We start from the raw sequence: 55,960 nt of genomic DNA on the forward strand, positions 1-55,960 counted from the left end.
TGTCGATCCACGCCTCGATGGCGACGTACGTCTCCACATCGGAGTCGGCGGCGACATCGGGCTCCTCGCGATAGCCCTCGTACTGCCCGAAGACCACGCGCTCGGGGTCCAGCGGCCGCACGGCCGCGAAGGCGGCGGCCTTCGCCGCGCGGATCGCACCTTCGCGGAAGGCGTGCGGATCCTCCATCGCCACGAACCCGAGCAGCTGGCACAGGTGAGTGGTGACCATGTCGCGCAGGCAGCCGGTGCCCTCGTAGAAGCTGCCGCGCCCCTTGACGGTGAGCTTCTCCGGTACGTCGATCTGCACCGACTCGATGCTGTGCCGGTTCCAGGCGGGCTCGAAGAGACCGTTGGCGAAGCGCAGCGCCAGCAGGTTCTGCACCGCCTCCTTCCCGATGAAGTGGTCGATCCGGAAGATCTGCTTCTCGTCGAACGCCTCACTGAGCACCGCGTCGAGCTCGCGCGCCGAGGCCAGGTCGGTGCCGAACGGCTTCTCCGCGACCAGCCGGCTGCGGACGTTGAGCTGCTCGCGGTCGAGCATCGCGACCATCGGCTCCACGGCCTGCGGCGGCACGGAAAGATAGAGAAGGCGCTGTACGTCGCCCAGGGTCTGCCCGCTCTCCAGCGCGAGCCGGTCCTCGGCCTCGTGCACCGCGTCAGCCAGCGCCTTGCCGTCCTCGGCGGAGGAGGCGACGAAGCGGATCCGCTCCAGCAGCGGCCGAGCCACGGTCTCGTCGACCTCCCCGACGAACTCCTTCAGCGCCTGGTGCACGTGGCTGCGGAAGTCCTCGTCGGTGCCCGGCGAGCGCCGCCCGCTGCCGATGATCGCGAGCTGGTCGGGGAGCCGCTTCGCCAGCGCGAGCCGATACAGCCCGGGGAACAGCTTGCGCGCGGCCAGGTCGCCGGTCGCGCCGAAGAGGACGAGTACGTGCGGGGCTGGTTTGGAGGACACATCCTTAGTCTCCGCCACTCGAGGTAATCGTTGCCAGGGACTCGCGCTACCAGGGTGCTTTCAGCTTCGAATCACAGTCCCTGGGCCGGACGCCAAGGCTGCCCGTGAGGCTGCGTTGGCGACGACGCGAGCCTGCCTGGCGACCATGACTCGTCCTGCTTAGATCAACTCGTCGAGTGGCTGACTTGGCGCGGCCGCACATGGTCCGCACCTCGGCTTTTCAGCAGAGTTAAGGGAACGGAAGGTCTAGTTCGTAGGAAGCTTGCCGGGCCGTCGGTTGGGGAGACGGAGCAGATCGTCGACGTACTCCGCGAGCGGAACTGGACCGCTGGCCATAAGGCCCAGAGGTATCTGGATCTCGGTCTCCGGTCCGGAAATGAGCATCTGAACCTTCGGCTCGGGGGTGATCTCGACCCTGTCCAGCGCGTCCCACGGAGCTGACGACGCGCGACGGTAGCCGTGGTAGGTGACGAGGTCGTGCGTGATTACCAGGCGGTTCAGCCTGTACTTGCCGAGCAGCACCATCACGAGCACCGGGAGGCACGCAAGGGCGACGAGGAACGAGACTACGAACATCGTCATCGAGCCTTCCTCGACTCCGTCGCGGAGGACGGCCACTCCGAGCGCGACCGGATAAAGGACGAGACCGACCAGCGCGATCAGCAGCGCGAGCGCGAAGAACAGGGACCCCCGCAACGCGACCTCACCCGGGTTCTCTTCGATCACGAGGACTTCGGAACGACGGCGTGCCATGCTCAGCACCAGCGCCGCGGTCGGAAGCAGGACGACAGCAGCCATCAGCACGGTAGCGATCCGAGCTGGGGTCGAGCCGGAGATCCAGAGGATCCAGAGTCCGAGCCCGAGCCCAGCGATCACCAGCGCGATGAGTACGTAAACGCGAAGGACTGACTTCGACAGGACAGGCGGTGCGACGAACCGTCCGTCCGGGTTTCCTCGCGCCGCTTCAGTCCCAGAACGTGATGGCATCGCCCACTGCCTCCAGACCGTCGTCGATCTTCTCGCGGGTCTCATCCGACACCCAGTTCTCGTAAGCGTATTCGGCGGCAAGACCAACACCGACACCCACCACTGCGGCGCCCGCTGCGACCGCAATGACTGGCGCGCCGACACCGATCAGCGCGGCACCACCGACGACTGCGGCTGCGCCGAGCGCACCGCCAGCACTCACTGGTCCGGAGCTTCTCGACCCGCGTCGTTGGAAGGACATGGGCATCGGGAGCCGGTCCCGCTCATCACCACCCAGCCCGACCAGGCCGATAGGCTGCCTGCGATCGTCGCGAACTGCAGCGGAGGCACGCCACGATGCCTGCCCAGCGGATCTGAGGAAGCGACGGATCGAGGTCAGCGCTTGGCGCTGCACGAAGTGCTGCGACGTGGAACCCTGTCGTCATGCTTCCGGATCTGCTTGCTCCCAACTTGCGCGTCGTCTTCTGCGGGACGGCGGTGGCCACGGCCTCAGCCGAACGCGGCCACTACTACGCGGGGCGTGGCAACAAGTTCTGGCAGCTCCTACATGAGGCAGGGTTCACCTCGCGGCTTCTTCGGCCGGAGGACGATGGCACGCTCACGTCGTACGGCATCGGTATCACAGATCTCGTGAAGAAGGTCGCGCAGAGCCACGATCGGGGGCTCGACTATGGGCGAGCCGGGGAGGTTGCTGCGCACCTCGTCGCCGCGGCGCCGCAGTGGGTTGCTTTCAACGGGCTGACCGCGGGGCGGGCAGCGGCTGTCCAGTTTCGTGTTGCGAACCGCAAGGACGTGACGCTGGGGGAGCAGACATGGCAGATCGGAGATAGTCGGGTCTTCGTCGTACCGAACAGCAGCGGCGCGAATGCTTCCACGCCCTATTCCGAGAAACTCGAGTGGTGGAGCAGGTTCCGCGAGCAGGTCGGCTAGGTCGGTCGCAGGGGCACTCGACTGATCCAGCCGGCGCGTTCGCGATCCTCGGTCCGATATCGAGGCGGCCTCGTCAACATAGAACCGCGTCCGTCGAACAGGCGAGGTTCAATCGTCATTGTCCTCAGAGGTTGAGCGCAGCCGACGAGCGCGCTCAGCGACGCGGTCGGACAGCCTGCCAGTCGTCGACATGGCGCGGCCGAAAGTCTCGGCGCCAAGTCGCCTGGTGGCCTCGATCTTGTCCGCCCCCGTTTCGAGTGCTCTGTCTCGTACCTCGGTGGCAGCTTCTGTCCAACGCTTTGCCTCCAGTGACTCACGATCATGAGTGATTCCGAGTCGCTCGTGGAACTCAAGGATCACGTTTGAGACGTGGTTGCTCGACTGCACAAGGCCGGGCGCCTTGGTCGGATTCAGGAGCACCTTGGTGTTGGCCGTGTCAGCAGCGGCATCCATACGGGCCATCAGACGAGCGGTGCACTGCGAGATGAGATCCAGACGGTTCTTCCTGGCCTTCTCGAGGCCGAGGCGGTGGCCGTCGAGCTCGTCGGGCGATGCGTCCAACACACGGTCCAGCTCGAGGACTGCGATCGCATCTTGTAGGCCGAAGCACCGAGCAAGAACCGCGAGCCACTCCTGCGCCTTGGCCTCGGCGTCCTTCGCAACCTCAGCGAGGTCGCTGACCTTGGACCTCTTCTCCATCTTCTCCGCGAGTGCGTCGAGTTGCCGCAATGCGTACGCCTGGGTCTCGGCGATCGTCCCCGGCATGGTCTGAACCTTGGACCAGGTGATCTCGTCGACACGGCCGCGCTGGTCTCGGATGGTCATGGCTTCCTCGATGACGAAGCCCGCTCCGATCATGCTCGCGAGCACGCTGTCCTTCTGCGCGCGGAGCACATCGTCGACCTTCTCATCGATCGCGGCGAGGTAGTCGGTGATCTCCTCCATGGTCTGCTGCATCGCAAGCTGCGCCATGATCCCGGCTGCGCCGGCGAGAAGCGCGGGGTTCGTCAGGATGGCCCCAGGCTTCGACGTGAACTCGACAAAGCCCTTGATCTGGCCTTTGTTTCCCTTGAGCACACCGGTGCTGAGGCCGCTCTTCGAGCTTGTTCTCAGGCCGTACTTGTCGATTGCTCGTGCGGACTCCTTGGACAGTTTCACCCAGCGTCCTGAGTTGGAGGCGAGCTCGGACCCCGTCTGGGCGGCTGCAGCTCCCGCGTTGAGGACCGCGCCGAGCCGATGCAACCCGAGATCGGTCGACGGCAGTCCCTCTGAGACCAGGAACCGTTCGACTGCGGTCGGGTCCCCGATGACCGCCACGCCGCTGCCGTCGCTGATGAGCTGAATTTCGTTGTCCATCGTCATTCCTGAGGTTTGGGAAGGAGGCGGTTTGCTGCCATGCCTAGACGTCGCGGCCCCGTAGCGCCGCGACGATGCCGACTAGGTGGGAAACCTCGCCATGGGTTCGGAGTCCACCCCGACGCCGCGATCTGTTCCTCTACCCATCCCACGAGAGCCCCGGTCACGAGCAATGAACCTAAACCGAGAGATCGGTTGCGGCCCGTATCTCGCCCGCGAACTGTCCCCAATCTGGGGTAGGCCGCCGTCAGTTCCTGTTGTATCCGTGGGTTCGACTGAGGAGGGCTGCTTTGAAATGTGACTCGGCCGCGTCGACTTCCGCGGTCGGCGTGGTCGGGTCGAAGACTCGCAGGATTGAGAACACATAGTCTTGGGGGTGGGTGGCGTCCGCTGTCGCCAGTTCCTTGAGCAAGACGTTGCCGCCGTGCCCGTCGCGCGCATAGGACGTCCAGCGGCCGAGGAACCTCTCGCTGCCGTCGGCCTTCCCGACGTACAGCTTGCCGGTCTTCTTGTCCGCGATCAGGTAGATGCCCTGCACGGCGGCCAGCGCCGTGCGCCAGCTCGCATATCGGGAGTCGTCAATGACGGCCTGGAGTGTCGGGTAGTCGATGACGAATCGGTCGTATCCAGGGAAAACGACCGCCTCTGGGTCGGCGATCTCCACGACCCGCATCGCCTCGGCTGTCCTCCCAGACTTCGCCCAGTTGATCGTGTCTGACGTCCATTCGACGACGAGCCGGTCTCGTAGGCTGGCCAGCAGATCGGACTGTCGAAGGTCGAACCAGCGGTGTTCTTGCGCCCGCCTCCACGGGATGTGATCGGGGGCGTCGACCAGGCCATGGTTCTCGTACGCGGTGACGAATCGTGACCTGCGACCACCATCAGCGATGAATGTCAGCCACAGTGACGGCGGGTCCGCAGGGAACTTGCCCTTGAGATTCTGTTCACGGGTGTATGCCAGGACCTTGTTGAACGTTATGTCGGCGGGACCACGAAGACCGTCCGGCTTGTATGTGTGGCGCACCAGCAAGGCCGCCGCGTTGTCCACGATGCCAGCCGCGGTCAGAAGATGGCCCAGCGTGAGGTCGAAGTGCTGGGGCTGCTCTGGGGTCGTCACGAAGGCAATCTAGCTACACGCGGACCACCTCGACGACGTTCGGCGGCCCGGTTACAGACCGTTCGCACCGATAGCGGGGGCTGGTGCATCGTCTTCGGGGTGGCTTATTACATCGATAGGTGGTACCTGCGCATCAGCCGTCCAAGCCGTCAAGACGTGTCGGAGGACACCGTCCTCGGCGTTTGAGCCGATGACTCCAGTGGCGGCAGCGAGGACTTCCGACGCGGCGTTGGCGACGGCGTACGCCTGATCCGCTGCCCCGAACATGGGCAGGTCGTTGAGGTTGTCGCCGTAGGCAATGACCTGGTCGACGTCCAGGTAGTCGCGCAGCCAGGCGACGGCATGGGCCTTGGTCGCGCGCGCGGCGCTGAGCTCGAGGTAGGTGTCCTGCGGGTGGTGCGTGTCGATCTGCGCGATGAGCGAGAGCCTGCCATCGGTGGCCGCCGAGATGTCGACGGTCAGGGCCGCGATCGCCGATGCCTCGCCGATGATCGTGGCGTAGAAGATGCCGTTGCGGGGGAGACGGGCCCAGTCCGTGGCCGGCCGAAACCGTCGGTCCCCGACCCTGTCCGCGAGAAAGCGGCGCATCCCTTCGGACCCTTCGCCCTCGACCCACGTCGCCCGCTCGGCTGTCGGCGTGCCGTTGTAGACGATCGGCGGAACCCGATGCTTCTCGCAGAGCCGGATCACGGTGTCCAGGTCGTCCTCCGCCATGCGCTCCTCGTTGAGAATCGCGCCGGTGTGCGGGTCGAGCTGGAACGCGCCGCCGGAGACGGTGACCGGGATCCGCAGGTCGAGCCCATCGGTGACACGGGCCGCGGAGACGTACGAGCGGGCGGTGGCGTAGGTGAACAGCAGGCCGTTGGCGACGAGCTCGTTGATGCCGTCAAGCGTTGATGGCGAGAGCACAGCGCCGGGGCCGAGGAGCGTGCCGTCGAGGTCGCTGAGGATCAAGGTTCTCAAAGCATGCCGTTCTCGTTGGTGATGTCGGTCGTCGTTGATCACGGTGTTGCGTTCAGACCCGCCATGACATCATCAGCGTTCGCTGCCGCCAGCGCGATCCGATTCTCGGGGCAGCCGCATGCTCGCAGGCTGGTCGCGCCGAATATGTACGCCTGGGAGGGAGCGACTTCTGGCCGCCATATCGGATTCGGACCACGACCTCGAACCGTTGGATCGGCAACCCGTCCAACCCCCAACGCTGATCGCTGCAGCCACCGGGCAGTTCGCCACCTCGGCTCCGGGCCGTCCGTACGCGGCAAATTCAATGGCAGGGTGAACGACAACGACACCGGTTTCCGCTGCGCCTCTGTGGGTGATGCCCTGCACTGTTGAAGACCGGTCGGAGTCCACGAGCCAATCAAGGGCCGAGTTAGAGCACGTGGCCTATGGCCGAGTACGACGCATATGGCGCAGACGCTCGATCCAGTTGGCGATCTCGTTGACATCGCCGTGGAGGTTGGACGGGAGCGCCAACGACGCTGTGCCTTGCATCGCCCGATTCACACGCATCAGTCCGCGCAGGAGGAGACCACGTTCAGCCAGCCATTCACGTTCGAACTCGTCGGTGATGTAGAGGATGACGAATCTCGTGCCCTGGACGTCGTTGGTTCCGGTCCCCTCGATGTGGTCCCACGGAACCAGATCCGGCCAGGAGATCATCGTGCCGTGCCACCTACCGACGGAAGGTCTGACCCCGTCGGCGTCGACGACCACGACGCTGGTTCGCACTGCCTGGAGAACCATTGCCGGAGTACAGACAACGCCAAAGAACACGACAGTTGCCCAGCCCCACGCCTGAGCCTCCGTCTCGGAGCCGAAGAGGACGACCCCGAGGCCGATCCCCGTAAAGGCCAGACAAGCCAGCGTCATCAGCCACGGCCGCTTCTTGGAGGTGGCGAACTCGACCCGGCCATCCGCCGCCAGCTTCTCATCCCACAACCTCGAGGCGGCTGCTTTGCTCTTGGACACGGCGGAAGCATGACGCATCGCGCTTGAGGTGGGTCGTGTCTGCGTAGCCTTGCCACTTGTACGTGCCGGTCGAGCGCGTCAATCCGCCCAGAAAGGGCTACCTCCCCGAACGGGTCAGGATGCCGTTCAGCAATGACCTACGTATCCGGGGAAGCGTCCGGGCAGTCATCCGGGACGCACCGCCACAGGGTCTTGGAGGACCTGGCCAAGGTGACCTGGGGGTTCGGCCTGAGGCGCACCGAACAGGTCGCCTGAAAGAGTGCGCTAGAGCGAGGGCAGCCGGGCAGATAAACCGACGCATCGTAAGTCGGGCGGGCGAGAGATCCGCTAGCCCGAGGGCGCTGTCGGACGGCTCTGGCATCATCGTCCACAAGTCAGGTCGACGCCTCGCACGCGTCGCCCGCGATACGTGGAAGGGCCACTTTTCAATGCATCCCCGAGTCAGGGCGTTCGTCGAGGACCTTCATCAGAACCCGCCTGCCGACCTCGGACGATGGCTCGATGAAGGACCTCAGGCTCGACCGGCTCACCTCCGAGAATTCGATCTCGAGGACCTTTCCGACCCCGGGCACGCGCGACGGGTCGAGGTGGCAGAGAAGGTGCTGCCGTATCTCATCGACTTCGCCAGGCACGGCAGGACCATGACCTTCACGGAGTTCGTCGAGTTCGCTGGAGGCGGGAACAAGCGCCTCGTGAACGGCGGCATCCTCAACCCTCTCGCGGCCCTGTGCCTCACCCGAGGACTGCCACCGCTTTGGACCCTCGTCGTCGCCACAGCGACCGGCCTCGGCTCGGGGTACTGGCGTGAACGCGACGATTCGCACAAGGTGACGCGCCAGGAGGAGTGCTTCGCCCACTACGGCGCCGTTCGCCAGCCAGAGACCCCCGTCGGAGACGTGTGTCCCGACTGCTTCACCCAGCGGACCCCGACTGGGGCTTGCTTCTGCTGACTGCGCTCCATCGGCCAGCGTCTTTTGGCCCCGGACCCGGATACCCTCCGGATCCACTGCACTCCGCCGCGAGCTACGACTCGAACCGAGCTCCTACCACGAGACTATGTCTCGGCCATTGCCCGCAGAATCGATTGCCACTTGGGCTTCCCGTAGAGGCAGGGTCACATCCTGGCCGAGGGAACTCGCAAGGACCTTGGCGACGGTGACCCGAAGCCCAGATACCCAATCAGCCGAAGTCGAGAGCTGCAGAACTGCGTCTGGGTGCAGTTGGACGGCTCGACGGACTCGGTAAGTGTCGGAGTCGACAACTAAGAACACACAGGCTGTGAAGTCGGTCGAGCGGAAGACAGAAAACGGACCGACGGACTTCTCAGGGGGTAGCACGATTGACTTGACTTGCAACCTGTCGCCGGTCGCTACCCGAACATCCCAGCTCTTCTGGGATCGTCGATCGACAGTCCCGCCGAATGCCTTGGCAACGAGCAATTCGGCGTAGTTTCCGACGGGCGAGTTGCGCGACCAGACCACCCGGCGATCTGAGAGTTCGTCCAGAATCGCGGAGTACAGGGCCATCAGTTGGGTCGGCGTCCCTGTCCGCAACGTCGGCGCTACTCGCTGGATGAACCGTGCATCGGCACTCGGCTTCTCTTCCACGTGGCGAGTATTGATGACTCGTCAGTCGGTCGTCATGCTCGGGCGCGATCCCAACACGTCATGCCGCCGCCTGTCGGCGCGCCCTCGAGGTCCAGATCGCCGAGACCTGGGGTCGAGAGTGCACTGTTAATGTCGGACCATGACGCCCCCAGAGGCACGCGACGGCGATGAGGCTGACGACGAGGCAGTTGTCACTGTTGAGACCGGCCGCCGGGACCAGCGCCTGATCTGCGAAGGCTGGTTCGCCAGCCACGGCGACGGTGGAACCCCCGGTCCCCACCTGCACCTTCGCACCTCAGACAGAGAGGCAATAGTGCTGCGTACAGACCAGGTGCCAAGTGTCGTATCTGCCTTGACGACGGTTGCTGAGCGCATCGAACGACGTTGGGCCAGTGATGGGGACCAGTACGCCGCTGAAGTGGTGTTGAGGGCTCCTGACCCTCAGGACCCACGCGTGATCGCCAAACGCCGCCGAAGCCGGTTGCAGTTCACGCAGGCGGTCTTGGACAACCTCCCGGACGTCATGCGCTCGCTGACCGAGGCAACGAGCACCGACGAGGCACTCGACACGATCGCGTCGTTGCTCCATATGGATGCGGTGGACGTCATGATTGGTCTGGCCAGATTCGACCTTCTGACGCTCACGCGTCCGGCGACTGAACGGCGCTGTCAACAACTTGACGAGTCCCTGGACTGACCACCGGATCTCCCGCGATTAGCCTCGCCGACGTCAGCGCGTCATTCCGTCGCGAAGGTCTCATCACCCATTTGGGGTTCGGTCGCTTCAGCGACAAGCAGGCCGTGCATGGGTGGGCCCGGAGGGCCTGTGAAGCGGCCAGTCGCGGTCATGGTGCTCCATCCTGGCGTCTTGTTCGTCGTGTAGGGCGACGCGACGTACCTCAAACCAAGTAGGGCTCGAACTGGACTGCTCAGGTGGACGTCGGGCGGCGGATGGTGGATCGATGGACGCATCGCACCAGACGGCAGACGAAGTTGCCGAGCGGCTTTTCGGGTCGCTTCTCGGTACGGTCGAGATTGTCTCGATCTTCATCGGAGACCGGTTGGGGTGGTATCGGTCGCTGGCGGATGAGGGGCCGGCGAGTGCGGTCGAGCTGGCGGGGCGGACGGGGACGCAGGTTCGGTACGCACGGGAGTGGCTGGAGCAGCAGGCGGTGGTGGGGCTGTTGGTGGTCGAGGCGGACGGCGAGCCTGACGAGCGGCGGTTCGCGATCCCAGAAGGCACCGCCGAGGTGATGACCGATACGAGCAGCCTGGCCTATCTGGCGCCCATCGCCCGGATGTTCGGGGCGGTGGGGCCGGCGCTGCCGCAGCTGATGGAGGCGTACCGGAACGGTGGTGGGGTCAGCTGGGATGAGCTCGGGAATGATGCGAGGCAGTCGCAGGCTGATGCGAACCGGCCGTGGTACGAGAAGCAGCTCGGGCCGGCGCTGGCAGGCGTGCCCGAGGTACACGACGTCCTCGCCGCGAAGGGATGTCGGATTCTCGATGTGGGTTGTGGTGGGGGATGGTCGAGCATCGCTCTGGCTCGCGCCTACCCCGATGCCACCGTGCTGGGCATCGACATCGACCAGCCTTCGGTCGACATGGCCGTCGCGAACGCACGCGAGGCGGGGGTCGAGGACCGGGTGAGGTTCGTGTGCCAGGACGCGGCCACCCTTGACGAGGGGACGGTCGACGTGGCCTTCGCCTTCGAGTGCGTGCACGACATGCCTCGGCCGGTCGAGGTGCTCAGCGCGGTGCGGAGGACGCTCGTGCCCGGCGGATCCATGGTTGTGATGGACGAGGCCGTGGCGGACAGCTTCGCGCCGGACGGCGACGAGCTGGAGCGGCTCATGTACGGTTTCAGCCTCCTGGTCTGTCTGCCGGACGGGCTCTCGTCGCCGCCGAGCGTCGGAACCGGGACGGTGATGCGGCCCTCGACGCTGCAGGGCTACGGCGAGGCCGCGGGGTTCAGCGGGTTCGAGGTTCTCCCGGTCGAGGGGTTCGGGTTCTGGCGGTTCTACCGGCTCTTCTGATCTGTCGTGGCGACGAGCTGATCTCATGGCGCTTGCGGTGTGCCAGCTCTTCGACGCTCGGTCCGACCGGCTGGTGCGTGAGCTCTGGGCGCGGTTGGAGGAGGCCGGAGTCCGCACCATGGCGAGCCACACCCACGGCCATCACCACCCGCACCTCTCCTTCGCGGTCCTGCGGACATGGGAACTCCGTCCGGTGCGCGACACACTCGATCGGCTTCCGGAGGGCGAACCGTTCCAGTGCGCCAGTCATGGCTCACTGATCTTTCCGCGTGGCCGGGTGGCCCTGGCGCCCTCCTTCTCAGCCACGGTGGCGATGCGGCAGGACCGTGTCGCGAGAGCGCTCCTCGAGGCCGGAGCAGACCTGCACAAGCACTACCGGCCCGGTCTGTGGGTGCCGCACGTGTCGGTGGCCACTCGTGCCTCGGCGGACCAGCTTCCGGTGATCGTCAACGCCGTCGCCGATGTCCTTCCGCTCGAGCTGCATGCGATTCGTACCGCCTTGGTGGACAGCAGCAGCGGCCGGATCTGGTGGCTGCCCCGGATGCTCTGACCGGCTCTCCTGACCGCATCTGGGCAGATCGGGTCTTGCGGGTCGGCGTACCGTGGCTCGGGAACCAGCAGCTCGCGCGAGGCGGCGCCATGAAGATCGCATTGTCCCGGGTCGTCGGCGCGGTCCTCGGCGCGCTCGTGCTCGGCGGGTGCGGCACCGAGACCCCCTCGGGGAAGGGCACACCGCCGGCACCGTCGAGCTCCCCGCCGGCCACGACATCCTCAACCGCATCCCCGACGGCGTCACCGAGCACCACCGCCCCCGCGCCTCTGTCCTCCGACGGCCGGCCGATGCGCGGGGAGCTGTCCATCCCCGCGATCGGACTGACCGACCTCGAGGTCGTGCCCTACCGCGGGTGGACCGACGACGCCCCCGGGACCGAGATCCAGAACAACGGCGTCGCAGCCAGTCCGTACGGTCCTCGCGGCGGCACCGGGCCGGGCGGGATCGGCAACTACCAGGTGACCGCCCACCGGCTCTCCTCGACGCGGGCGTTCCTCAGGCTGCCCGAGCTCGAACGAGGCGACCGGGTCCGGGTGCGTACCGAGGAGGCGACGTACGTCTATCGCATCACCGGCACCCGGGAGACGTCGTTCCGGTCGGCGGCGTCGCTGCGCGCGCAGCGCGCCGCCGTCCCCGGCAAACCCGGCCAGGAGCCCACCCGCGCGATGATCACGTTGTCGACGTGCGCCACTCCTGAGGATCACGCGGCCGGCAACTACTGGTCCGACGAGTTCGACAATCCCGAGCATCGCATCGACAAGATCGGGGTCCTCGTGGCCGTGCGGTGAGGGCCGCCGTCACCGACCGTCCAGGTCGCGCCGCTGATGCATCCGTCCATCCGCGTCGAGCTCGATGACGGTGTCGATGCCGATCCGCTCCAGGAACCCGAAGTCGTGGCTGACCACGAGCAGCGCGCCGCGGTAGGCGTCGAGGGCCTCGGCGAGCTGCTCGACGCTGGTGATGTCGAGGTTGTTGGTCGGCTCGTCGAGGATCAGTAGCTGGGCGGGCGGGTCGGCCAGGAGGAGGCGGGCGAGGGAGACGCGGAAGCGCTCGCCGCCCGACAGCGTACGCACCGGGCGGTCCACGCTGTCGCCGCGCAGGAGGAGCCGGGCGAGCTGGTTGCGGACGGTGCCGGGCGGCAGCTCCGGTGCCACGCTGCGTACGTTCTCCATCGCGCTCGCCTCGTCGTCGAGTCCGTCGAGACGCTGGGGGAGGAGACCGACCAGGTCGGTGAGGAGCCGGCCGTGCGGGCGGCCTTCCACAGGCTCGGCTCCGCGCACGAGATGCGCGAGAAGCGTCGACTTCCCGGAGCCGTTCGCGCCGACGAGCGCGACCCGCTCCGGACCCTGGATCACGACCGTCCGGCCCTCGTCCTCCAGCTCCGCGATCCGGCGACCGCGCGGCACGCCGGGATCGGGGAGGGTGAGGTGGATGTGCTCCTCGTTGCGTACGCGGGCGCCGGCCGCGTCGGCGGCGGCCTGGGCGGCTTTCACCTTGTCGTCGAGCGTCGAGCGGAGCGAGCCGGCGGACGCCTGGGCCTTGCTGGCACGGTTGCCAGCCAGGATCTTCGGGATCCCGCCGTCCTTCTGGGTCTTCTTCGCGGTCCGCTCACGCCGGGCGAGCTTCGTCTCGGCCTCGATGCGCTGCCGCTTCTCGACCTTGAGCGCCTGCTGGGCTGACCGAGCGGCCTGAAGTGCGGCCGCCTGCTCCTGCTCCTGGTGCTCCTTCCAGGCGCTGTACGGTCCGCCGTACGTGCTCAGCGTGCCGCCGAACAGCTCGGTGGTGCTGTCCATGTGGTCGAGCAGCTCGAGGTCGTGGCTGACGACGACGAGCGTCCCCGGCCAGTGGTCGACGAACTCGGCGAGCTTGGCGCGGGTGGCTCGGTCGAGGTTGTTCGTGGGCTCGTCGAGCAGTGTGATCGGGGTGCGGCGGATGCGCAGGCCGGTGATCGCGATCAGCATGCCCTCGCCGCCGGAGATCTCGGCGACGCGACGGTCGAGATCGGTCGCGGAGAAGCCGATCTGGTCCAGGGCCTCGTCGGCACGGGACTCGATGTCCCAGTCGTCGCCGATCGCGTCGAAGTGGCGCTGGTCGACCTCGCCGGACTCGATCGCCCGGATCGCGGCGAGGATGCCGCCGATGCCGAGCAGGTCGGCGATCGTCGTGTCGCGCCGCAGGGTGAGCGTCTGCGGCAGATAGCCGACCTCGCCCCCGGCGTCGATGTGACCGGACGTCGGTGTCAGCTCGCCCGCGATGAGGCGGAGCAGGGTGGACTTGCCGGCGCCATTGCGACCGATCAGGCCGGTCCGGTCGGTGCCGAAGGTGCCGTTGACTCGTTCGAGCGCGACGGTGCCGTCGGGCCACTCGAAGGTCAGGTCGCGCAGGGTGATGGCAGATGGGGTGGACATGGCTGTGTTCTCTCGTCTCTTCCGTCGAGCGCCGATAGGCGCGACGGGAATCAGGTACGTGTCGACAGAAACGCGAACGTGCCGGAGAGCTCACGCGTCGACGCCCGGCAAGGGCGGACGCGCGCATGCTTCGAGAAGTGATCGTTCACCGATGCGGGATGCCCGCACGGGCGAAGCCACCGGCAGTCCGGTGGCTAGATCTTGTCCACTTCGATCAGCTCCACTCCTTCACTTTATCAGCCGTGCGGGCCCGCCATCGGCAGCCGGCCTCCGCAGTCACGGGCAGGTCACCCGACTCGGGGGAGGTCGCCCGCGTGAGCGCCTGCCTAGCCTCCGAGCACAGACACGAGGAGGTTCCATGTCCGACAAGCCCAACATCCTGGTCATCTGGGGCGACGACATCGGCATCAGCAACCTGAGCTGCTACAGCGACGGGCTGATGGGCTACCGCACCCCGAACATCGACCGGATCGCAGCCGAGGGCATCCGGTTCACCGACTCCTACGGCGAGCAGAGCTGTACGGCGGGGCGGGCGGCGTTCATCACCGGGCAGAACCCCTACCGCACGGGCCTGACCAAGGTCGGCATGCCCGGCGCGGACCTCGGTCTGCGCGCGGAGGACCCGACCATCGCGACGGCGCTGAAGTCGCTGGGCTACGCGACCGGGCAGTTCGGCAAGAACCACTTCGGAGACCGCGACGAGTTCCTCCCGACCGCGCACGGCTTCGACGAGTTCTTCGGCAACCTCTACCACCTCAACGCCGAGGAGGAGCCGGAGCTGTACGACTACCCCTCGGAGGAGGACTTCCCGAACTTCCGCAAGAGGTTCGGACCGCGCGGGGTCATCCACTCCTGGGCCAACGACGACGGCACCCAGCGCATCGAAGACACCGGTCCGCTCACCAAGGAGCGGATGAAGACGATCGACGACGAGATCGTGCCCGAGGCGCTGCGGTTCATGACCGACGCCAGCTCGAGCGACACCCCGTTCTTCGTGTGGCTCAACACCACCCACATGCACTTCCGGACCCACGTCAAGGACGGCAGCCGCGGCAGGGCCGGCCGGTGGCAGTCCGAATACCACGACACGATGATGGACCACGACGAGCTGGTCGGGTCCGTCCTGGACTTCCTCGACGAGAACGGTCTGGCCGACAACACCATCGTCATGTACTCCACCGACAACGGCCCGCACATGAACAGTTGGCCCGACGCCGGCATGACCCCGTTCCGCAACGAGAAGAACTCCAACTGGGAGGGCGCCTACCGGGTCCCGGCCATGGTCCGCTGGCCCGGTCGCATCCCCGCGGGCGAGGTACGCAACGGGATCGTCAGCCACAACGACTGGTTCGTCACGCTGCTCGCCGCCGCCGGGGACACCGACGTCGCCGACCGGCTCAAGACCGGGACCGAGCTGGCCGGCACGACGTACAAGGTCCACCTGGACGGCCACAACCAGCTCGACTACTTCACCGGCGAGGCCGAGGAGAGCCCGCGCAAGCACTTCTTCTACGTCACCGACGACGGCGATCTCGCGGGCATGCGGTTCGACAACTGGAAGTTCATCTTCCTCGAGCAGCGTCGGACCGGGACGCTGGCCATCTGGCTGGACCCGTTGGTGGAGCTGCGAGCCCCCAAGATCTACAACCTGCGTCTGGACCCGTTCGAGAAGGCGGAGGGCACGTCGAACACCTACTTCGACTGGATGCTCGACCACGCCTGGCTGCTCATCCCGGCTCAGACGTACGTCGCGCAGATGCTGTCCTCGCTGGTCGAGTTCCCGCCCCGGCAGACGCCGGCGACGTTCAGCGTCGACCAGCTGATGGAGAAGCTCAAAGCCGGCATGCCGAGCAGCTGATGACCAGCCAGCCCATCGCCATCAAGCCCAGTTCCAGGCACCCGCTCGTCGACCTGCCCGGCGGCACCTTCACCATGGGGTCGGACGACCACTATCCGGAGGAGGCTCCGACCCACCGCGTACGGGTCGGGGCGTTCTCGATCGACGCGCACCAGGTCACCAACGAGCAGTTCGCGAGATTCGTACGCAAGACCCGCTACGTCACCGTCGCCGAGCGGCCGGTCGACCCGGCAGACTTCCCCGACGCGCCGCCGGAGAACCTGCAGCCGGGCTCGCTCGTCTTCACCCCGACACCCGGGCCGGTCGACCTCCGGCACGTCAGCCAGTGGTGGACCTGGACGCCGGGGGCGTGCTGGTCGGCGCCGGAGGGACCGGGCAGCTCGGTCAAACGCCGGCCGGACCACCCGGTCGTCCACGTCGCGCTGGAGGATGCCCTGGCGTACGCCTCCTGGGCCGGCGCCGACCTGCCCACCGAGGCCGAGTGGGAGTACGCCGCCCGCGGCGGTCTCGAAGGAGCGGCCTTCACGTGGGGCGACGAGCCGCGCCCGGAGGGCCGGATCATGGCCAACACCTGGGACGGTCCCGACTTCCCGTGGCGGCACACCCGGGAGAGCGGCTTCTCCCGCACGTCCCCGGTCGGAAGCTTCCCGGCCAACGGCTTCGGGCTCTTCGACATGGCCGGCAACGTGTGGGAGTGGACCAGCGACTGGTGGACCGACCGGCACCCCGACGAGGTCGCGAAGCCGTGCTGCGTACCCGTCAACCCGCGCGGTGGCGACGCCGAGCAGAGCCTCGATCCCGCGCAGCCCCAGTTCCGGATCGCCCGCAAGGTCGTCAAGGGCGGCTCGCACCTGTGCGCCGACACCTACTGCCTGCGCTACCGGCCCGCGGCACGTCGCCCGCAGATGGTCGACACCGGCACCAGCCATCTGGGCTTCCGATGCGTACGCCGCCCCGAGACCCAGCAACAGAAGGAGACACCGTGACCGAGCACCTGCTGCCGTCCTGGCGCCCGGGTGCCACCCGCGACGCCGTCCTGGCCTTCCTCGACGCCGCCGACGAGGTGCCCGTGGCCGACCGGATGGCCTGCTTCGACAACGACGGCACCCTGTGGTGCGAGCGCCCCACGTACGTCCAGTTCGACTTCTTCGTCGACGCCCTGCGCGCCAGCGTTGCGGCCGACCCGTCGGTGAAGGAGCAACCGGAGTTCGCGGCCCTACTCTCGGGTGACCAGCAGGCGATCGGAGACATCGGGCTGGAGCGGATCGCGGTGGCGCTCACCGGCCTCTTCGTCGGCCTCTCGCCCCAGGACTTCACCGCGCGGACCCGCGAGTTCATGGCTCGCGCCGACCACCCGACCCTCGGGCGGCCGCATCGGAGCTGCACCTACGTACCGATGCTCGAGCTCATCGCCGAGCTGCGGCGCCGTGACTTCTCGGTGACCGTCGTGACCGGGGGAGGGACCGAGTTCGTCCGCGCCATCAGCCAGGACCTCTACGGAGTGCCGCCGGAGGCGGTGGTCGGCACGCTCATCGAGTACGACTACGCCCCGGCCCCGCCGCGCCTGAGCCGGTCCGCACGCCTGGTCGGTGCCGCCAACGAGGGCACCGCCAAGGTGTCGAACATCCAGACCCAGCTGGGACGGCGCCCGATCCTCGCCGTCGGCAACTCCGGCGGCGACCGGGAGATGCTGGAGTGGGCGGCCGCCGGCGACGGCCCGACGCTCGCGCTGCTCGTCGACCACGACGACGCCGAGCGCGAGTTCTCCTACGTCAGCACCGCACAGACGTTCACCGAGCCCGAGCCGATCACCGACGTCGGGGCCCGGCTCGGCTGGACCGTGATCAGCATGGCCCGCGACTGGGAGACGATCTTCGACTGAACCGCCGGGTCAGTCGGGGATGGTGACGACCTCGATGACGTCGATGTCATCGGCCCGCAGCGCGTGCAGGACACCCTGCAGCGCTTCCTGGTCGGGGACCTCGCCGGTGAGCGTCGACTGCTCGTGATGCGCCTGGACGGCCAGCTGCGGGAACGCCTTCTGGAGCTCACGGGAGAGCTCACCGTTCACCCTGATCAGGACCCTCGTCATGGTCTTCCTCGACTGCTCACGTACCGCACGCTACGAATCACTTCAGCACCAGGGTTCACCGAATTCGGGTGATGCTGTCCGCACGCAGCGCCGGGATGGTCGATGACGAACGCAGTCAACGACAGCAAGGACGTGAGATGGCGACCCTGACGGTATGGAAGTACGACACGACCGACGGCGCAGACCAAGCTGTGAAGAAGCTCGAGGAGCTGGTCAGGCAGGATCTCATCATCCTCGAGGATGCCGCGACCGTGCACTGGGAGGTCGGCAAGAACAAGCCGAAGACCAAGCAGCTGACCAGCACCAAGGCCATGGGCGCGATGAGCGGCACGTTCTGGGGCATGCTCTTCGGACTCATCTTCTTCGTCCCGCTGCTGGGTGCAGCGGTCGGCGCCGCGACCGGCGCCCTCACCGGATCGTTGACCGACGTGGGCATCGACGACACCTTCATCAACAAGGTCCGCGACCAGGTCACCCCCGGCACCTCGGCACTGTTCCTGATGACCTCCGACGCGGTGGTCGACAAGGTGCACGAGGCGATGAAGGGCCACGAGGGGGAGCTGATCTTCACCAACCTCAGCAGTGAGCAGGAGAACGCGCTGCGCGAGGTCTTCGCCGAGTGACGTCATGGCCAGCCTGACCGCGTGGGTCTACGACCGGATCATGGGCGCTTCAGACGCCGAGGTCTGGCTCCAGGACCTGCAGGAGCGTGGTGCGCTCACTGTCCATGACGCCATCACGCTCACCTGGTTCCCAGGAGCGGATGAGCCGCAGATCGGCCATCTTCGCCACCGTACGACGGGCGCCGCAGCCAAGGGCTCGTTGCTCGGAGGTCTTCTCGGGATCCTCGTGTTCAACCCGGTCGCGGGCGCCGTTGTGGGGGCGGCGTCCGCGGCCGCGGTTCAACGGCTGAGACAGGCCGGGATCGGCGACGAACTGCTCACCGAGGTCACCGGCCATCTCGGGCCCGGCAAGTCCGCACTCGTCGTGCTGAGCAGCGACGGGGACCCGGACGCGGTCGCCGCGGCCATGAAGCACGGAAACCCGACGCTCGTCTACGCCGAGCTGGACGAGGCGGTCGCCGAGGAGCTCAAGGAGATCCTCCGCGCCGAGACCACAGAACCGACTGACGACGGAGACTGATCATGGCGATGAACCAACCTCCCACCCGACGACTGCAGCCCACGGTGAACGCCGGCCGGCTCTGGGCCGGCGGTGCCGCCGCCGCGGTCGTGGCCGCGCTGCTCGCGGTCGCCGGCATCGTGATCGCCCGTGGCATCTTCGACGTACCCATCCTGGCCCCCGAGGGCGACGGGGTCTGGGGAGATGCCTCGACGTGGTGGTACGCCGTCTGGGCAGCGATCGCCGGGCTGCTGGCCACGGCCGTCGCCCACATCCTCCTCCTGACCACGCCGCAGCCGCGGACCTTCTTCGGGTGGATCGTCGGCCTGGCCACCGTCATCGCGGCGCTGTGGCCGTTCACCTCCGACGCGGGTCTGGACACCAAGCTCGTCACGATGCTGATCAACCTGGTGATCGGGATCGCCATCGGGTCCCTGGTCTCGACGGTCGCTCGGAGCGCGACCGTCCCCGAGATCCGGTGACCTCTTGCGGGCGGTCTCAGATCAGGCCGCGCCCGCGTGCCTCGCGCACCGCTGCCGACCGCGTGTTCACGCCCAGCTTCTGGTAGATCGAGCGTACGTGCGTCTTCACGGTGTTCTCGCTGACTCCTTCGGCCTTCGCGATCTCGGGGATCGTCAGCCGCGAGGGGAGGTCGTGGAGCACGTCGATCTCGCGCGCGCTCAGCAGCGTGTCGATCACCCCCGTGGCGGGGTCGGCCTGCTCGGCGTGATGGGCGAGCAGGGCCGCGACGAAGCCCTCGGCGGGACCGAACCGCGAGCGGTTCCTGGACAGCAGCGGCTCCAGATGTGGCCACACGTCGATGAACGGCCGGCGGAAGTTGTTGGGGACCGCCCACTCGAGCGCCTTCCTGAGTACGTCGAACGCGCGCACGTCATTGCCCATGGACGACTCCAGGGCCGCTGCCAGCACCTGCGCGTAGACGACGGTCGTCGGTACGTGGGCCGGGCGGGTCCCGTCGAGCACCGGCTCGAGCTCGGTCAGCGCGTCGCGGGTCCGTCCGGCGGCGGCGAGTATCTGCGCCTCCGGAATCGTGCTCTCGGCGCTGCCGGGCATCTGGTCGCGCACACGTGCCGCGATCTCTCCAGCCCAGCTCTCGTTGCCGGTGGCGAGGGCCATCCTGATCTCCTGTGGTGTGCTGGCACTGATCGCCGCAGGAGAGACATGGTGAGCGGCGTCGAGCTGCGAGAGCCGCCGGAAGGTCTCGGCGGCCGCAGCGCGGTCTGGACCTACCGTGGCCTCGAAGGTCGCCAGTGCGTGCATGCCGCGTATGGCGAGCCCGACCTCGGCGTCGTTCACCCCGTCCAGCGCTCGCATGCCGAGCTCGGCGTACTCCAGCTGTCCCTGGCCGTCGCCCGTCTGGAAGGCGGTCCACGCGGCGACGAGGTAGGAGTGAGCGAGCCGCGGCGAGTCTCGCCATCCATGCTGGGTGGCGAACGCGATGGCCTGGTCGGACCAGTCGAGGGCAGCCTGGAAGTCGCACATGGCGCCGGTCATCCCGGACAGCTGCGACATGGTCTCGAGCACGACTTGGTCATAGCGACGGCTGCGGGCCAGCACCAGCGCCTGCTCGAGGTCGTCGATGGCTCCGAGGTAGTCGCCGGCGCGCATTCGGGCGGGTCCGCGCTGGGAGAGGAGGACCAGGTTGACGTCGCTGTCTCCGGTCGTGGCGATGTCGAGGATCGCGCTGTCCTGCAGGGCCGCGACGACGTCGCCCCCGGCGAGGGCCCGCTGGACGACAGCCGCGGCGAGCATCGCTGCGTACGTCGGGTCGGACGGCGGATCGTCGACCGACGCCGCACTCAGCGCATCGTCGGCCGCAGGGAGGTCGTTCACGTCCAGCGCCGCCAGGGCGGCGATGACCGCGACCCGATGGTCGGTGACCGGCGAATCGCGGGATGTGATGGCCGCGCGGACGAGATCGCCGCGGCCGGAGAGGATCATCTGGAGTCCGTTCGCGCGGAGCAGGGCGTCGAGCAGGTCCTGGTCGCCGCCCCGCGCCGCATGCCGCAGCGCGGTCGCGGGTTCGCCGTGTGAGTCGAGCCAGAGGGCGGTGGCCCGGTGCTGGCGTGCCGGCGCCTCGACGTCGCGTCGGGCCAGAGCGGCGAGCAGGCAGCTCCGCAGCAAGGCGTGGTAGCGGTACCACCCGGAGTCGCCCGACTGGCCGACGAGCGCGTTCGCCGCGCAAAGCCGGTCGAGCAGGGCACCGGCGTCGGGTCTGCCGGAGAGGTGGGCAGCCAGATCGATGGACAGGTGGTGGGGAGCGCAGGTGGCGTAGAGGAACTCGACCAGCTCCGGGTCGAGCCGGTGGACGACCTCGGTCAGGACGTACTCGATCACCGTGCGGACATCGCCGTCGAAGGCCGCGACGACCGAGGCAGGATCGTCCCCACCGACCATGGCCGCGAGCACCGCCATCCGCAGCGCGGCGGCCCAGCCCTCGGTCAGGCCGACGAGATTCGAGATCGCGTCGGCCGTCATCGGTAGGCCGCTGGCCGCGAACAGCTCCAGCGCCTCGACGTCGGTGAAGGCGAGGTCCTTGCCGCGTACGTCCGAGAGCGACCCATCGAGACGCAGCCGGTGGAGGGTGAGCGACGGCTCGGACCGGCCCGCCATCACCATCCCCACCTCGGGCGGCAGGTCGGCGAGGAGGATGTCGAGCCCGCGCAGGACCTCGGTGTCGTGGAGCAGATGTACGTCGTCCAGCACGATCCAGCGCACCCCGGCGACCAGGAGCGACTCGATCACCTTCGTGACGAACCTCGGCTCGGTCCCCTGCGCGGGCGGGGTCAACCCGTCGAGCTGCTCGGTCCTTCCGGGCAGTCCGGCCAGGACGAGGGCCTCGATCAGCGCCGACCAGAACTCGTACGGCCTGTCGTCCTGCTCGTGCAGCGACAACCAGGCCACCGGCTCATCTCGGGCGGCGGCTCGGGTGGCCCAATCGGCCACGAGCATGCTCTTCCCGTAGCCCGCGGGGGCGCAGACCAGGGTGAACCCGCACTGCCCGACGGCATCCTCGACCAACCGGGCCCGGCTGACGAACGTGGGCAGTATCCGGGGAACGTGCAGCCTTGTCGCCGCCACGTAGGCGCGAGAACCGGTGTTCAACATTCGCAAACGAACGCTCCTCGCATCTCCGACAAGTCTTTACCGGCAACCATCCAATCAGCGGCTCTTCGGTGAAGTAAGGAGTCAAAGGGCCCGTATGCGGGGTAGGGGATACGCCCAGTCGGGTGGTCGCGCTCACCCCTATCGGGTGATACAGGCGGGCCGGACGGGCTAGACCATGGTTGGGTGAGCCCCAGGACACAGAGCCCGGAAGAGCCGGCCACGGGCTGGCCACCGCAGTTCAGGGTCCTGGCGGTCCTGCTCGGATCCGCTGCGGTGGTGATCCTCGTGGCCGGGCTGCAGGCAGCCAGCAGCATCCTCGGGCCGCTGTTCCTCGCGATGGTGCTGACCATCGTCGTCCACCCGGCCCGGAACTGGCTGGCGCGGCGTCTCCCGGCCGGTGTCGCCACCACCCTCTCCATCATCGCGGTCATCGTCGGCGTCGTTGGTCTGGGCGTGTGCGTGCTCCTCGCGGTGGCTCGCTTCGCGACCTTGCTCAGCACCTACAGCGGTGTCGCCGCGGAGCAGGTCGAGGAGCTGACCGACTGGCTCACCAAGGTCGGTATCGGCACTGACGAGGTGCTCAAGATCGTCGAGTCGTTCGACCTCTCGAACCTGCTGTCCGTGGTCTCCGGTGCTCTGAACGGGATGTTCGGGGTGCTGTCCACGGTGGTCTTCATCCTGGCCCTGTGCCTGTTCATGGCCATCGACGCCACGGCGCTGCCGCGCCAGCTCGCCTCGATCAGCCGCCGGCGCCCGGGCCTCGTCGGTGCCCTGTCCTCGTTCGCGGTCGGGACGCGTCGCTACCTGCTCGTCTCGACGGTCTTCGGCCTGATCGTCGCCGCCCTCGACACGCTGGCCCTCTACCTGCTGGGCGTGCCGGCGCCGTTGGTGTGGGGACTGCTCGCGTTCCTGACCAACTACATCCCGAACATCGGCTTCGTCATCGGCCTGATTCCACCGGCGATCCTGGCGCTGCTGGACGAGGACCTCTCGCTGATGCTCGCGGTCATCGCCGTCTACTGCCTCCTGAACGTGGTGATCCAGTCGGTGATCCAGCCGAAGGTCGTCGGTGAGGCGGTGGGTCTCTCGGTGACCCTGACGTTCCTGTCACTGATCTTCTGGTCCTGGGTCATGGGTCCGATCGGTGCCGTGATGGCGGTCCCGTTCAGCCTGTTCGTGCGCGCGGTCTTCGTGGAGGCCGATCCGGAGAAGAGCTGGCTGATGCCGCTGATCGCGGGAAGCGCCCCGGTGGAGCTACTCGGGGATGGTGACGATCTCGATGACGTCGACCCCCAGGGAGCTGAGTAGGTCCAGCACCCCCTGCAGCTCCTTGGCGTCCGCGAGGTCACCGACCAGGGTCGTCGTCGCCGGCTGCGTGGCCCGGGTCAGGTGAGGGAACGTCTCGAGGACGTCGTCCGACACCGACGAGCCCACCCGGATGAGGATCCGGGTCATGAGCGCATCACGCCGATCAGGTGTCCGTTCACGTTGGCTCCAGAGAGTGGCCTTGGACGGTGGTCTCATCAAGGTAAGCGGGCGGGCGCCCGGAGCGGTCACCGGAAACGGGCGAGGGTGAGCCGTCGTGCCTCGGGGAACACTGCTCACGTGAACGTGGCTGCCCTGCGGGGCCGGGTGGAGACCCTGGTCGCCCACGTCCCCCTGCTGCGGAAGCTGGCCACAGAGATCATTCGGATCGAATTCATCGACCGGTGCATGCTGATCGCCGCCCAGGCGCTCCTGGCCATGGTGCCGATGCTGGTCGTGCTCGCGGCCTTCCTGCCCCACCTCACCGAAGCCGCGCTGCAACAGGTCTCGCATGTCACCGGCCTCGGCGACGAGGCCGTCCAGCAGGTCTCCGGAGAGGTGGATCTGGACCAGGTGCGTTCCGAGACCGGTGCGGTGGGCCTGGCGATCACGATCCTGTCGGCGACGTCCTTCGGCCGTGCCGTGCAGCGGATGCTCGAGCGGGTCTGGGAGCAGGAGCACGTCGGAGGCGTGCGCGGAGCCGGTCGCTGCCTGCTCTGGGTCGCCGTCTGGCTGGCCTGTCTCGGGCTGGTCAACGCGGTCGTCAACCTGATCACCGACCCTGGGGACCTGCTCCGGCCGCTGCTCCAGGCCGTGGGCGCGATCGCCGTGTGGTGGGGGACCGGCTGGGTGCTGCTGTTCGGACGCACCCGAGGATGGCTGCTGCTCCCGGGCGCGGTGCTGACCGGTGTCGTGCAGGTCCTCTACAGCCGGGGCTCGGCGTGGCTGATGCCTGTGTACGTCGAGTCGAACGCCGAGCAGTTCGGCATGCTGGGCGTGATCCTTGCGCTCTCGACCTGGCTGATCGGCTTCGGCGGGATCATCGTCGGCGGTGCGCTGCTCGGGCGGCTGCTCGTCGAGGACCCGGTCATCACTTGGTTCGTGCAGCGGGTGCGTGGGCTTCTCACCCGGAGAAGGTGAGGCCGGCGGAGCCGGCCTGCGCTGAAGTCGGACCATGGGCGAAGCAATAGGCGAGTCTCTGCCGATCGCCGTGGGAGTGCTCGTCAGCCCCATGCCGATCGTCGCACTGGTACTCATGCTGGTCAGCGGCCACGCCAGCTCCAACGGGGCGGCCTTCGTCGCCGGGTGGCTGGCGGGCATCTTCGTGCTCGGAACGCTCGTCGCCCTGCTCGTCGGTGCGGCCGGATCGGGAGAGGCGGAGACCCCGACCTGGGCCGCTCTGCTGAAGATCGTCCTCGGAGCGTTGCTCCTCCTGCTCGCCGTACGCAGCTGGCAGGGCAGGCCGGAGGAGGGAGAGACCGCGCCGACCCCGTCGTGGATGGCGGCGCTCGACGAGTTCAACGCGTTCAAGGCGTTCGGCACGGGCGTACTTCTGGGATCGGTCAACCCCAAGAACCTGCTGCTCGTGGTCTCGGCCGCCAGCACGATCGCGACGGCGACAGCGGTGACCAGCGAACGGATCGTGGCGATGGCCGTCTTCACGGTCGTCGCCAGCCTCGGCGTGCTGGTGCCGTTCGGCATCTACCTGCTGGCCGGCGAGCGCGCAGCCCGGCTGTTGGAGGGCATCAAGGCCTGGATGATCGCCAACAACGCGACCATCATGACGGTTCTCCTCGTCGTGCTCGGGGTCAAGATGGTCGGCGACGGAGTGGGGTCGCTCTGATGGACACATCCACCTGGGTCGCGAGCCTCGTCAGCGCAGCACTCGTCGCCGCCCACATCACCGTCTGTGTGGTGGCCCTGGGCGTCATCCCCGGCGGCCGGAAGCCGTCCACGGGCCTGGCCTGGCTGTTCCTCATCCTGGCGCTGCCCGCGTTCGGTCTGCTCGCGTTCCTGCTCTTCGGGAGCACCAGCGTCGGCCGCAAGCGCCGGGCATGGCAGCGGCAGGTCAACGACCTGGTCAGCGCCGAGATCAGGTACGACCCGGCGGCACAGACGGCTCCAGCGGGCCCCTCGGTCGGCGCCGTGCGGCTCAACGAGCGCCTGGGATCGCTGCCCATGACCGGGGACAACCGGGTCGAGGTCCACCCCGACTACGCCCGGACGTTCGCGGCGATGACCGAGGCCGTACGCAGCGCGAAGTGGTTCGTGCACGTCGAGTTCTACATCTCGGCCTGGGACGAGGACACCAGCGACTTCTTCGACGCACTCGTCGACGCTGTCGCCCGCGGGGTGGAGGTACGCTTCCTCTTCGACCACCTCGGTTCGCGCGGCATCCCCGGCCACCAGGACATGCTGTCGCGGCTCGAGGGTTCCGGCATCAAGTGGGCGCCGATGCTGCCCGTCCGCCCCCTGCGCGGTGAGCTCCGCCGTCCGGACCTGCGCAACCACCGCAAGATCCTCGTCGTCGACGGCGTGGTGGCATTCGCGGGCTCGCAGAACCTCATCGAGCCCGGCTACAACAAGCCGAAGAACCACAAGGCGGGGCGCAAGTGGGTCGACCTGATGATCCGGATCGAGGGGCCCGCGGTGCGGGACCTGGCGGTCGTCTTCGCGACCGACTGGTACGCCGAGACCGCCGAGAGCATCCGGGACCTGCTCCTGCCGCGCGAGCCCCTGGAGCTGCAGCGGGCGCAACGAGCCGCCGAGAACGTCGCATGCCAGGTCGTCCCGAGCGGACCCGGTTTCGTGACCGAGAACAACCTACGTCTGTTCAACACCCTGATCTACGGCGCGCATTCGCGGATCTGCCTGGTCAGCCCCTACTTCGTGCCGGACGAGTCGCTTCTCTACGCCGTCACGACCGCCGCTCAGCGGGGTGTCCAGGTCGAGCTGTTCGTGAACGAGGGCGCCGACCAGTTCATGGTCTTCCACGCTCAGCGCTCCTACTACGCCGACCTCCTCGACGCCGGCGTCCGGATCCGGCTCTACCCGGCGCCGTACGTCCTCCACACCAAGTTCTTCACGGTCGACGACACGATCGCCGTCGTCGGGTCCTCGAACATGGACTACCGCTCCTTCGCACTCAACTACGAGGTCATCGTGCAGATCGAGAGCGAGCAGGTGGTCGACAACCTGCAGAGCGTGCTCGACGACTACCGGGAGAGGTCGAGCGAGCTCAGCATCGAGGCATGGTCGCGGCGCGGGCACATGGCCGCGTACGTCGACAACGTCATGCGCCTGACGGCGGCTCTTCAGTAGCCCGCTCCTGGGTCGCCGCCGCTAGGGCGGCCTCGACGGTGGGGTAGACCAGCGGCGGGCCTTCCTCGGCGGCCTCGGTCAGGACGTCGCGTACCTGGCCCACGTCGCCGGCGAGCGTCAGGTCGGCGCCGAGACGCTGTAGGTCGGCACGCAGCTGGGTCAGCATCTCGGTGGCGGTGACGTCGATCGACGGCGTCGCCCGGCCGTCCAGCACGACCAGTCGAAGGTCCGGCACGTCCGTGGCGAGCTCGCGGACCCGCTCGCGTACGAAGTCGGCGTTGACGAACAGCAGGGGCGCCTCGACCCTGACCACCAGCACACCCGGGACCCCTGCGTACGCCGGATTGCGACTCTGGTCGACCCACAGCCCCGGGTGCGCGGACGCACCGTCGTCATCGGTGCCCTCGACCGGGGCCAGTGGCGCGATGTGTGGCCGCGAGGTCCGCGCGATGAGCAGGACGACCGAGGCGGCGATGCCGATCACGAGACCGGGCAGGGTGTCGAAGACGAGCACGCCGATCAGCGCTGCGACGGCGCCGACGAAGTCGGCGCGGGCGCTGATCTGGTAGATCTTGGTGACCTGTCCGGTCCGGACCCGCCACAGCCGGCGCAGCGCGGAGATGTCGACGAGCTCGATCACCGCGGCGATCACGATCGCCGCGAGGGTGGCCTCGGGAAGGTCGGCGAAGAGCTTGGTCATGAACAGCAGGGTGAGCAGTGTGAGCACTGCGGCGGTCACCGCCGAGAGCTGCGACTTCGCCCCGGCCGAGCCGTTGACGGCGGTCTTGGACAGCGAGCCGTTGACCACCATGCCGCTGGCCAGGCCGGCGCCCAGGTTGGAGACGCCCAGGCCGAGCAGCTCGCGGTTCGGGTCGATGTCGTAGCCACTCTTGGCCGCATACGTCTTCGCGGCGCCCAGGCCTTCGGCGAACCCGACGAGCATCACGCCGACGGCGGCCGCGAGGAGGTCGCGGAAATCGGGAGCCGACACGTCCGGAAGCCCGATGGCGGGCAGGCCGGCGTCGATGTGTCCCACGATGGCGAGCCCGCGTTCGTCGAGGCCGAGCAGGGCGGTGAGCCCGATGCAGACCAGCGCCACGATCAGCGAGGCGGGAAGGAGCGGTACCAGCCGCCGCAGGAGGAGCAGGACGGCGAGGCTGCCCACCCCGATGGCGATGGTCAGGGCATCCACGTCACCGAGCTGGCGCAGCAGGTCCCAGGCCTTCTCGAAGAAGTTGCCCGAGCCCTTCTCCACGCCCACCAGCGACGGTAGCTGTCCGATGATGATCGTCAGCGCGAGCCCGATGATGAAGCCACGTAGGACCGGCTCGCTGATGAACGCTGCCAGAAACCCCAGCCGCAGCAGGCCGGCGATGAGCGCGACGATCCCGGTCGCGATGGCCAGCCCGACGGTGAGCGCGACGACGTCGGCTCCACCGGACGCGAAGTCCGCCACGATCCCGGCCGAGAGCGCCGCGGTGGCCGACATCGGCGCGACGATCAGATGACGCGAGGAGCCGAGCAGGCTGTAGAGCACCAGCGCCGGCACGGCCGCGTAGAGGCCCACGACCGGCGGCGCGCCGGCGATGGTGGCGTACGCCAACGACTCCGGTACGAGCACGGCCCAGACCGTGAGCCCGGCGAGGATGTCGGACCTGACCCAGGACGGCGAGTAGCCGCTGAAGGACGGCGCGATGAGTCTGGCCACGATCGGTGAGGCTGCTACGCCGGGGTCCGTTCTCGGATCGCCCGGAAGGGGTGAGGCTCCGGTCACCCGGCCCAAGTCACCCGATGCGGGTGATCAGCACGGGCGCGGAGCGACCTAGCGTCGGAACCGTCCTGCCGCCCCGGCAGGCGTGCGATAGGTGGGAGGCACGATGGAACGCGGCCCGGTCGAGATCCTGTTCCTTTCGATGTCGGAGGACGTCGAGCTCGGCGACCTCGCGGCGGTACTGCGGCAACCGGTCGAGAGCGGAGTGATCCGGATCATCGACTGCGTGCTGATGTCCAAGGACGCCGGCGGCAGCTTCCGGGCCCTTGACCTGGAAGAGGCCGAGGGCCTGCCCGCAGAGCTGGCGGGGCTCCAGATCGATGCCAACGACCTGCTCAGCGACTCTGACATCGAGACGTTCGCCACCGCCCTCGAGCCTGGTCGGGCCGGCCTCGCGGTCGTCTACGAGCAGGTCTGGGCGCGGGAGGCCGTCAGTCAGATCCGCAACGTCGGTGCCGAGGTGGAGCTGTTCCTGCGCGTGCCGCCCGAGGACGTCGACGTCGCCTTCGCATCCGCCGCCCGCTAGAGAGGAGACACGCCATGTTGCGCAGACGTATGGGCCGGCCCGGTCTCATCGGTGCCGCCGCACGTACGGCCGTCATCGCCGGTACCGCCACCGCCACCTCGAACGCCGTCAACCGCCGACAGGCGGCCAAGGCCCAGGAACAGGCCGAGGCGCAGGCCTACGAGCAACAGCAGTACGCAGCGGCCCAGCCGCCTCCACAGGCTGCTGCGCCGCCCGCTCCGGCGGCGCCGGCGCAGGGCGACCTGATCGGGCAGCTGACCCAGCTGGGTGAGCTGCACAGCCAAGGAGTGCTCAGCGACGAGGAGTTCGCAGCCGCAAAGCAGCAGCTGCTCGGCTGACGGACATCAGGAGCGGGGGAGGACATGTCGACAGGAACCCTGACGGTGTGGAGGTTCGACACACCTGAGGGCGCCGAGGAGACCATGTACGCGCTGGAGGGGCTGGCTGGCGAGGGCCTCATCGACCTCCACGACGCCGCGGTGCTCTCCTGGCCGTCGAGCACCACGAAGCTGAGGACGATCGAGCTGCATCCGGCCACGGACGCGGGCGGGGGAGCGTTGGGCGGCTCCTTCTGGGGGCTTCTGCTCGGCTTCATCTTCTTCGTGCCGTTGCTCGGCGCCGCCCTGGGCACCGCCACCGGGCTGATCTCGGACGCGCTGAGCGCCGTCGGGATCGACGACGGCTTCATCAACCGGGTCCGGGACCGGGTCACCCCCGGGACCTCGGCCCTGTTCGTGCTGACCACGGACAGCGTCGTCGACTCGGTCAGGGACGCCCTCGGAGGGCGACTGCCGTCCGACCCGATCTTCACCGACCTGACCGATGGCCAGGAAACAGCACTGCGCGACGTCTTCGGCGTCGGAGGATCGCCCGTTGCGGGTGAGCCCGCCGGGGCTGAAGCGGCCTAACTTCACGTCCACTGAAGCGGTCGACGAGAAAACCGCTCACGACCACAGGGAGTACTCATCATGAGCACCACCACACCACGAGGCGGAGGCTACGACACTCCGGTCAAGACCGCCTTCGCCTTCTCCGGCGCGATCTTCGCAGGCACCATCCTCACGACCGTAGGCATCTTCCAGATCCTGTCCGGCATCGCTGCCGTGGCCGAGGACACGGTCTACGTGAAGGGCGTCGACTACGTCTACCAGTTCGATCTCACCGCCTGGGGCTGGATCCACATCGTCCTGGGGGCGATCGCGGTAGCCGTCGGCATCGGCCTGCTCCTCGGACAGACGTGGGCCCGCATCTCCGGCATCGTGATCGCGGTCATCGGCTCGATCTCCGCGTTCGCGTTCATGCCCTACTACCCGTGGTGGGCACTCGCGATGCTGGCGCTCTACATCTTCGTCATCTGGTCGCTCGCGCAGCTGATGTCGAGCGGAGACGAGCTCTGACATGGCCAGCTCCGACATCCCGGGCTCCGACGTCACCGGCTCGGAGCCTCCGGGACCCGACGTACGGAGCTCGGGTGCCGGACCGGATCCGAGCCTGGCCACGCCTGCTCCGGAGCGTCGTGTCGGCTCCGGGTCGGTGTTCGAGGGCCTCGGGGATTACTGGGGCCTGGTCCTGACCTATGGGTTGGTCACCACCGCACTCGGCGTCATCCTGGCGGTCTGGCCGAAGCAGACGCTCGTCGTCGTCGCGGTGATCATCGCGATCCAGATCATCGTGTCGGGACTGTTCCGCATCATCGCCGCCGTGGCCGGCAGCTCCATGGAGGGCGGCCTGCGAGCGGTCGTCGGCTTCTCGGGGGCGCTGGCGATCGTCGTCGGCCTGCTCTTCCTGCGTGACCCGGTCCAGACGCTGCTCATCGTCACCATCCTGCTCGGGGTCTGGTGGGTCATCGGGGGCATCGTCGACATCATCGGCGCCGTCCTCAGGCCGGCCCCTGGGCGACGTATGTGGGACATCACCGCCGGGGCCATCACGGTCCTCGCCGGTGCCGTGCTGCTCATCAACCCGGAGCTGTCCCTCGGTGCACTCCTGGTGATCTCCTGCGTGTGGCTGATCGTCGTCGGCATCATCGCCGTCGTGATGGCCTTCCGGCTCCGTTCCGAGGCCAAGAGCTGAAGTTCGGACCCGGCCGAGAGCGAGCTCGATCGCCTCGGCCGGGTCCGACCTGAGATCGCGCGGAGATCGTCAGATGAGGTTCAGGCTCCGCGCCACGGCCAGCGCCTGACTGCGCCGTGAGGCGCCGAGCTTGGCGTACAGGCTGCTGACGTGGGTCTTCACCGTGTTCTCGGAGACGTAGAGCGCGGCACTGATGTCGGCGTACGTCGATCCGCGAGCGAGCTCACGAAGGACGTCCCGCTCCCTGGCGCTCAGGCCCGGGAGCGGCCCGGCGGCCTCGTCGACCGCCTCGGTCGGACGGGGCGTGCCCTGGTCGAAGTACGTCGTCAGGCTGGACATGTCCGCGATGCCGGCCGAGATCCGGCTGACCCAGCGATGCGGCCGGAGCGCCGGCAACCGTCCCAGCATGGTCTGCACCGGCGTCCCCTGTCGGGTCCAGCCGAGGAACGGGATCGCGTTCTGGCGCACCTCGGTCTCGATCGCGACCTGCTGGAGCTGTTCGGCCGCCGCGTCCACGTCCCCCAGCTCGTGGAGCAGCTCCGCGCGCCCGACGAGCGCGACCCCTCGGGTCATCGGCTGGGACCACCCCGCCTGCTGGGCGGCGGTGTCGAAGTGGTCCGCGGCGAGTCGCCGGTTTCCGTCGAGGTCGGCGAGCAGCGCTCTGGCCAGGGCCGCCTCGCCGTTCATCCCGCGCTCGGTGAGCTCGGCCTCCACGGACTTCAGCGAACGCCGGTCGGTCGCCAGCGCGGCCAGCTCGGCCCGGTTGAGCAGCAGAGTGACCTGGAGGTGGTCCGGCAGCCGGAAGGCGCCGGGCAGGTCCAACGGCTCGCCGAGGATCTGGCGGGCGCGTACGACCGAGTGGCCGGACAAGGTGACGTGTGCCTCCCGGAGCCTCATCCAGAACCGGGTGCACAGGTCCGCGGGATGGAGCTTCGCGTCCGGGATGGACGCCAGCTCGAGCCACGGGAGCCGTGCGGTGCGTGCCAGGGCTGCGGCCAGCGCCGTCCGGGTGCGGGTGAAGTCGCTGCGGGCGCCGTGAGGCCGGCCTCCGTCGGCTCGCTCGAGCAGGGTGGCGGCCTCGTCCGCGATCTCTCCGCAGGCCGCTTCGCGACCCAGCATGTATTGGGTCATCGCCAGATGGCTGGAGGCATCGGCCCCGACCGCCGGCACGTCCCAGGTGCGGGCCAGCCCGATCGCCGAGGTGAGGCTCTGCTCCGCCTCCAGCAGCTGACCGAGCCAGCTCTGGGTGATGCCGAGCTCGGTGAGCAGCTGCGGCAGGACGTCGGCCTCGCCGCCGGTGCCGTGTCTGCCGCGGACCACCTCGTCGGCCCGGTCGGCTGCGGCCTGCAGGGGCTCGAGGCCGAGCCGTGCCCGCATCAGCCCGATGCAGGCGAGCTCCTCCTCCGACATCGCCGCCGGCTCAGCCAGACAGCGGTCGAGCCAGTGCTCTGCCTCGGGTATGTCGCCGTCGAGCCAGGCCTCGACCGCGAGTGCGAACCAGGCCCTCGGAGTCGTCTCGACGTGCTCGGCGAGGTTGCGCGCGAAGGGACCGAGGCGGTCGCCGTCACCGCGCATCGCCGTCTTGACGCCGTCGTCGGCGAGTACGACCGCCATCTCCTCGTGGGCGCCGACCGCTTCGAGCCGCCGCAGCGCGCCCGGCGCCTCGCCGCGCGTCCGGTCGATCCGGACAGCGCGCACCACGGTCGACTGTGCCCGGGCGACGTCGACTCCGCCGGCGACCAGCCTGCGGCGTACGACCTCGGCGAGCAGCGGGTGGATCCGGTAGGCCTCCTCGCCGTGGGCGACGGGGACGAGCGGGACCGCGCGGGTCACCAGCAGCCCGGTGCTCTCCAGATCGGTCAGCGTCTCCCCGGCGCTCGGGTCCTGGGAGAGATGGGCGGCGGTCCTGGCGGTCACGACCGTCTCGGCAGCTGTGCACAGCAGCAGATGCCTCGCGCGTGCGGACAGTGACGCGAACACCTCGCTCGCCACCCGGTCTCCGAGACCCACGGTTCCGTCCTCGAAAGCGGTCTCGCCCGCCCTGCCCGGAGGGCCGGCGTGGACCGACCGGGCCGCGAGGACGACGGCGGCGCACCAGCCGCGGGCCTGCTGGACGATGGCGTCGATGACGGGCCTGGAATCGGTGCGGGCGTGCTCGACGATGAGCGCCTCGGCCTCGACGTCGCTCAGCTGCAGCACATTGCCTCGTACGACCGCGAAGTTGCCCAGCAGCTCCGGCACCAGCCTGGTGAAGGGCAGGTCCCAACGGCTGATCATCACCAGGCGCATGGAGTCGGGATCGTCGTTGAGCCGCTCGTTGAGCATCCGGTGCGTGGCCGCGCGAAGCAGGTGTGCGTCGTCGATGACGATGCGACGGGGCGTGCCCTCTGCGGCGTCGTCGATCATGCCGGAGAGCTGATCGGGGGTCATCGTGCCGTCGGCGTCCACCCAGCGCTGTGCGCGTGGAGGGCCATCGCCGCTCTGTTGCCGCAGCCATCCGGCGACCCCCAGGGTCTTGCCGGCGCCGGCGGGGGCGATGAGCAGCGTGATCGCGGCATCGGCGGAGCGGTCGAGGTCGGCCCACAGCGAGCGGCGCGGCACGTAGACCCTCGGGAGGCGAGGCCACGGGGCGCTGGCGGCGCCATCACCGTCCCTCGGTGTGGGTATCACCGCCGTTGCCGCCTCAGGGCGTGGCTTCGGTGCGGGTCCTGCTGTCGTCGGGTCTGTAGCGGGCGCCGGCCTGCTGTGCTGCACAACCCCTCCCCTCGGTCAGAGCTCAGATGCCACGCCGGCGTCGTGCGCTCGTTTGGGGGGAGTGTGCTGATGAGCGGCACCGCGCCGTCGGTGAGCCAGGCGTAGTCGTTCGGACTTCCCGCGATGCTTCTCAAAGTAAATGGCGAAAGACCGCGAAGGATCACCTATTTCAGGTGACCGGGAGTCAGATCAACTTCGGGAACGTCAGGAGTACGACTGCCAGCAGCACGAAGCCCACGCCGCCGAGGCAGAGCAGCGTCCACTGGGCGCTGCGGCGGCGCATCCGCTCGGAGAGGGCTGTGAAGAAGAGCACCGTGGCGAATCCGATGGTCAGGACGGTGTAGTTGTCGCCGCGCTGGTTGTTGCGGAGCGCCTGGGTGAACTTGCCGTCGGCCTTGCGGTCGGCGGCGCTGGCCTGAACGGACTCGGGGATGACGTACGCCTTCATGTCGAACGGCGTGGCGGGAGCGTCGGGATCCTTGAGCGGCCGGGCGTCGAGCCAAGCCGGGAAGACCGTTGCCAGCGGCTCGGGGAAGCGCGCCTGGAGGAACTCGGTGAGCTCGGTGTCGCCGCTCTGGTACGCCTCGAGCCACTGCGTGAACAGGGCGACCTGGACCGACAGCTTGCGGTTGGCCGTGGCCTCGAACCGAGCGGCCGCGATCCGGTTCGTCGATGCCTGCGAGAAGGAGATCGACATGGCGCCGCTCCACTTGCTGGCCTGGAAGCCGGTCCAGGCGGTCAGGATCGCCGTCACCGACAGCAGCAGGATCGCGATCAGCTCGCGCCAGTCCGTACGCGAGTGCTCAGGGGCCGCAGTGGTCGTCACGATCCCAGGGTGCATACGCCGGGAGGTGTCGGTGATCGCCGGAAAGGGGTGAACGAGCCGATCCGTGCGAACAGCGAGGTCTAGAGGGCCATCTGGTCCGGTGGCCAGTCGCCCTCGTGCGGGTCGCGGTAGGTGCGCCCGGCGGAGCGCCGCTCCCGGTCGCTGGACTCCTCGTCCTGGGCCACCCAGGCGACGGCATCCTCGTAGGCTTCCCGGGTGGCCTCCCAGATCACGGCGGTGCCCTGGTAGACGGAGCCTGCCGAGCCGAGGGTGTCGTCGGTCTGCAGCTGTCGCACCAGCCGTTCGTTGTCGCTGACGATCACCAGTCTGCTGCCGAGGTCGCCGAGCCCGGCGGCGTACGTCCCCAGCACCTCCAGCAGCGTGGCGCCGGCGTCGTCCGCGCCACGCAGCCGCAGGATCACCACCGACCTGCGGGAGGCCGGCGTCAGGTCGGGCATCTGCGAACGCAGCGAGCTGGCGGTGGCGAAGAAGATCGGCCCGTACGGCTGGAGCACCACGACCTCGCGTTCGCCGAGGCTCCTCGGAGGGTTGGTCTCGATGACCCGGTCGTCGGCCCCCATCACCAGCCGGCGCGTCACCAGGCGGGAGGACTGCCCGATCACGAAGAGCAGCACCGACAGCCCGACCCCGACCAGCACGGCGTACTGCAACGGCATCAGCAGGGTGAGCACCAGCGTCGTCAGCATCACAGTCAGCGGCACCGGCCCGGTCTTGCCGACCGCGATCAGCTTGGCCGGCTTGACGGTGCTGACACCGACCACGATCAGCAGTCCGGCGAGGGCCGGCATGGCGACGAGCTCGACGACGCCGGCGAAGAGAACGATGACGGCGGCCATGACGGCGGCCGCGACGAGGAGCGCGAACCGGTTCCGGGCGCCCGCGCCGACGACCAGTGAGGTGGCCGACATCGACCCGCCCACGGGTACGCCGCGGAAGAGGCCGGAGGCGATGTTGCCCGCTCCCTGGCCGATGAAGTCGCGCGAGGGACGGGTGGTGCCGTCCGGGTTCGGGAAGCCTGCCGAGACCCCGGCGCCCTGGACCAGCCCGACGAACGCGAGCGCGGCGGCAGGAAGCAGCAGGTCGATCGTGGCCGACAGGTCGGGGAACACCGGAAGAGGCAGCGAGCCGGGGACCTCGGCGACGTCGGCGACCAGCGCCACGGTGTCGCTGCCCAGCGCGTTGAGCAGGGCAGCCAAGGCGGAGCCGGCGGCGACCGCCACCACGAGTCCGGTGGCGAGTGCTCGCACCGGGTCGTCGTAGGCGTCGAGGTCCACGTCGGCGACGATGATCGCCATCGCTCCCGTGCCCTGGATCGCCATCGCGGCGGTCCCGGTGAACAGCGCCCCTCCGGCGAGCCCGAACAGGTAGCCGTAGAGCCCCGCGACCGGGTTCACCCCGGCGAGGAGACCGCTGGCGAGGCCGTCCGGGACCGATTCGATGCCGAGCACGGCGCCGGCAGCGGCATCGCGCCGGGCCGTACGCCGATCGAAGAGGTGGCGAGGCAGAGTGATCCGCTCGCGCAGCCAGGTCAGCACCGCACCATCCCAGCGCCACCGGCGCGCGGTCGCCTCCCCTGACTCGGGTGAGGCGGTTACCTCGAACTTACGAACCGAAACGGGTTCCGTATTCCAGACGTAACCAGTTCGAAACGGCTGGGCCGAAGGCTTGATGCCATGACCAAGCCCCTCCACGACGCCCACCGCCACATCGGCCAGCTGCCGGCGTACCCGTTCTACGGAGGCCCGGCGATCACCGCCGACGTCACCGCGCGCGGCACCGTGATGGAGCTGGTCGCCGACCTCGACGCCGATCGGATCGAGCGGGCGCTGGTGCTGCCGAACTACGGCGTGCCCGACCCGGACGCGGCCTTCGACCTCAACGCCCTGGCGATCGAGGCGGCCCAGAGCGACGACCGGATCCGGTGCGGCCTGTGGGTCTCGCCCAAGGCCACCGACTCGGCCCGCAACGACGCAGCCCTCGCCCTCGCCGGCGAGGAGGGCGTGGCCGCGCTCAAGACGAGCTTCCTGCTCGGCGGTCATCCCACCGACCCGGAGTGCCTCGAGCAGCTCGACAAGGTCTTCGCCACCGCCCGTGCGCACGACCTGACCGTGCACGTGCACACGTCACCCGGCGCCGCCTCCGACGTCGACCAGATCGGCACGCTCGTGGAGCGCTACGCCCGGGACGTACGTCTCCATCTCGTGCACCTCGGCGGCGGGATGAGCGGCCACATGAAGCTCATCGGTGGCCGGCTCTTCGACTGGATCGAGGCCGGGATGCAGGTCTACACCGACACCAGCTGGGCGATCGGCTTCGCGCCGTCCTGGCTGGTCCAGGAGATCGAGCGTCGTGGCGTCGGGCACGACCGCATCCTCTTCGCCACCGACGCGCCCTGGGGTGACTTCGCCGGCGAGCATGCCCGGCTTGCCGCCGCAGCCGGTGACGGTGAGCTCGCCGACGCCTTCTTCCACCACAACTTCTCAGCCCTCTACGGCTGAGACCGGCAGCCCGACTGCCGGCCACTCGTCAAGGACGACGAGCTCGCCCCCACCACCCGCATCGCCCCTTCCACCTCTCATGGAGACCCCAGTGACCACTGACACCGCTGACATCGACGCCCAGATCGCCGAGAACATGGCCAAGTCGCTCGGCGAGATCCCGCACCCCTCGCAGCAGCCGGGCACCAACATCTACGGCTCGACCAAGATCTTCCCCGACTACCAGGCCGAGGACGGGGAGACCTACTTCACCCTCGTCCACGGCATCCCGCACGAGTCCTCCGTCAGCTTCGTCGCCGTCCTGCAGGCGACCCGAGCGCTGCGCAAGGGCTTCGAGTCCGCCATCTACTTCTACGGTCCCGGGACGCTGGCGTGCATGGCCTCCCGCGGCTTCCCGACGATGGGCGACGCCGGGTTCCCCGGAGAGCTCAACACCAACGGCGCCATCGAGACGTTCATCAAGGAGGGCGGCACCGTCTTCTGCTGCCGCTTCGGGATGGGACTCCACGGCCTGCGCGAGGAGGACCTGATCGAGGGCGTCGTGCCCTCGCACCCGCTCGACGTCCAGGACGCGCTGATCCACTACGCCCGCAAGGGCGCCATCATCAACTCGACCTACAACCTCTGAGGGCCCGGCCATGACCTCGCCGATCTCGTCCAGCACCCGCGTCGACGTCGCCATCCAGGGGATCCGCCTGCTCGACGCCCCCGTCGCCCGCCGCTCCGGCGCGGGGCCGAGCGACGACGGGCACGTCCTCCTGGACGGGGTCGGCGCGGCCATCCCGCTCAACCCCCGCAGCCCCTATTCCGTACGCGGCGGCAAGCTGCTCCTCGACGGCGCCGACACCGGTCTCGGGGTCGAGGCCGTCGCGCGGCCCCGCTTCTACGATCTGGTGACCGCCGACGGCGTCGCCTACGACAAGATCGCCCGTCTGCACTCGGCCAACGTGCTCGCCACCACCGTCGTGCAGACCTGTGCGCGCTACGCCGAGGAGGAGCGCTGCCGGTTCTGTGCGATCGAGGAGTCGCTGCGCCAGGGCTCGACGATCGCGGTCAAGCAGCCTGCCCAGCTCGCCGAGGTGGCCAAGGCCGCGGTCGAGCTCGACGGAGTCACTCAGATGGTGATGACCACCGGCACGTCCCGGGGCCGTGACCGTGGGGCGACCCATCTGGCGCGCTGCGTGCGCGCGGTGCGCGAGGCGGTGCCCGACCTCCCGATCCAGGTGCAGTGCGAGCCTCCTGGCGACCTCGCCTCGATCCAGGAGCTGTACGACGCCGGTGCCCGCTCGATCGGCATCCACGTCGAGTCCCTCGACGAGTCGGCCCGGCTTCGCTGGATGCCGGGCAAGGGCTCGGTGCCGATCAGCGAATACAAGGCAGCCTGGGCCGAGGCGGTCCGGGTGTTCGGCTGGAACCAGGTCTCGACGTATCTGCTGGTCGGTCTCGGCGAGGATCCCGACGAGCTCGTCGCCGGCTGCGAGGAGCTCATCGCGATGGGCGTCTATCCCTTCGTCGTGCCGTACCGCCCGCTGGCGGGCACGCTCGCGAAGGACGTCGACGGCGTGGAGGCGCCGCCGCACGCCGACGTCTACCGGGTGACCTCACGGGTCGCCGCGCTCCTGCGCCGGGCGGGCATGGCCGGCGCCGACCAGGCCGCAGGCTGCGCCTCGTGCGGCGCCTGCTCGGCGCTCGGTGCCTGTGGGGAGGAGTCGGCATGACCGAGCTCCTCGACGACGTCATCCTCACCGGCGCCGTACGCCGATCGCCGAGCCTCGAGGGCTACACCGTGTTCCGGGCCGAGACCGCGGCCGACCTGGAGGCGTACCTCCGGCTGCGCCGGGAGGTCTTCGTCACCGAGCAGGGCCTCTTCGCGGGCTCCGACGTCGACGATATCGACGACGACCCCCGCCGGATCGTGCTGCTCGCCCGCTCGGACGACGGTGAGGTCCTGGGCGGCGTACGCCTTCATCCGGCCCGTCACCCGGGACAGCCTCGTGATGTGGGCTGGTGGCGGGGGAGCCGGCTGGCGGTCAAGCAGGACGCACGTCAGCTTCTCGGCGTCGGTGCGGCGCTCGTGCGCGCGGCCTGCGCCGCGGCCGAGCAGGCGGGTGCGCTCCGCTTCGACGCCACCGTCCAGTCCCGGAACGAGGGGCTGTTCCGCAGGCTCGGCTGGATCCCGCGCGAGCGGGTCCATCTCCACGACATGACCCATGTCGTGATGGAGTGGCCGGTCCGGCGCATCCGGCAGCTGTCCGAGGCCACCAAGTCGCCCCTGGGCGACCTGGTCGGTGCCCTGGTGGGGCAGTCGACCCCGGGATTCCGGGGTGACGACGGGGCTCCGGTCCCCGGCAGCGACCTGGTCGCGGCCTGCGACGCGATCCTTCCCTCGATGGTCGAGCGCGACCCCGAGTGGGCCGGGTGGTGCGCCGTCCTGGTCAACGTCAACGACCTCTCCGCGATGGGCGCGGAGCCGGTCGGGCTGCTCGACGCCATCGGAGCCCGCGACGCCTCCTTCGCTCGCCGGATCGTGCGCGGTCTGGCCGAGGCCGCGCAGGCGTGGGGCGTACCGGTCCTCGGCGGGCACACCCAGCTCGGCGTCCCGGCCGCGCTCTCGGTGACCGCTCTGGGACGCGCCGAGCGGCCGGTCCCGGGCGGTGGGGGAGCACCCGGGGATCTCCTGAGGCTGAGCGCGGACCTGGGCGGAGGATGGCGGCCCGGCTACCGCGGCCGTCAGTGGGACTCGTCCTCGCACCGCACCTCGGCCGAGCTGCGGGCGTTGTCCGGTGTCGTGCCCTCGCTGGCGCCGACGGCGGCCAAGGACGTCAGCATGGCCGGGATGGTCGGCACCGCGGGGATGCTGGCCGAGGCCAGCGGCTGCCGCGCGATCATCGACGTCGCCACCGTCCCCACCCCGCCCACCGCCTCGACCGCGGACTGGCTCACCTGCTTCCCGGGCTTCGCGATGCTCACCGCGGAGGCGCCCGGCCGCACCGAGGTGCGGCCCGAGCTGCCCGGCTTCGTCTCCTCCGCCGTCTGCGGCGAGCTCGTCCCCGGCACAGGCGTCGGCCTGCGCTGGCCCGACGGCACCGTCACCGACGCCATCGACCACACCGTCACCGGACTAGGACCTGCCACATGACCACCAACACCCAACCCGGCACCGCCGTGGCCGCCGTCTGCGCGGGCTTCGGCAGGGACGTGGACCAGAACCTCGCCCAGATCGGCAGCCTCATCGAGGATGCCCGACAGGCCGGCGTCGGTCTGCTCGCCCTCCCCGAGGCCTGCCTCGGTGGCTACCTCTCCGTGCTCGGGGCTGGCCGCGACGGCAGCCACGACGAGACACCCGAGGACCTTCCGCCCGTCATGGACATCGACGGACCGGAGCTCGCGCGGGTCGCCGAGCTGGCCGCGGACATGACCGTGGTCGTGGGTCTGTGCGAGTCCGACGGTGCGGCCCGCTACAACACCGCCGCCGTCGTCACCGGCGACGGCGTGCTGGGCGCCCACCGCAAGGTGCACCAGCCGCTCGGCGAGAACCTCTACTACGCCGCCGGGGACGGGTTCGGCTGCGTGGACACGCCGGCCGGCCGGATCGGCACCATGATCTGCTACGACAAGGCGTTCCCCGAAGGGGCGCGGGCGCTGGCCGTCGACGGCGCCGAGGTGATCGCCTGCATCTCGGCCTGGCCGGCCTCACGCACCGCCACCAGCGCCTCGATCGAGGACGACCGGTGGACGAAGCGGTTCAACCTCTTCGACGCCGCCCGGGCGCTCGAGAACCAGGTGGTCTGGCTGGCCTCCAACCAGCACGGGACCTTCGGCAAGCTCCGCTTCGTCGCCAACGCGAAGGTGGTCGGGCCGGGTGGCGACATCCTGGCGACCACCGGCGTCGAGGCCGGCATGGCGGTCGCCGAGCTCGACGTGCCCAGCGCGCTGACGACGGCGCGCCGGGCGATGTTCCACCTCCGTGACCGACGGCCCGAGGCGTACCCCTCCACGCTGGCGACCGCCGAGCCGCTCTCCCCGGTGGGTGAGGGACATGCCTGAGATGACCTTCACTGTGCGGTGGCCCGACGGGCGGGTCGAGGACTGCTACTCACCCTCGCTGGTTATGCACGACCACCTGACGGTCGGCGGGACGTACGCCGTCGAGGACTTCCTCGACCGCAGCCTCACCGCGCTGGCCACCGCCTCCGAGCGGGTCCGGGTGAAGTTCGGCTTCGCCTGCACCAGCGCGATGGCGACCTCCGATCAGCTGCGGGCCTCCGCCGCCGCGTACGAGTTCGGCCAGCGCGTCACCGTCCTCGCCATGCATCCACCTCTTCCCGTCGCACCGAACCCGCAGGAGTCCCGATGACCGCCCACCGTGCCACCGTCGCGATCGTCGGGGGCGGACAGGCCGGCCTGGCCGCCAGCTGGTTCCTCGTCCGCGACGGCGTGGACCACGTCGTCCTCGAAGCCGGCACCGCCGGCCACGAGTGGGCCGACACCCGCTGGGACAACTTCACCCTGGTCACGCCCAACTGGCACTGCCGCCTGCCCGGCTACGAGTACGCCGGGCCCGACCCGGACGGCTTCATGACCCGCGACGAGGTGGTGAAGTGGCTCGCCGGCTACGCGCCGACCTTCGGCCCGCCGCTGCGCGAACACACCCGGGTGACCTCGCTGACCCAGCGCGCGGGAGGCGGGTTCCTCGTCGAGGCCGAAGGCCCGGACGGCGCCGAGTCCTGGGAGGTCGAGCACGTCGTGGTCGCCACCGGCGGCTACCACGTACCGGTCGTCCCGGCCTGGGCGCCCGTGCTCGACCCCGCCATCGACCAGCTGCACTCGGCCGACTACAAGTCCGCCTCGCGGCTTCGGCCGGGCGCGGTGCTGGTGGTCGGCTCGGGCCAGTCCGGTGCGCAGATCGCCGAGGACCTGCACCTCGAGGGCCGCCAGGTGCATCTCGCGATCGGCGACGCGCCCCGGGTCGCCCGGTTCCACCGCGGCCGCGACTGCATGACCTGGCTGGCCGAGATGGGGCTCTACGACACCCCGGTCACGAGCTATCCGGGCGGCCTGGCCGCGCGGGAGAAGACCAACCACTACGTCACCGGCCGTGACGGCGGACGCGACATCGACCTGCGCCAGTTCGCGGCCGAGGGCATGCGGCTCTACGGCCGGCTCGCCTCCGGGGCCGGGACCGACCTCGCGCTCGAGCCGACGCTGCGGGAGGCGCTCGGCTCCGCCGACGACGTCTACCGTTCGATCTGCCGCGACATCGACGCCTACATCGCCTCCTGCGACCTCGACGTCCCACCCGCGGAGCCCTACCGCCCGGTCTGGGAGCCGGAGTCGGATCCCACCGCCCTCGACCTCGCCGCGGCCGGCATCTCGACGGTGATCTGGGCGATCGGCTACCGGCCCGACTATCGATGGGTCCGGGTCGGTGTCTTCGACGGCACCGGGCGACCGACCCACACCCGAGGCGTCACCGCGGTCCCCGGGCTCTCCTTCCTCGGCCTGCCCTGGCTGCACACCTGGGGCTCGGGGCGCTACCTCGGCATCGCCGCCGACGCGGAACACATCGCGGGCACCATCACCGGCAACGGCCTCCGGACCGTCGAGCCCGCCGCCGAGCTGGCCCGGCGCCGTTCACCCGGCCCGCTGGACACCTCGGCGGCGGTCGCCTGAGGCACCGCCCACCCAGGATCGAGGACGGATAGGTTGAGGAGCATGTCGAAGGTACGCATCGGGGCGGTCGCGGCCCACTTCGGACGCGATCTGCCGCGCGCGGTCGCCAAGCTCGAGGGGATCGTCGAGGACGCCCGGCGCAACGACGTACGCCTTCTGGTGCTCCCCGACGCGACCCTCGGTGGCTACCTCTCCGACCTGCGTCACCCCGACCCGCACGCGTTGCCGCCGGCCCTGAACGAGGACTCCTTCGAGATCGGCCGGATGATCGCGATGGCCGGCGAGATGGTGGTCTGCCTCGGCTACGCCGAGGAGGTCGTCGTCGACGGCCAGGCACGGCTCTACAACTCCGCCATCTGTCTCAGCGGTGACGGCGTGCTCGGGCGGCACCGCAAGGTGCACCAGCCCGCCGGTGAGTCGCTGGTCTACGCGGCGGGGGAGGGGTTCGCGGCCTTCGACACCCCTGTCGGAAGGCTCGGGATGCTCATCGACTACGACAAGACCTTCCCGGAGGCGGCCCGCACCCTCGCCCTCGACGGCGCCTCGGTGATCGCCTGCCTCTCGGCCTGGCCGGCCTCGGTCACCGACCGCGCCTCGCGGCTCCCGCAGGACCGCCAGTCGCGGCTCTTCGACCTATACGACCAGGCGCGGGCCGCCGAGAACCAGGTCGTCTGGGTCTCGTCCAACCAGACCGGGGTCATGGGCGGGCTGCGGTTCCTGGGACAGGCCAAGGTGGTCGGTCCCGGCGGCGAGATCCTGGCTCGGACGACCTCCAAGGGCGGCCTGGCCGTCGCGGAGATCGACGTCGAGGAGGAGATCGCCCGGTCCCGGCGGGTCCTCCATCACCTCAAGGAGCTGACCCCGACGGCGTACACGTTCCCGGGGACCTCGCGATGAGGATCGCGCTGCTGACCTACTCCACCCGGCCCCGCGGCGGGGTCGTGCACACTCTGGCGCTGGCCGAGGCACTGGCAGCACTCGGTGAGGACGTCCATGTCTGGACCCTCGGCCGCCACGGCGACACCGCGTTCTTCCGGCCGGTCGACCCCGCCGTCACGGTCCATGCGGTGCCCTTCGAGACCCGTGACGACGAGTCGGTGGGGGAGCGGATCGTACGTTCCATCGGCGTGCTGCGAGCCGCCTTCGCGCAGCAGCGGGACCGCTACGACATCGTGCACGCCCAGGACTGCATCAGCGCCAATGCCGCCCTGCCCTGCATCCGCACCATCCACCACCTCGACCACTTCACCACCCCGCAGCTCGCCGCCTGCCACGAGAAGGCCGTCGTCGAGCCGTACGCCCGCATCTGCGTCTCCCAGTCGGTCGCGGACGAGGTCGCGGCCGGATGGGGGTTCACGCCCACGGTCATCCCCAACGGCGTCGATGCCGCCCGGTTCGCGGCCGGCGCCTCCGACGCCGGCGGGCGGGAGGCCTGGCGGGCGCGGCTGGGCCGCTACGTTCTCGCCCTCGGTGGGATCGAGCCGCGCAAGGGATCGCTCGACCTGCTCGAGGCGTACGCCGCGCTGCGCGCCTCCGACCTCAGACACTCCGACCTGACGCTGGTCTTCGGCGGCGGGGAGACCCTCTTCGACTACCGCGACTACCGGGCGGCGTTCGACGCTCGGGCTCGCGAGCTGGACGTGCCCGTCGTGATCACCGGGGTGCTCGAGGAGGACGAGCTCCCATCGCTGGTCGCCGAGGCCGGCGCCCTCGCGATGGTGTCCACCAAGGAAGGGTTCGGGCTCGCGGCCCTGGAGGCCCTGGCCGCGGGCGTACCGGTCGTCGCGCGCGACCTGCCCGTGCTCCGCGAGGTCTTCGGCGAGACCGTCGCCTACGCCACGACGCCGGCAGAGATCTCCCTCGCGCTGGGCAAGATCCTGGACACGCGGCCGGACCCGACCGGCGGACGGGACCTCGCCGCCGGCTACACCTGGGACCGAGCCGCCCGCGCCCACCGCGAGTTCTACAGCCGCATCTGAAATTCCTGAGCGCCGGGTTGACAGTCGCCGGTGACGCCCATCACACTCACTGCCATGAACCTGTCAGACAGGCAAACAGTCAAACCGATTCGGCGCGCGAACGCGATGGAGCTCGTCCTCGCCGAGCTGCGCTCGGAGATCGAGTCCGGCACCTTCCCCGTCGGCACCCGGCTGCCTTCCGAGGCGACCCTGGTCCGCGACCTGGGGGTCAGCCGTCCGGTCGTCCGCGAGGCGCTGCGGGCGTTGCAGGCGCTCGGCATGACGGAATCCCAGACGGGGCGGGGCACGTTCGTGGTCTCCGACCGTGCCGCCGACAACCCGACATTCGGCAGCTACTCCGCACGCGACCTGGTGGAGGCACGTCGACACGTCGAGGTGCCGGCCGCCGGGTACGCCGCGGCTCGGCACAGCGGTGACGACCTCGACGAGATGCGCAGCCTGCTCGAACGGATGGAGCGCGAGGAGGACGGCGCGGTCTGGGTCGCGCTCGACTCCCTGTTCCACATCGCGATCGCCCGTGCGTCGGCCAACCCGGTCTTCGGCAAGGTGATCGAGGAGATCCGCGAGGCCCTCGCCACCCAGTCCGCCCTGCTCAACAAGCTCGACGAGACGCGGCGTACGGCCTCCGACGCCGAGCACCGCCTGATCGTCGACGCCATCGCCTCCGGGTCCTCGGAGACCGCCGAGGCGGCGATGCGCGCCCATCTCGAGCACGTCGACGGCGCGCTCGGAGACATCGTCCGCGACCCCACCACCGACAGGAACTCCGACCGATGACACTGCCATCCTCCACCGGCGCCGAAGCCCCACCACAGATCACCGACGCCGGCGACGACGGCTACGGCAAGTCGCTGACGCCGCGCCACATCACGATGATCGCGATCGGCGGCGCCATCGGCACCGGCCTGTTCCTCGGCGCCGGTGGGCGCCTGGCCACTGCCGGGCCGTCGCTGGCGATCGCGTACGCCGCGTGCGGCCTCGTCGCGTTCATCGTCGTGCGCTGCCTCGGTGAGCTGATCCTCTACCGCCCGTCCTCCGGTGCCTTCGTCTCCTACGCCCGCGAGTTCCTCGGCGAGAAGGGCGCCTACACCGCGGGCTGGATGTACTTCCTGAACTGGTCGACCACCGGCATCGCCGACATCACCGCGATCGCCCTCTACGCCCACTACTGGTCGTTCTTCGCGCCGGTGCCGCAGTGGGTGCTCGCCCTGGGCGCCCTGGTGATCGTGCTGGCGCTCAACCTGCTCTCGGTCCGCCTGTTCGGCGAGATGGAGTTCTGGTTCGCGCTCATCAAGGTGGCCACGCTGGTGGTCTTCATGGCGATCGCGATCGTCCTCATCGTGACCCGCCACCCCATCGACGGCACCACCCCCGGACCCCAGCTGATCACCGACCACGGTGGGATGTTCCCCGCCGGGGTGCTCCCGATGGTCCTGGTCATCCAGGGCGTCATCTTCGCCTACGCCTCCATCGAGCTGGTCGGCGTCGCCGCCGGCGAGACCGAGGACCCGCGCCGCGTCATGCCCCGGGCCATCAACACGATCATCTGGCGCATCGGCATCTTCTACGTCGGCTCCGTCGTGCTGCTCGCGATGCTGCTGCCGTGGTCGGCCTACTCCGCCGACGAGAGCCCGTTCGTGACCGTGCTGTCCCGGGTCGGCGTGCCCGGTGCGGGTGACGTGATGAACCTGGTGGTCCTCACCGCAGCGATGTCGAGCCTCAACTCCGGGCTCTACTCCACCGGCCGGATCCTGCGCTCGCTCGCCGCCGCCGGCACCGCCCCCCGCTTCGCCGCGGCGATGAACCGGCACAAGGTGCCCTACGGCGGCATCCTGCTGACGGCTGCCGTCTGCGTCCTCGGTGTCGGGCTCAACTACGTCGTGCCCGCCCAGGCGTTCGAGATCGTCCTCAACCTGGCCTCGGTCGGCATCATCGCGACCTGGGCGATCATCCTGATCAGCCACACGATCTTCGTACGCCGCAGCCGCACCGGCGAGGTCGAGCGTCCGGCCTTCCGGGTGCCGCGGTCGCCAGTGCCGCAGTTCATCGCGCTGGGGTTCCTCGCCCTGGTCCTGATCCTGATGTTCTTCGACCACGTCGGCCGGATCACCCTGCTCGCGATGCCGGTGCTGCTGGCGCTGCTGGTCGGCGGCTGGTTCCTCGTCCGCGATCGCATCGACACCTCCGAGATGGAGGTGTGATGAGCCTGCCCCACCTGGTGAGACCGATCGCCGACGCGGTTCCGATGCGGGTGCCGGCCCACCAGCCTCTGGTCGAGGTCTGGCGCGGTGAGATGGTCGAAGGCGTCCACCACGGCTCGGCCGTCCTCCTCGATCCCGACGGTCGGGTACGCCTGGCGGTCGGCGACATCGAGGCGGCGTTCTACCCGCGGTCGGCGGCCAAGCCGATGCAGGCGGTGGCGATGGTGCGCGTCGGGCTCGACGTCAGCGACGATCTGCTCGCGCTCGCCGCGTCCAGCCACTCCGGCGAGGCGGTCCACCTGGCCGGTGCGCGCCGGTTGCTGGCCTCCGCCGGCCTCGGCGAGGACGCCCTGCAGAACCCGCCGGACCTGCCGTACGACCCGGTCGAGCGTGAGAGCTGGCTGCGTGCCGACGGGCAGCGGAGCCGGCTCGCCCACAACTGCTCGGGCAAGCACGCCGCGATGGTCGCGACCTGCGCGGTCGCGGGCTGGGCGCACGATCGTTACCTCGATCCCGCGCACCCGCTGCAGGCCGCCGTCCGAGCCACCGTCGAGGACCTCACCGGGCAACGGGTCGCGACGGTGACCACAGACGGCTGCGGCACCCCGCTCTTCGGGATCTCGCTGCACGGGCTCGCCCGCGCCGCCCAGCGCCTCGTGCTCGCCCCCGAGGGCAGCGCCGAGCACCGGGTCGCCGCGGCGATGCGCCGGCACCCCGAGATGGTCGCCGGCAGCCGCCGTGACGTCACCACCCTGATGCAGGCAGTTCCCGGGCTGCTGGCCAAGGACGGGTTCGAGGCGGTCCAGGTCGCCGCCCTGCCCGACGGCACCAGCCTCGCCCTCAAGGTCGCCGACGGTGCCGACCGGGCCCGCCTGCCCGCGCTGCTCGCGCTGCTCGCCGAGGGCGGCGTCGCCACCGACGTCCTCGCCCCGTTCGCTCCCGCCGGCCTGCGCCCCGCCGCAGCCCTCACCCCGACCCGCACCTATCCGACGGAGATGCCATGACCCGACCGACCCGCCGCGAGCACGACCTGCTCGGCGACCTCGACGTCCCCGCGCAGGCGTACTGGGGCGTTCACACCGCCCGCGCCCGCGCCAACTTCCCCATCACCGGCACCGCGATCGGCACCTATCCGCACCTGGTGAACGCGCTCAGCGCCGTCAAGGAGGCCGCCGCGCTCGCCAACCTCGAGCTCGGCCTCCTCGACGAGGAGCGCGCTCGGGCCATCGCGTCCGCGTGCCGGGAGATCCGCGCCGGCGCGCTGCACGACCAGTTCGTCGTCGACGTCATCCAGGGCGGCGCCGGCACCTCGACCAACATGAACGCCAACGAGGTCATCGCCAACCGTGCCCTCGAGCTCCTCGGTCACGACAAGGGCAGCTACGACCAGCTCCACCCCAACGAGCACGTCAACCTCAGCCAGTCGACCAACGACGCGTACCCCACCGCCGTCAACATCGCGACCATCATCGCGGTCGGCGCGCTGGCCGACGCCATGCGCGTCCTCGAGGACGCGTTCGCCGCGAAGGCCGAGGAGTTCAGCGGCATCCTCAAGATGGGACGTACGCAGCTCCAGGACGCCGTGCCGATGACCGTCGGCCAGGAGTTCCGCACCTACGCGGTGATGCTGGGGGAGGACCGCCTGCGGCTGCAGGAGGCCGTCACGCTTCTGCACGAGATCAACCTGGGCGCGACGGCGATCGGCACCGGACTCAACGCGCCCGCGGGATATGCCGAGATCGCCCGTCGTCACCTGGTCGAGATCACCGGTCTGCCGCTGGTCACCGCACCGGACCTGATCGAGGCGACCCAGGACTGCGGGGCGTTCGTCCACCTGTCCGGCGTGCTCAAGCGGGTCGCGGTCAAGGTGTCCAAGACCTGCAACGACCTACGACTGCTCTCCTCCGGGCCGCGAGCCGGGCTCGGTGAGATCAACCTGCCGCCGGTCCAGGCCGGCTCCTCGATCATGCCGGGCAAGGTGAACCCGGTCATCCCGGAGGTCGTCAACCAGGTCGCGTTCGAGGTCATCGGCAACGACGTCACCGTCACCATGGCCGCCGAGGCGGGCCAGCTCCAGCTCAACGCGTTCGAGCCGGTCATCCTGCACTCATTGGTCGGCAGCATCACCCATCTGGCCGCCGCCTGCCGCGTGCTCGCCGAACGCTGCGTCCGGGGCATCACGGTCAACAGCGATCTGACCCGCGCCCAGGTCGAGCGCTCCATCGGGCTCGTCACCGCGCTCAATCCCGAGATCGGGTACGTCGCCGCGACCGAGATCGCCCGCGAAGCGCTCAGCAGCGGTCGTGGCGTCGCCGAGCTGATCCTCGAGCATGGCCTGATCTCACCCGAACGGCTCGCCCATCTGCTTCGGCCCGAGCACCTCGCGCACCCCGGCACCGCCGAGGAGCGCGTCGTGCGGGACAGGTCGGTTCCCACAGGCCGAATGGAGTCAACGATCACCCGTTGCGGGTGAAGGGATCACCGGCTGGAGGGCCAACGATGAATCCATGTTGCTGAGCTGACCTCGGGTGCTGGCCAGCATTCTCTGCCTCATCCCGAATGAAGGAGAACTTCTCACATGAGCTTCTGGGACATCATCTGGTTCATCATCGTGTCCTTCGCCTTCGTGGCGTACCTGATGATCCTGTTCAACATCGTCACCGACCTCTTCCGGGACAAATCGGTCTCCGGTGGAATGAAGGCCGTCTGGATGATCGGTCTCGTCTTCCTGCCCTTCCTCATCGCCGTGATCTACCTGATCGTCCGGGGTAAGGGGATGGCGGAGCGTCAGGGCCAGGCGTACCAAGACGTCCGGGCGGCGCAGGACGACTACATCCGCTCGGTCGCCGGCTCATCTCCCGCAGAGGAGATCGCCAAGGCCCAGCAGCTGCTCGATGCCGGGACGATCACACCGGAGGAGTTCGCCGCCCTCAAGGCGAAGGCCATGGCGCCCTGACCCGCACCTGCTGTCCAGTCGTCCGGCCGGGGTGATGCCCCGGCCGGCTCGGCCTGGAAACGTGATCGACCATGTCCACAAGCACCCAGCCACCGGGACTGCTCTCCGCCGAACAGCTTGGTGAGCTGCTCGACCTGACCAAGCAGGCCGACAGCGTCGAGCTCAAGATGACCGTGCCGAACGCCGAACGACCTCTGGCGGTGGCGTCCCTGGGGCTGGATCCCCTGGATGCCCAGATCCGGCAGGTGTACTTCTTCGACACCGCGGACCTGGCACTCAACCGACGCGGGGTCGTCGTCCGCGCGCGCCGGATCCAGGGACGGAACGACGACTCCGTCGTGAAGGTGCGGCCCGTCAACCCGACAGAGGTCGCGACGGCGCGCAAGTCCAAGAGCCTGACCGTCGAGGTCGATGCGATGCCAGGGGGCTTCGTCTGCTCGGCCTCGATGAAGGCGACCTTCGGCCGGACCGACGTCAAGGAGGTCGCCGCGGGCACGCGCGCGATCCACAAGGTCTACACGAAGGAGCAGCAGAGCTTCTTCCGGGCCAACGCCCTCTCGGAGCTCGAGCTCGATGATCTGGTGTGCCTCGGCCCGATCACCGTCCTGAAGCAGAAGCTGAGGCCGGAGGAGTACGCCGGCCGGCTGGTCGCCGAGCTGTGGCTCTACCCGGACGGCTCGAGAATCCTCGAGCTCTCCTCCAGGTGCGCGCCCGCGAACGCGTTCCAGGTCGCCGCCGAGCTCAAGGCGTTCCTGGTCAAGCGCGGACTGGAGATCTCGGGCGACCAGCAGACCAAGACCACAACAGCGCTCGCGTACTTCGCAGGCGAGCTGGCCCGGGTAGCCGCCCCGGCGGGTCCGTGATCCTCATCCACCACGGACGACGCCTCGTCGCTGCATCGGCATCAGGCTGGCTTCAGCTGTAGCGGCCAGGCACCGAGCGCGGAAGTCGAGTTGAGACCATGGATCAGAACCCGCGGGAGCCGGTAGCCGCTGCCGCCGATGGCCAGGCCTTCGAGATACGGGTCGCCGGAATGGTCCCGCAGCAGGTCCTGGTGCAGCTCGTCGATGTCGAGACCTCGTCGCGAGAGACGAGAACCGTGTTGATCTGCCGGTGTCGCGACCAAGCCGAGCTCCACGGGCTCCTCGCGAGACTTCGGACCTTCGGTCTCGAGGTCGTAGAGGTCCGCCGGCTCATCGCCGGGACGACGGACGAGGAGCCGGACGGAGACGACGCATGAACGAGGCGCGGCTGCCCGACGCAGAAGTCGTGTTCGAGCTGACCGTCGAAGGCGAGCTGGGTCCGGTGCTCCGTTGTGCGCTGCAACCGGACGCCGTCGAGCGGCAGTCATGCACCACCTTTCGAGCCATTGCCGGCGCGGGTCTGGGCATGGCCGACCTCGTGGGCATGCTGGACGCGGAGGGGCTGAAGGTGGAGAGTATCCGTGTGGCTGGGCTCCGATGAACAGTGAGGATGTCGGTCGCGCGGTCCGCGAGCCGCACCCGAGCGAGGATCAGCGGCTCGGCCGTGGGCCTCGCGCGGTCGCCGGTGCCGTCTACGGTCTCGTCTCGGTGATCGCCATCATCGTCGGAGCCTCGCACTTCGATGACTCTGCCGGCCGGGTCTTCGCCTTCGCCGTGGTCTCCAGCGTGGTGATCTGGACCGTGCACGTGTACGCCTCGATGCTGGCCGAATCGGGTTCGGAGGTCGCGCCGTGGCGCAGTGTCCTCATCGCGGGAGTGCGCCACGAGTTCGGAATCATCGAGGGCGTCTTCGTCCCGCTGCTCATCCTGTTCCTCGGCGCGATCGGGTGGCTCGAGGACGCACGGGCCATCGCCTGGTCCATGTGGTCCGGCGTCGTGCTCCTGGTTCTGGTCCCGCTGTTCTGGCTCCGTCGCACGGGCCGTTCGTGGGCTCGGGCCTTGGTCGCGTCTGGGGCGTGTGGCCTGCTCGGCCTGGGGCTGACCTGGATGAAGGTCCTGCTGCACTGACCCACGCGAGCTGACGCATACGGACTATGTACGGCATCAGGACGTCGTACTAACGTAAAGAGTTCCTCGGGACTGACGTTCCCCCTGTTCAATCCGTTGGGCGCTCTGCGCACTGGTTCGATCTAGGAGGCACGTCGACGCGATGGGTCCTCACCCCGGCGATGGCTGGTTCGGCATCCCGACGATCCCCTCGGCGTACGTCCGGCGACCCCGCCTTCTACAGATCCTCGATCGCAGTGACGCCTGCTCGTTGGTGCTGGTCAGCGCGCCCGCCGGAACCGGGAAGACGGCCTTGGTGGCGGACTGGGTAGCGGCAGCCGGGGAGCAGGATCGCACGGCGTGGATCACCTTCGACGGGGCGGATGCCGCGTTCTGGCCCGGTCTCATCGGGTGCCTCGAAAGCCTGGGCGTAGCGGTCTCGCCCGATACGGTCCGCGGGGAGGAGGGCCCACTCGACCGCCAGGTTCGCCGGGCGGTCGTGGAGGCCGTCTGCGTCCATCCGGCACGGCTGACGGTCGTGGTGGACGGATACGACCTGCTTTCTGCGGACGTCGCGGACGATCTGGACTTCCTGTTGCGACACGCCCGCGATCGTCTCCGGCTGGTGATGGCGACGCGGGCCGATCCGGTCCTTCCGCTGTACCGATACCGGCTCGATGACACCGTCGTCGAGGTACGGATGGCGGACCTCGCCTTCACCGATGAGGAAGCCGGTGAGCTGACCCAGCGGGCGGGACTGACCCTGACGCCGGACTCGGTGCACGCGCTCAACCTCCGGACGAAGGGATGGGCGGCCGGGCTTCGGTTCGGCACACAGCTTCTGCGGATGCGGCCGGATCCGGATCATGCCGTCACGGAGATCGTCGGTGACACCGGGAACATCGCGGAGTACCTCGTGGGCGAAGTGCTGGCCGCCCAGAGCCCCGACGTACGGGCCCTGCTCCTGGCGACAAGTGTTCCCGACACCATCCAGCCGGGACTGGCCGAGGCGCTCGGCGGTCCGGCGGCCGAACGTACGTTGACCTTCCTGACCCGCGACAACGTGTTGATCGAGCCGGTACCCGGCCATGCTGGGTGCTACCGCTACAACCCGCTCTTCCGGGATCTCCTCCGCGCCGTCCTCGCCTTTGAGTCGCCCGACGAGATGAAGCGCCTGCAGCGGACGGCGGCCGAGTGGTACTCCCGCGACGGTCAGGTCACTGCGTCCGTCACTCACTTCGTGGCCATCGAGGCCTGGGAAGAGGCGGCCGCGGAGGTGGTCGACGACCTGGCAGTCGGCCAGCTCCTGCTCGACGACGGCACAGCCGGCTTGACCCGGTCGTTGCGGTTGATGCCGTCCGAGCTGGAAGACCCCGCCGCCACCGTCGTGAGAGCGACCCTTGCGCTGGGAGCCGGTGACGCGACCGGTTTCACCGACGAGCTGGCTCAGGTGAAGTCCGAGTCGGGTGAGCGATCAGGTTCCCATCCCTGGGCCACCGACGTCGCGGTCCGGGTGCTGGAGGCCGTCGGCGCGCAGACGTCGGAGGACCCGAGCCAAGCGATGTCGCTCGCCACCGCGGCCGAAGAGGCATTGGAGGCGCCGGGCCGCGGCCCGAAGATCAACCCACATCCCGAGCTGGACGCTCTCGTCATTCTCAGCAAGGGCATCGCGGCCCTTCGTCAGGGAAGGCTGGCCGCGGCCGACGCGATGTTCAAGTCCGGCGTCGCGGCAGCCGGGGCCGCCGGATCCGAGGCCGTGCAGGTGGAGTGCCTGGGCTACCAGGCGGTCATCGCCTGCTGCCGGGGCAAGCTCTCCAGGGCTGCGAGGCTCGGGGCTCGGGCGATCGGTGTCGCCGAGCGCGGCGGTGTCAACGCAGGAGACCGGTCAGCTGCGGCCCGGGTCGCACTTGGCTGGGTGGAGATGGAGCGGTACGACCTGCGCGCGGCGACGGAGCACGTTCAGTCGGTCGAGCGGATGGACCTGCCGCTGCGAGATCCGGTCCCGCACGCCTTCCTGGCGGTGGTCAGGGCGCGCCTCCAGGTGGCGCATGGTGACCGGCTGGGCGCACTCAGCGGCCTGGAGCAGGCTGCCGCGGGGTTCATGGACGAGCGTGGCTGGCTGGGTGAGCAGCTACGCATCGAGCTCGCCCACGTCCGGGTCGCCGCTGGTGAGCCGACGGCCGCGATTGAGGTCGAGGACCTCGACGACGAGCCGGAGGCGGCCCTCGTGGTCGGGCTCGCGCACCTCCAGCTGGGGGATCCGGACGCCGCCGACGCCGCGATGTCGACGGTCCTGTCCAAGCGGGCTGCCACGCCGATCCAGGTCTCCGGATGGCTGGCGGAGTGTGCGCGCCGGCTCCGCGACGGAGCGTCGGTGCGGGCACGCGCCGCGCTCGACCGGGCGCTCACGCTGGCCGCGCGCGAGCGAGTGCGACGCCCGTTCCATGAGGCGCCCGCTGTGGTGCGACAGCTGCTCCTGCGGGACAAGCAGCTGAGCACCGAGCACGCATGGCTCTTCGAGATCTCGACCGAGCCGGCACGCAGGTTGTCCGTCAAGAAGCCGGCACCGACCTCCGTCTCGTCGCGCCCTTCCGCGCCTGTGGTCGAAGAGCTCACGGAGAAGGAGCAGGAGGTGCTGGGTCACCTGGCGAACCTGCTCACCACCGAGGAGATCGCAGGTGTCATGTACATCTCCGTCAACACGATTCGCACCCACGTGCGGAACATCCTGCGGAAGCTGGGCGTCACCCGCCGCAACGCTGCGGTCAGGCGGGCTCGCGAGCTGCACCTGCTGCCGCAGTGAGCGACCGGTCGCAGCCTGTCCGGGTCATCCGTAGCGGATGAGGTGAGCGGAGCGGACGCCGTCGTTCCGTCGCATCGCTGGAGTCTCCAGCTCGATACCAGGGCGCGTCACGTGGGATCCGGCCGACGACTTCGGGTCAGGCCCGCTTGCGGCTCGCGATCTGGTCAGCGAGTTGCTGCACGTGGGCGGGGTCCGCGTCCCGGGCAAGGGCGACGTAGTGGTCCATGACGGCCGGCCGATAGCGCACGGGCAACGTCTGTCCTGGGGTGAGCCGAGTGAGCTCGGTGATCGTGAAGCTCTCGTCTGCGACACCGCGGAACGAGGTGCCGTCGGCGGTCTCCACGTCGAGCATCAGCACGACGCGTGGGTTGCTGTTGACCTCCCGCCAGTCGACGAGAACGCCGAGCGCGAGCGCCCCTGCACGCAGTTCCGCATTGCGCTTCCGTGCGTCACGGCTCAGGATCGGGTTCGAGGCGACCCCGGGGAAGTCGGGCCCGACGCCGAGCGACTCCCGACTCAGGTCGGGCCTGAGCTGCGCCATCAGATCGTTGTGCTTCTTCTTCCAACCGAACATCCTGACCTCTCCCACACACTGGGGCCGGACTCTCGGCCTGGCGCTTCGCACTGAACCGCGATTGTACGTCGCCGACCAGTCCCTTACGGCCGTTTCGTCGGTTCGGAGGCATCCCCTCGATCAACGACTGTGCGCGCCGCGCCCTACGCCTCGTCGGGCAAGCTTCAGAGTCCGCGCCAGGCCGACCACAGCTGGGCGTAGCGGCCCTCGCCCGCGACGAGCTCGGCGTGGTTGCCGGTCTCGACGATCCTGCCGTGCTCCATGACGACGATCCGGTCGGCGGACTCGGCCTGGGTGAGGCGGTGGGCGATGACCAGCGACGTACGCCCGGAGGTGACCGCCAGGGCGGCCCGCTCGAGGTCGCGCGCGCCGCTCGAGCCGGCCTCGGCGGTCGCCTCGTCGAGGACGACGGCGACCGGATCGGCGAGGAGCACGCGCGCCAGGGCGAGCTTCTGCACGAGCGCGGGGGTCAGCTGGTGGGCGCCGTCGCCGACCAGGGTCTCGAGCCCGTCGGGGAGCGCGGCCACCTCGGCCCAGGCCTCGACCTCACGCAGCGCCTTCTCCAGCACGGCATCGCTCGCGTCCGGTGCG

General features: G+C 69.1%; 57 protein-coding genes (2 of these 57 cut by a window edge). 40 read left to right on the forward strand and 17 right to left on the reverse strand.

Annotated features, from left to right (window positions below):
- The 3 genes from zwf to ACIO3S_RS09230 all read right to left on the reverse strand — a co-directional run.
- Positions 1-952: the 5' portion of a glucose-6-phosphate dehydrogenase gene (gene zwf, locus ACIO3S_RS09220; protein ID WP_400462074.1), read on the reverse strand. The gene continues 485 nt to the left of window position 1, outside the view; only the first 952 of its 1,437 coding nucleotides appear in the window; its start codon is at positions 950-952; its stop codon lies off the left edge, out of view.
- Between the two features lie 246 nt (positions 953-1,198).
- A complete protein-coding gene (locus ACIO3S_RS09225; protein WP_400462076.1) occupies positions 1,199-1,828 on the reverse strand; it encodes a hypothetical protein in 630 nt (209 codons plus the stop codon).
- Between the two features lie 88 nt (positions 1,829-1,916).
- Positions 1,917-2,141: a hypothetical protein gene (locus ACIO3S_RS09230; RefSeq protein ID WP_400462079.1), complete on the reverse strand. Its 225-nt coding sequence runs from the start codon at positions 2,139-2,141 to the stop codon at positions 1,917-1,919.
- 221 nt (positions 2,142-2,362) lie between these two features.
- On the opposite strand from ACIO3S_RS09230, the gene ACIO3S_RS09235 reads away from it, so the two are divergent.
- The gene (locus ACIO3S_RS09235; RefSeq protein ID WP_400462081.1) at positions 2,363-2,869 is read left to right on the forward strand and encodes a mismatch-specific DNA-glycosylase; all 507 of its coding nucleotides are present in this window, start codon (positions 2,363-2,365) and stop codon (positions 2,867-2,869) included.
- A 108-nt stretch (positions 2,870-2,977) separates the two neighbouring features.
- On the opposite strand, the gene ACIO3S_RS09240 is transcribed toward ACIO3S_RS09235, so the two are convergent.
- The 4 genes from ACIO3S_RS09240 to ACIO3S_RS09255 form a co-directional block, all read right to left on the reverse strand.
- Positions 2,978-4,225 carry a hypothetical protein gene (locus ACIO3S_RS09240; RefSeq protein WP_400462084.1) on the reverse strand — a complete coding sequence of 416 codons (1,248 nt, stop codon included), beginning with the start codon at positions 4,223-4,225 and terminating at the stop codon, positions 2,978-2,980.
- Between the two features lie 247 nt (positions 4,226-4,472).
- Positions 4,473-5,342, reverse strand: a complete 870-nt coding sequence (locus ACIO3S_RS09245) for a GIY-YIG nuclease family protein (protein WP_400462087.1) — start codon at positions 5,340-5,342, stop codon at positions 4,473-4,475.
- A 51-nt stretch (positions 5,343-5,393) separates the two neighbouring features.
- The gene (locus ACIO3S_RS09250) at positions 5,394-6,305 is read right to left on the reverse strand and encodes an HAD family hydrolase (RefSeq protein WP_400462090.1); all 912 of its coding nucleotides are present in this window, start codon (positions 6,303-6,305) and stop codon (positions 5,394-5,396) included.
- Between the two features lie 423 nt (positions 6,306-6,728).
- A complete protein-coding gene (locus tag ACIO3S_RS09255) occupies positions 6,729-7,313 on the reverse strand; it encodes an STM3941 family protein (protein ID WP_400462093.1) in 585 nt (194 codons plus the stop codon).
- A 56-nt stretch (positions 7,314-7,369) separates the two neighbouring features.
- Between ACIO3S_RS09255 and ACIO3S_RS09260 the strand changes: the two genes are divergently transcribed.
- From ACIO3S_RS09260 to ACIO3S_RS09280, 5 genes are all read left to right on the forward strand, one after another.
- Positions 7,370-8,263: a hypothetical protein gene (locus ACIO3S_RS09260; protein WP_400462096.1), complete on the forward strand. Its 894-nt coding sequence runs from the start codon at positions 7,370-7,372 to the stop codon at positions 8,261-8,263.
- A 796-nt stretch (positions 8,264-9,059) separates the two neighbouring features.
- Positions 9,060-9,617, forward strand: coding sequence for a hypothetical protein (locus tag ACIO3S_RS09265; protein WP_400462099.1), 558 nt, complete (start codon positions 9,060-9,062; stop codon positions 9,615-9,617).
- Between the two features lie 265 nt (positions 9,618-9,882).
- A complete protein-coding gene (locus ACIO3S_RS09270) occupies positions 9,883-10,956 on the forward strand; it encodes a class I SAM-dependent methyltransferase (RefSeq protein ID WP_400462102.1) in 1,074 nt (357 codons plus the stop codon).
- Between the two features lie 25 nt (positions 10,957-10,981).
- The gene (locus tag ACIO3S_RS09275) at positions 10,982-11,506 is read left to right on the forward strand and encodes a 2'-5' RNA ligase family protein (RefSeq protein WP_400462105.1); all 525 of its coding nucleotides are present in this window, start codon (positions 10,982-10,984) and stop codon (positions 11,504-11,506) included.
- A gap of 89 nt (positions 11,507-11,595) precedes the next feature.
- Positions 11,596-12,297 (forward strand): class E sortase, encoded by a 702-nt coding sequence (locus ACIO3S_RS09280; RefSeq protein ID WP_400462108.1) that lies wholly within the window; start codon positions 11,596-11,598, stop codon positions 12,295-12,297.
- 9 nt (positions 12,298-12,306) lie between these two features.
- Here ACIO3S_RS09280 and ACIO3S_RS09285 read toward each other — a convergent pair whose 3' ends face one another.
- Positions 12,307-13,917, reverse strand: coding sequence for an ABC-F family ATP-binding cassette domain-containing protein (locus ACIO3S_RS09285; RefSeq protein ID WP_400462111.1), 1,611 nt, complete (start codon positions 13,915-13,917; stop codon positions 12,307-12,309).
- A gap of 358 nt (positions 13,918-14,275) precedes the next feature.
- Here ACIO3S_RS09285 and ACIO3S_RS09290 point away from each other — a divergent pair, with 358 nt between their 5' ends.
- The 3 genes from ACIO3S_RS09290 to ACIO3S_RS09300 are packed head-to-tail and all read left to right on the forward strand — an operon-like array spanning position 14,276 to position 17,657.
- Complete coding sequence (locus ACIO3S_RS09290; protein ID WP_400462114.1) at positions 14,276-15,775, forward strand: arylsulfatase; 1,500 nt, start codon at positions 14,276-14,278, stop codon at positions 15,773-15,775.
- Positions 15,775-16,761 carry a formylglycine-generating enzyme family protein gene (locus tag ACIO3S_RS09295; RefSeq protein WP_400462117.1) on the forward strand — a complete coding sequence of 329 codons (987 nt, stop codon included), beginning with the start codon at positions 15,775-15,777 and terminating at the stop codon, positions 16,759-16,761. The genes ACIO3S_RS09290 and ACIO3S_RS09295 overlap by 1 nt, the downstream gene beginning before the upstream one ends.
- Positions 16,758-17,657 carry an HAD family hydrolase gene (locus ACIO3S_RS09300; protein WP_400462120.1) on the forward strand — a complete coding sequence of 300 codons (900 nt, stop codon included), beginning with the start codon at positions 16,758-16,760 and terminating at the stop codon, positions 17,655-17,657. Before ACIO3S_RS09295 ends, ACIO3S_RS09300 begins: the two co-directional genes overlap by 4 nt.
- Positions 17,658-17,666: 9 nt before the next feature.
- Here ACIO3S_RS09300 and ACIO3S_RS09305 read toward each other — a convergent pair whose 3' ends face one another.
- Positions 17,667-17,867, reverse strand: a complete 201-nt coding sequence (locus ACIO3S_RS09305; RefSeq protein ID WP_160023944.1) for a hypothetical protein — start codon at positions 17,865-17,867, stop codon at positions 17,667-17,669.
- 137 nt (positions 17,868-18,004) lie between these two features.
- On the opposite strand from ACIO3S_RS09305, the gene ACIO3S_RS09310 reads away from it, so the two are divergent.
- Genes ACIO3S_RS09310 through ACIO3S_RS09320 form a run of 3 tightly spaced genes read left to right on the forward strand, consistent with a single transcriptional unit; the run spans position 18,005 to position 19,471 of the window.
- Positions 18,005-18,490, forward strand: a complete 486-nt coding sequence (locus tag ACIO3S_RS09310) for a DUF1269 domain-containing protein (protein WP_160023943.1) — start codon at positions 18,005-18,007, stop codon at positions 18,488-18,490.
- 4 nt (positions 18,491-18,494) lie between these two features.
- The gene (locus tag ACIO3S_RS09315; protein WP_400462124.1) at positions 18,495-19,010 is read left to right on the forward strand and encodes a DUF1269 domain-containing protein; all 516 of its coding nucleotides are present in this window, start codon (positions 18,495-18,497) and stop codon (positions 19,008-19,010) included.
- A 2-nt stretch (positions 19,011-19,012) separates the two neighbouring features.
- Positions 19,013-19,471 carry a DUF6069 family protein gene (locus tag ACIO3S_RS09320; RefSeq protein WP_350837190.1) on the forward strand — a complete coding sequence of 153 codons (459 nt, stop codon included), beginning with the start codon at positions 19,013-19,015 and terminating at the stop codon, positions 19,469-19,471.
- A gap of 16 nt (positions 19,472-19,487) precedes the next feature.
- Here the strand turns inward: ACIO3S_RS09320 and ACIO3S_RS09325 are convergent, their stop codons facing one another.
- Positions 19,488-22,118 (reverse strand): LuxR C-terminal-related transcriptional regulator, encoded by a 2,631-nt coding sequence (locus ACIO3S_RS09325; RefSeq protein ID WP_400462127.1) that lies wholly within the window; start codon positions 22,116-22,118, stop codon positions 19,488-19,490.
- A gap of 183 nt (positions 22,119-22,301) precedes the next feature.
- Here ACIO3S_RS09325 and ACIO3S_RS09330 point away from each other — a divergent pair, with 183 nt between their 5' ends.
- Entirely contained in the window at positions 22,302-23,426 is a 1,125-nt protein-coding gene (locus ACIO3S_RS09330; RefSeq protein WP_400462130.1) for an AI-2E family transporter, read from the forward strand.
- Here ACIO3S_RS09330 and ACIO3S_RS09335 read toward each other — a convergent pair.
- Entirely contained in the window at positions 23,373-23,573 is a 201-nt protein-coding gene (locus ACIO3S_RS09335; RefSeq protein ID WP_160023938.1) for a hypothetical protein, read from the reverse strand. The genes ACIO3S_RS09330 and ACIO3S_RS09335 overlap by 54 nt on opposite strands.
- A gap of 150 nt (positions 23,574-23,723) precedes the next feature.
- Between ACIO3S_RS09335 and ACIO3S_RS09340 the strand changes: the two genes are divergently transcribed.
- Genes ACIO3S_RS09340 through cls form a run of 3 tightly spaced genes read left to right on the forward strand, consistent with a single transcriptional unit; the run spans position 23,724 to position 26,744 of the window.
- A complete protein-coding gene (locus ACIO3S_RS09340; protein ID WP_400462134.1) occupies positions 23,724-24,563 on the forward strand; it encodes a YhjD/YihY/BrkB family envelope integrity protein in 840 nt (279 codons plus the stop codon).
- Between the two features lie 34 nt (positions 24,564-24,597).
- The gene (locus ACIO3S_RS09345; RefSeq protein WP_400462136.1) at positions 24,598-25,266 is read left to right on the forward strand and encodes a GAP family protein; all 669 of its coding nucleotides are present in this window, start codon (positions 24,598-24,600) and stop codon (positions 25,264-25,266) included.
- On the forward strand, positions 25,266-26,744 hold the full coding sequence (gene cls, locus ACIO3S_RS09350) for a cardiolipin synthase (RefSeq protein WP_400462139.1): 1,479 nt from the start codon (positions 25,266-25,268) through the stop codon (positions 26,742-26,744). Before ACIO3S_RS09345 ends, cls begins: the two co-directional genes overlap by 1 nt.
- Here cls and ACIO3S_RS09355 read toward each other — a convergent pair.
- Positions 26,716-28,452 (reverse strand): SulP family inorganic anion transporter, encoded by a 1,737-nt coding sequence (locus ACIO3S_RS09355; protein WP_400462141.1) that lies wholly within the window; start codon positions 28,450-28,452, stop codon positions 26,716-26,718. The genes cls and ACIO3S_RS09355 overlap by 29 nt on opposite strands.
- A 169-nt stretch (positions 28,453-28,621) precedes the next feature.
- Here ACIO3S_RS09355 and ACIO3S_RS09360 point away from each other — a divergent pair, with 169 nt between their 5' ends.
- The 5 genes from ACIO3S_RS09360 to ACIO3S_RS09380 are packed head-to-tail and all read left to right on the forward strand — an operon-like array spanning position 28,622 to position 31,114.
- On the forward strand, positions 28,622-29,041 hold the full coding sequence (locus ACIO3S_RS09360; RefSeq protein ID WP_160023933.1) for a DUF6325 family protein: 420 nt from the start codon (positions 28,622-28,624) through the stop codon (positions 29,039-29,041).
- A gap of 14 nt (positions 29,042-29,055) precedes the next feature.
- On the forward strand, positions 29,056-29,379 hold the full coding sequence (locus ACIO3S_RS09365; RefSeq protein WP_400462145.1) for an SHOCT domain-containing protein: 324 nt from the start codon (positions 29,056-29,058) through the stop codon (positions 29,377-29,379).
- A 24-nt stretch (positions 29,380-29,403) separates the two neighbouring features.
- Positions 29,404-29,949 carry a DUF1269 domain-containing protein gene (locus ACIO3S_RS09370; RefSeq protein WP_400462148.1) on the forward strand — a complete coding sequence of 182 codons (546 nt, stop codon included), beginning with the start codon at positions 29,404-29,406 and terminating at the stop codon, positions 29,947-29,949.
- A gap of 60 nt (positions 29,950-30,009) precedes the next feature.
- A complete protein-coding gene (locus tag ACIO3S_RS09375) occupies positions 30,010-30,438 on the forward strand; it encodes a hypothetical protein (protein ID WP_400462151.1) in 429 nt (142 codons plus the stop codon).
- Position 30,439: 1 nt separating this feature from the next.
- Positions 30,440-31,114 (forward strand): HdeD family acid-resistance protein, encoded by a 675-nt coding sequence (locus ACIO3S_RS09380; protein WP_400462154.1) that lies wholly within the window; start codon positions 30,440-30,442, stop codon positions 31,112-31,114.
- Positions 31,115-31,183: 69 nt separating this feature from the next.
- On the opposite strand, the gene ACIO3S_RS09385 is transcribed toward ACIO3S_RS09380, so the two are convergent.
- The 3 genes from ACIO3S_RS09385 to ACIO3S_RS09395 all read right to left on the reverse strand — a co-directional run bounded on the left by ACIO3S_RS09385 (position 31,184) and on the right by ACIO3S_RS09395 (position 36,250).
- On the reverse strand, positions 31,184-33,715 hold the full coding sequence (locus ACIO3S_RS09385) for a LuxR C-terminal-related transcriptional regulator (RefSeq protein WP_400462157.1): 2,532 nt from the start codon (positions 33,713-33,715) through the stop codon (positions 31,184-31,186).
- A 337-nt stretch (positions 33,716-34,052) separates the two neighbouring features.
- The gene (locus ACIO3S_RS09390) at positions 34,053-34,694 is read right to left on the reverse strand and encodes a hypothetical protein (protein WP_400462159.1); all 642 of its coding nucleotides are present in this window, start codon (positions 34,692-34,694) and stop codon (positions 34,053-34,055) included.
- An 80-nt stretch (positions 34,695-34,774) separates the two neighbouring features.
- Complete coding sequence (locus tag ACIO3S_RS09395; RefSeq protein WP_400462162.1) at positions 34,775-36,250, reverse strand: SulP family inorganic anion transporter; 1,476 nt, start codon at positions 36,248-36,250, stop codon at positions 34,775-34,777.
- A 138-nt stretch (positions 36,251-36,388) separates the two neighbouring features.
- On the opposite strand from ACIO3S_RS09395, the gene ACIO3S_RS09400 reads away from it, so the two are divergent.
- The 19 genes from ACIO3S_RS09400 (at position 36,389) to ACIO3S_RS09490 (ending at position 54,795) form a co-directional block, all read left to right on the forward strand.
- Positions 36,389-37,213, forward strand: coding sequence for an amidohydrolase family protein (locus tag ACIO3S_RS09400; RefSeq protein ID WP_400462165.1), 825 nt, complete (start codon positions 36,389-36,391; stop codon positions 37,211-37,213).
- A gap of 91 nt (positions 37,214-37,304) precedes the next feature.
- Entirely contained in the window at positions 37,305-37,841 is a 537-nt protein-coding gene (locus tag ACIO3S_RS09405; RefSeq protein ID WP_201451036.1) for an MSMEG_0572/Sll0783 family nitrogen starvation response protein, read from the forward strand.
- Between the two features lie 10 nt (positions 37,842-37,851).
- On the forward strand, positions 37,852-38,931 hold the full coding sequence (locus tag ACIO3S_RS09410) for an MSMEG_0568 family radical SAM protein (protein WP_400462168.1): 1,080 nt from the start codon (positions 37,852-37,854) through the stop codon (positions 38,929-38,931).
- Entirely contained in the window at positions 38,928-40,352 is a 1,425-nt protein-coding gene (locus ACIO3S_RS09415) for an MSMEG_0567/sll0787 family protein (protein WP_400462171.1), read from the forward strand. The genes ACIO3S_RS09410 and ACIO3S_RS09415 overlap by 4 nt, the downstream gene beginning before the upstream one ends.
- On the forward strand, positions 40,349-41,260 hold the full coding sequence (locus tag ACIO3S_RS09420; RefSeq protein WP_400462174.1) for a carbon-nitrogen hydrolase family protein: 912 nt from the start codon (positions 40,349-40,351) through the stop codon (positions 41,258-41,260). Before ACIO3S_RS09415 ends, ACIO3S_RS09420 begins: the two co-directional genes overlap by 4 nt.
- Positions 41,253-41,570 carry an MSMEG_0570 family nitrogen starvation response protein gene (locus tag ACIO3S_RS09425; protein ID WP_400462177.1) on the forward strand — a complete coding sequence of 106 codons (318 nt, stop codon included), beginning with the start codon at positions 41,253-41,255 and terminating at the stop codon, positions 41,568-41,570. Before ACIO3S_RS09420 ends, ACIO3S_RS09425 begins: the two co-directional genes overlap by 8 nt.
- Positions 41,567-42,886 (forward strand): MSMEG_0569 family flavin-dependent oxidoreductase, encoded by a 1,320-nt coding sequence (locus ACIO3S_RS09430; protein ID WP_400462180.1) that lies wholly within the window; start codon positions 41,567-41,569, stop codon positions 42,884-42,886. The genes ACIO3S_RS09425 and ACIO3S_RS09430 overlap by 4 nt, the downstream gene beginning before the upstream one ends.
- 42 nt (positions 42,887-42,928) lie before the next feature.
- The gene (locus ACIO3S_RS09435) at positions 42,929-43,783 is read left to right on the forward strand and encodes a carbon-nitrogen hydrolase family protein (protein WP_400462183.1); all 855 of its coding nucleotides are present in this window, start codon (positions 42,929-42,931) and stop codon (positions 43,781-43,783) included.
- Positions 43,780-44,865, forward strand: a complete 1,086-nt coding sequence (locus ACIO3S_RS09440; protein ID WP_400462186.1) for an MSMEG_0565 family glycosyltransferase — start codon at positions 43,780-43,782, stop codon at positions 44,863-44,865. The genes ACIO3S_RS09435 and ACIO3S_RS09440 overlap by 4 nt, the downstream gene beginning before the upstream one ends.
- A gap of 105 nt (positions 44,866-44,970) precedes the next feature.
- Positions 44,971-45,642, forward strand: coding sequence for a FadR/GntR family transcriptional regulator (locus ACIO3S_RS09445; RefSeq protein ID WP_400462189.1), 672 nt, complete (start codon positions 44,971-44,973; stop codon positions 45,640-45,642).
- Positions 45,639-47,066, forward strand: coding sequence for an amino acid permease (locus ACIO3S_RS09450; protein WP_400462192.1), 1,428 nt, complete (start codon positions 45,639-45,641; stop codon positions 47,064-47,066). Before ACIO3S_RS09445 ends, ACIO3S_RS09450 begins: the two co-directional genes overlap by 4 nt.
- On the forward strand, positions 47,066-48,070 hold the full coding sequence (locus ACIO3S_RS09455; protein WP_400462195.1) for an asparaginase: 1,005 nt from the start codon (positions 47,066-47,068) through the stop codon (positions 48,068-48,070). Before ACIO3S_RS09450 ends, ACIO3S_RS09455 begins: the two co-directional genes overlap by 1 nt.
- A complete protein-coding gene (locus ACIO3S_RS09460) occupies positions 48,067-49,539 on the forward strand; it encodes an aspartate ammonia-lyase (RefSeq protein ID WP_400462198.1) in 1,473 nt (490 codons plus the stop codon). Before ACIO3S_RS09455 ends, ACIO3S_RS09460 begins: the two co-directional genes overlap by 4 nt.
- A gap of 105 nt (positions 49,540-49,644) precedes the next feature.
- Positions 49,645-50,022, forward strand: coding sequence for an SHOCT domain-containing protein (locus ACIO3S_RS09465; RefSeq protein WP_400462201.1), 378 nt, complete (start codon positions 49,645-49,647; stop codon positions 50,020-50,022).
- A gap of 71 nt (positions 50,023-50,093) precedes the next feature.
- Entirely contained in the window at positions 50,094-50,885 is a 792-nt protein-coding gene (locus ACIO3S_RS09470; protein WP_400462203.1) for a hypothetical protein, read from the forward strand.
- Between the two features lie 98 nt (positions 50,886-50,983).
- Positions 50,984-51,262, forward strand: a complete 279-nt coding sequence (locus ACIO3S_RS09475; RefSeq protein ID WP_160023914.1) for a hypothetical protein — start codon at positions 50,984-50,986, stop codon at positions 51,260-51,262.
- On the forward strand, positions 51,259-51,486 hold the full coding sequence (locus ACIO3S_RS09480; protein ID WP_400462207.1) for a hypothetical protein: 228 nt from the start codon (positions 51,259-51,261) through the stop codon (positions 51,484-51,486). The genes ACIO3S_RS09475 and ACIO3S_RS09480 overlap by 4 nt, the downstream gene beginning before the upstream one ends.
- Entirely contained in the window at positions 51,483-52,013 is a 531-nt protein-coding gene (locus tag ACIO3S_RS09485) for a hypothetical protein (RefSeq protein ID WP_350837234.1), read from the forward strand. Before ACIO3S_RS09480 ends, ACIO3S_RS09485 begins: the two co-directional genes overlap by 4 nt.
- 142 nt (positions 52,014-52,155) lie before the next feature.
- Positions 52,156-54,795, forward strand: a complete 2,640-nt coding sequence (locus ACIO3S_RS09490) for a LuxR C-terminal-related transcriptional regulator (RefSeq protein ID WP_400462211.1) — start codon at positions 52,156-52,158, stop codon at positions 54,793-54,795.
- Between the two features lie 136 nt (positions 54,796-54,931).
- Here the strand turns inward: ACIO3S_RS09490 and ACIO3S_RS09495 are convergent, their stop codons facing one another.
- Together ACIO3S_RS09495 and ACIO3S_RS09500 are read right to left on the reverse strand one after the other, a co-directional pair.
- Entirely contained in the window at positions 54,932-55,369 is a 438-nt protein-coding gene (locus tag ACIO3S_RS09495) for a hypothetical protein (RefSeq protein ID WP_400462214.1), read from the reverse strand.
- Between the two features lie 164 nt (positions 55,370-55,533).
- Positions 55,534-55,960, reverse strand: partial view of an ABC transporter ATP-binding protein gene (locus ACIO3S_RS09500; protein WP_400462217.1) — the end only. 1,316 nt of this gene lie beyond the right edge of the window; 427 of the gene's 1,743 nt are visible here — the last part of the coding sequence; its start codon lies beyond the right edge, outside the window; it ends in the stop codon at positions 55,534-55,536.

The sequence above is a fragment of the Nocardioides sp. NPDC087217 genome (genome assembly GCF_044744805.1).
Lineage (GTDB): Bacteria > Actinomycetota > Actinomycetes > Propionibacteriales > Nocardioidaceae > Nocardioides.

Coding starts and splice junctions, on each gene's coding strand:
- ACIO3S_RS09235 (WP_400462081.1), top strand. CDS start 2,363: ATGCTTCCGGATCTGCTTGCTCCCAACTTGCGCGTCGTCTTCTGCGGG.
- ACIO3S_RS09240 (WP_400462084.1), bottom strand. CDS start 4,225: ATGGACAACGAAATTCAGCTCATCAGCGACGGCAGCGGCGTGGCGGTC.
- ACIO3S_RS09265 (WP_400462099.1), top strand. CDS start 9,060: ATGACGCCCCCAGAGGCACGCGACGGCGATGAGGCTGACGACGAGGCA.
- ACIO3S_RS09270 (WP_400462102.1), top strand. CDS start 9,883: ATGGACGCATCGCACCAGACGGCAGACGAAGTTGCCGAGCGGCTTTTC.
- ACIO3S_RS09275 (WP_400462105.1), top strand. CDS start 10,982: ATGGCGCTTGCGGTGTGCCAGCTCTTCGACGCTCGGTCCGACCGGCTG.
- ACIO3S_RS09280 (WP_400462108.1), top strand. CDS start 11,596: ATGAAGATCGCATTGTCCCGGGTCGTCGGCGCGGTCCTCGGCGCGCTC.
- ACIO3S_RS09285 (WP_400462111.1), bottom strand. CDS start 13,917: ATGTCCACCCCATCTGCCATCACCCTGCGCGACCTGACCTTCGAGTGG.
- ACIO3S_RS09290 (WP_400462114.1), top strand. CDS start 14,276: ATGTCCGACAAGCCCAACATCCTGGTCATCTGGGGCGACGACATCGGC.
- ACIO3S_RS09295 (WP_400462117.1), top strand. CDS start 15,775: ATGACCAGCCAGCCCATCGCCATCAAGCCCAGTTCCAGGCACCCGCTC.
- ACIO3S_RS09305 (WP_160023944.1), bottom strand. CDS start 17,867: ATGACGAGGGTCCTGATCAGGGTGAACGGTGAGCTCTCCCGTGAGCTC.
- ACIO3S_RS09310 (WP_160023943.1), top strand. CDS start 18,005: ATGGCGACCCTGACGGTATGGAAGTACGACACGACCGACGGCGCAGAC.
- ACIO3S_RS09315 (WP_400462124.1), top strand. CDS start 18,495: ATGGCCAGCCTGACCGCGTGGGTCTACGACCGGATCATGGGCGCTTCA.
- ACIO3S_RS09320 (WP_350837190.1), top strand. CDS start 19,013: ATGGCGATGAACCAACCTCCCACCCGACGACTGCAGCCCACGGTGAAC.
- ACIO3S_RS09325 (WP_400462127.1), bottom strand. CDS start 22,118: ATGTTGAACACCGGTTCTCGCGCCTACGTGGCGGCGACAAGGCTGCAC.
- ACIO3S_RS09335 (WP_160023938.1), bottom strand. CDS start 23,573: ATGACCCGGATCCTCATCCGGGTGGGCTCGTCGGTGTCGGACGACGTC.
- ACIO3S_RS09345 (WP_400462136.1), top strand. CDS start 24,598: ATGGGCGAAGCAATAGGCGAGTCTCTGCCGATCGCCGTGGGAGTGCTC.
- cls (WP_400462139.1), top strand. CDS start 25,266: ATGGACACATCCACCTGGGTCGCGAGCCTCGTCAGCGCAGCACTCGTC.
- ACIO3S_RS09360 (WP_160023933.1), top strand. CDS start 28,622: ATGGAACGCGGCCCGGTCGAGATCCTGTTCCTTTCGATGTCGGAGGAC.
- ACIO3S_RS09365 (WP_400462145.1), top strand. CDS start 29,056: ATGTTGCGCAGACGTATGGGCCGGCCCGGTCTCATCGGTGCCGCCGCA.
- ACIO3S_RS09370 (WP_400462148.1), top strand. CDS start 29,404: ATGTCGACAGGAACCCTGACGGTGTGGAGGTTCGACACACCTGAGGGC.
- ACIO3S_RS09375 (WP_400462151.1), top strand. CDS start 30,010: ATGAGCACCACCACACCACGAGGCGGAGGCTACGACACTCCGGTCAAG.
- ACIO3S_RS09380 (WP_400462154.1), top strand. CDS start 30,440: ATGGCCAGCTCCGACATCCCGGGCTCCGACGTCACCGGCTCGGAGCCT.
- ACIO3S_RS09400 (WP_400462165.1), top strand. CDS start 36,389: ATGACCAAGCCCCTCCACGACGCCCACCGCCACATCGGCCAGCTGCCG.
- ACIO3S_RS09410 (WP_400462168.1), top strand. CDS start 37,852: ATGACCTCGCCGATCTCGTCCAGCACCCGCGTCGACGTCGCCATCCAG.
- ACIO3S_RS09415 (WP_400462171.1), top strand. CDS start 38,928: ATGACCGAGCTCCTCGACGACGTCATCCTCACCGGCGCCGTACGCCGA.
- ACIO3S_RS09420 (WP_400462174.1), top strand. CDS start 40,349: ATGACCACCAACACCCAACCCGGCACCGCCGTGGCCGCCGTCTGCGCG.
- ACIO3S_RS09425 (WP_400462177.1), top strand. CDS start 41,253: ATGCCTGAGATGACCTTCACTGTGCGGTGGCCCGACGGGCGGGTCGAG.
- ACIO3S_RS09430 (WP_400462180.1), top strand. CDS start 41,567: ATGACCGCCCACCGTGCCACCGTCGCGATCGTCGGGGGCGGACAGGCC.
- ACIO3S_RS09435 (WP_400462183.1), top strand. CDS start 42,929: ATGTCGAAGGTACGCATCGGGGCGGTCGCGGCCCACTTCGGACGCGAT.
- ACIO3S_RS09440 (WP_400462186.1), top strand. CDS start 43,780: ATGAGGATCGCGCTGCTGACCTACTCCACCCGGCCCCGCGGCGGGGTC.
- ACIO3S_RS09445 (WP_400462189.1), top strand. CDS start 44,971: ATGGAGCTCGTCCTCGCCGAGCTGCGCTCGGAGATCGAGTCCGGCACC.
- ACIO3S_RS09450 (WP_400462192.1), top strand. CDS start 45,639: ATGACACTGCCATCCTCCACCGGCGCCGAAGCCCCACCACAGATCACC.
- ACIO3S_RS09455 (WP_400462195.1), top strand. CDS start 47,066: ATGAGCCTGCCCCACCTGGTGAGACCGATCGCCGACGCGGTTCCGATG.
- ACIO3S_RS09460 (WP_400462198.1), top strand. CDS start 48,067: ATGACCCGACCGACCCGCCGCGAGCACGACCTGCTCGGCGACCTCGAC.
- ACIO3S_RS09465 (WP_400462201.1), top strand. CDS start 49,645: ATGAGCTTCTGGGACATCATCTGGTTCATCATCGTGTCCTTCGCCTTC.
- ACIO3S_RS09470 (WP_400462203.1), top strand. CDS start 50,094: ATGTCCACAAGCACCCAGCCACCGGGACTGCTCTCCGCCGAACAGCTT.
- ACIO3S_RS09475 (WP_160023914.1), top strand. CDS start 50,984: ATGGATCAGAACCCGCGGGAGCCGGTAGCCGCTGCCGCCGATGGCCAG.
- ACIO3S_RS09480 (WP_400462207.1), top strand. CDS start 51,259: ATGAACGAGGCGCGGCTGCCCGACGCAGAAGTCGTGTTCGAGCTGACC.
- ACIO3S_RS09485 (WP_350837234.1), top strand. CDS start 51,483: ATGAACAGTGAGGATGTCGGTCGCGCGGTCCGCGAGCCGCACCCGAGC.
- ACIO3S_RS09490 (WP_400462211.1), top strand. CDS start 52,156: ATGGGTCCTCACCCCGGCGATGGCTGGTTCGGCATCCCGACGATCCCC.
- ACIO3S_RS09495 (WP_400462214.1), bottom strand. CDS start 55,369: ATGTTCGGTTGGAAGAAGAAGCACAACGATCTGATGGCGCAGCTCAGG.